Source organism: Nostocoides sp. (assembly GCF_037045025.1).
Taxonomy (GTDB): Bacteria; Actinomycetota; Actinomycetes; order Actinomycetales; family Dermatophilaceae; genus Nostocoides_A.
In genome coordinates this window covers 341,286-396,147 of record NZ_JBAOHM010000016.1, presented here as the reverse complement: position 1 = coordinate 396,147, position 54,862 = coordinate 341,286, and the positions used below count along the sequence as shown (strand labels likewise).

Here is a 54,862-nt window from a genome sequence, read left to right as displayed (position 1 = left end):
GGCACGGCCGGTGTCGTCGTCGGTGTCGCGGTCGCGCTCTACGGTGGGCTCGGGGTGGGGAACGCGCTGCAGTATGCGATGAACACCATCTGGGGCGTCGAGCGCAACAGCCGCCCCAACCCGATCAAGGTCCGGGTGCGCAGCCTCTTCCTCGTCTTCACCGCCGGCCTCGCGGTCTCGGCGACCACGGTGATCTCCGCCCTCGGGTCGGCATACTCCGGCTGGGGTGAGTTGACCAAGGTCGGGGTCCTGCTGGCGACCTTCGTGATGAACACCGGGATCTTCCTGCTGGCCTTCCGGATCGGCTCCGGGCGGGCCCGCAAGCGCCATCAGCTCCCGGGCGCGATCGTCGCCGCGGTCTTTTGGCACCTGCTGCAGACCTATGGGCTGGTCTATGTCGCCCGCGTGATCAGGCGGGCATCGGCATCCAACGGGGTCGTGGCCTTCGTGATCGGCTTGTTGGCTTTCCTCTACCTGGCCGCCGTGGTCGTCGTCGTGTGCGCCGAACTCAACGTCGTCAGCGCCCGCGGCCTTTACCCGCGGGCCCTGCTGACTCCCTTCACCGACAACGTCCACCTCACCGACGCCGATATCCGCTCCTACTCCATCCAGGCCCGCGCGATGCGCACCAAGATGTATGAGGTGATCGACGTCACCTTCCACGCCAGCGAGGAGGCGGCCCGGGAGGCTCAAGCGGGGGGCGCGACGGCGGTCGATGCCGACGATCCGCCCGCGCCGGTTCCGGAGCCCGGAACGGTGGGTTCGGGCTCGACCGGTCGGCGTGATTGAGTTCACCCGAGGTGACGCTGTGCCTTTCGTGCGACTTAGGTTAGCCTAACTCGCAAGGAGTATGCCCCGCCCGTGAGGAGGAACGATGTCGGCCGTCTCGTCCCGCCTCGGCCACCGCCACATCGTCTCCGGCGCCCACGCCGACGGCTCGCTCGCGGGCCTTCCCGTCGGAGCTGGCGGCGTGGTCACCGGGCTGCGCGGGTTGGCGCCCGAGGTGGCCCGCCGGCTGCACGACCTCGGGTTCACCGCCGGGTCCCGGGTCGATGTCCGTCGACGCGCGCCCTTCGGCGGGCCGGTCATCGTGCGGGTCGCCGACTATGACGTCGCCTTGCGTCGGCGGGAGGCCCTCGCGATTCGGATCTCGACGGCCTGATGGCCGGCCATTCCCACCATGACGGCAGCGGCACGGCAACGCTGGCGGGCACGCATATCGCGCTGGTGGGCAGCCCCAACTGCGGCAAGACGACGCTCTTCAATGCGCTGACCGGGCTACGCGCCAAGACGGGCAACTATCCCGGGGTCACGGTGGCCAAATACGAGGGTCGCGCCCGGATCGGGGATCAGGACGTCGTCATCGAGGATCTGCCCGGCACCTACAGCCTCGACCCGATCAGCCTCGATGAGCAGGTGGTCACCGATACGCTCGACCCGCAAGGCGAAGGCACCACCCCCGATGCCCTGCTCGTCCTGCTCGATGCGACGACGTTGCGGCGCTCGCTGACGCTGTTCTCCCAAGTCGTGCTCGCCGGCCTGCCGGTGTGCGTCGTCATCACCTTCGCTGATGAGCTGAGCGCACGCGGTGGCCGGCTGGACGTGGCGGCGCTCCACCGTGCGCTCGGCGTCCCGGTCGTCGTCGTGACCGCGGGCGATAAGGACGGAATCGCCGCCTTGAAGGAGCGCGCCCGCGACTGGCAGCACTGGGAGCGGCCGGCCCTGGCTCCGCCGGTCGACCCGGCCGAGCACGCCGCCTGGGTGGAGTCGGTGCTGACCGCAGCGGCATACGTGCCGGCGTTAGCCGACCCGCGGACCTCCCGGATCGACAATGTTCTGCTGCACCCGGTGACCGGGGGAGCGGTCTTCCTCGCGGTGATGTTCGCGTTCTTCCAGGTGATCTTCACCCTGGCGGCGCCGCTGCAAGGCTATGTCGAGCGGCTGTTCGCGTATCTCGGCGGGCAGGCGGCCGAGCACATCGCCAATCCGTGGCTTGCCGGTTTCGTCAGCGACGCGGTCTTTGGCGGGGTCGGCGGAGTCGTCGTGTTCTTGCCGCAGATCGCTCTGCTGTTCTTGATGATCTCGCTGCTCGAGGGCGTCGGCTATATGTCGCGGGCGGCGGTCATCATGGACAAGCTGATGTCCCGCTTCGGGCTGGAAGGCCGGGCGTTCGTCAGCCTGTTGTCGTCGGTCGCCTGCGCGATCCCGGGGATCATGGCCACCCGCACGCTGCCCTCGGCCCGAGACCGGCTGGCGACGATGATGGCCGCCCCGCTGATGACCTGCTCGGCGCGGCTGCCGGTGTTTGTCCTGCTCATCTCGATGCTCGTGCCGTCCTCGGCGCGGTTCGGGCCGTTTGGGGCGCAGGGGAGCATCCTCTTTGGGCTCTATCTGCTCGGGGCGCTCTCCTCGCTGCTCGCCGCGGCGGCGTTCAAGCGGTTCGGGCGCGGGCATGGCCGGGCGTTGCCGTTCTACATGGAGATGCCGCCCTACCGGCTGCCCAGCGTGCGCGGCGTCCTCTTGGCCGTATGGGATGCCTGCCGCAGCTTCCTGCGCAAGGTCACCCACATCATCCTCGCGACGACGATCCTGCTGTTCCTGTTGCTGAACCTGCCGGCCCGGGGCGCCGCCGAGATGCGCGCGGCGGGCGTGGACCCGGGCGATCATGGGGCGGCAGCGGCCTACGTCCTCGACAACAGTTTTGCCGCCGACATCGGCCGCGCGGTCGGGCCGGTCTTCGAGCCGCTCGGCTTCGACTGGCGGATCAACATCGGCGTGGTCTCCTCGCTCGCGGCGCGGGAGGTGTTCGTTGCGACGATGGGCCAAGTGGCCGCGGCCGCTGACCCGGAGAACCCGCGCGCGGCGCTGGAGGCGATGACGGTCACCGATGGTGGCCGGGCGGGCGAGCCGCTGTGGTCGGCCCCGACGATCGCGGCGCTGCTCGTCTTCTTTGTCTATGCGCTGCAGTGCATCTCGACGATCGGGGTGTTGCGCCGCGAGACCGGCGGGTGGAAGTGGCCGCTGATCGGCTTCGGCTATCTCTTTGCGCTGGCCTGGACGATGGCCTTCCTCGCGCGCACGATCGTCGCCGCGCTGACGGGATGATCCCGACCCATCCCGAGGCCGTGCCGGGCGAACCGCAGACGTTGAGCTGGGTGATCCCCGACGGGGCGCTGTCGCTGGACGGGCCGGTCCAGGGCGCTCCGGGGCGCTTCGGCGAGTTGCTCGCCGACGGTTCGGTGACGGCCATTGCCCGGCCGGGACGGCTGCTGCTGACCTTGGCCGCGGGACGGTCCTGGCGTGCGGACGGGGCGGCGATCCGCACCGCGCTGCACGCGGCCTTGGAGGATCCCGCGGGCTGGACGAGCGCGCCGGTCGACGATGCCGCGATTGAGCAGGCGGTTGCGGCCGTGATTGCCGGCCCGGCGGGGGAGATGATCGCGCGGCACGGCGGGCAGGTGCGCGTGGCTGGGGTGCAGGCCGGGCGGGTCGACCTGGAGGTCGGGGGAGCCTGCGCCGGCTGCCCCGCGGCCGGATTGTCCGTCGGCACGACACTCGCCGCCGCGCTGCGCGCGGCCGTGCCCGGAATCACCGAGGTGGTCGTCACCGAGGTCGCCCGGCCGCGGTTTGTCTCCCTCGGCCGGCTGCTGCCCGGCGGTGCCGGCGCGCCGAGCGCCGAGACGGATGGATCCCGTGCTCAGCCCGGTTCGTCCTCGCCACCCGGCCGCGGGCCGAGCCCGCGATAGGCCGCCAACGGGTCGATCGCCCCGGTGACCACGCCATAGATCGTCTCGTGGATCGGCATACCGATCCCAAAACGCTCGGCCAGCTCGTGCGCGGTGACGGCGGTCTTGATGCCCTCGGCGACCATCGTCATGCCGCCGGTGATCTCGTCAATCGACAGGCCCCGCCCAAGCTTCTCCCCGACCGAGCGGTTGCGGCTCATCGGGCTCAGGCAGGTCGCGATCAGGTCGCCCATCCCGGCGAGCCCGGCGAACGAACTGCCCTGCCCGCCCATCGCCTCGCCGAGCCGGATCAGCTCGGCGAGGCCGCGGGTCATGACCAGTGCACGGGTGTTGTCGCCGACCCCGAGCCCTTCGGCCATCCCGCAGGCGATCGCCACGACATTCTTCAGAGCGCCCCCGAGCTCGCACCCGATGACGTCGGGGTTGGTATAGACGCGGAACAGGCCCGTGCTGAGCACGCGCTGCAGCGCCTTGGCCACGGCCAGGTCCGGGGTGGCAATGACGCTGGCGGCGGCCTGCCCAGCCATGATCTCTCGGGCGATATTGGGCCCGGTCAACGCCGCCACCGGGTGGGAGGGCAGCTCGTGGTGGATGACCTCGGTCATCCGCAGCAGGCTGTCCTGCTCGAAGCCCTTGGCCAGGGAGACGATCGGGATCCACGGATGGAGGTGCTCGCGGGCGGCGGCAACGGTCGCGCGCACCGCCCCCGTCGGCACCCCGACGATGAGCAGCTCGGCGTGCTCGACCGCCTGCTGCAGGTCGGCGGTCGCCCTCAACTTCGGGTGGAGGGTGAATCCGTCCAAATACCGCGAGTTCGTATGCCGCTCGCCGACCTCCGCGACGACCTCCTCGCTGCGTGCCCAGAGCACGACGTCGTGTCGGCGTGCGGTGATCGAGGCGACGGTCGTGCCCCAGTTGCCGCCGCCGAGGACTGTGACCTTCACCCGTTGCCTTCCTCCCTCCGCGCCGCCACTACGGCGGTCACCGCCTTGAGAGTAGCGGCGTGGCGCCGTCGGACGTTGCCGATGGCGGCGCCGGCAACGGCGTCGGGGGAATCCGCGCTGGGTCGACGGCGACGAGTTCGACATCCCATTGGCCCGGGCAGCCGCCGGCGCGGAAGAGAACCTGCCCGGCGGCATACGCGCCGGAGGTGAAGCAGACCTCCGCCTCGTCTTCCTGGACAACATCCCGACGTTGCAGCACACGCCGGCGATGGGGTCGCGGAGGAGGCGCGATGAGGCGCTCACCGCTGGCCTGGCCGTTCCTTCTCGGCTCGCTCCTGCTCGTCGGGGCGCCCGTGGTCATCGGCGGCTGGCTCGCGCTGAGCGACTATTACAGCTTTGCCGGGCCCCGCTTCACCGGTTTGGACAATCTGCACCGGGCCGCCGGGGATCACCTCTTCTGGCGCTCGCTCGCGACGAGCGCGGTGATCGCCGTGATCGCGGTCCCGCTGCGCCTCGCGCTCGCCATGGGCGCCGCTCTCGTGCTTGCCCGCCGGCGCGGTCCGCTGGACAGCGTCGGGCGAGTGGCGGCATACCTGCCCTCCGTGATCCCGGACGCCGCCTGGGCGCTGCTGTGGCTGTGGCTGCTCAACCCGCTCTATGGCCCTGTGCCGCAACTGATCCGGGGTCTTGGGCTGCCCGCCCCGGGCTTCCTCACCGAGCCGTGGGGGGCCCGAACGGCGCTCGTCCTCGCGGTGTCCTTCCAGATAGGCGAGGCGTTCGTTGTCGGTCTGGCCGCGCGCCGGGCGGTGCCCGCCGGGTGGTATGCCGCGCTCGCGCTCGAAGGTGCCTCGTCGTGGTTCACCCTGACCAGGCTCACCCTGCCGGTCATGGCCCCGCTTATTCTCGTGCTCGCCGCCCGGGATGTGATTGTGTTGCTGCAAAACAGTTTTGTCCCGGCGATGTTGCTCACCGAGGGCGGGCCGACCAACGCCACCCTGACCGCCCCGCTGCTGATCTGGCGGCGCGCGTTCGAGTATGGCGAGCTTGGCTACGCGAGCACCCTTTCGCTCATCCTGTTGGTGCTGACCGGGGTCGCGGTCGCCATGCCGTTGTGGCTCGCTGCTCGGTTGGCTCGGCGGCAACGCGGCTGAGGAGCTGTTCTTCAGTCGCCGGCTCAGTCGGCTGCCCACTTGCCGGCCAGGGTGGTGAGCATCTCGATCGTCCGCGAGGTGCCCTCGCCCAGGGCGGCGAATTCCTTGCTGGACAACAACTTCGAGGTGTGGATGTTGCCCTCCAGCAGTGCGTATGCCGCGCGCCCCGACACGACGCACACGTCACCCGGGATCTCGAGTGAAGTCACGGCGGCAGCGGCGGCGGCGGGTGGGGGCGCGGCATACAGCGTCACGTAGTGCTTGCCCGCAGGTTGGTGCTTCTCGGCCAGCTCCTGGCCGGTGGCGACGACCTCGCGCAGCTCGGCGAGAGTGAGCACGACGGTCGGGACCGCGAAGCCGGCGGCAGCGGCATACGACTTCTCCAAGGCGGCGGCGACGCTCTTGGCCGACCGTTGGGGGCAGGTGAGCACGACGTTCCCGCTCGTGGCATGCGTCGCGACCTCGGTGGCGCCGGTAGCCTCCGTGGCGGCGATGATCGCGGCCTTGGGAAACGTGCGCGTGGCACCAAGGTTGATCGCGCGCAGGAAGGCGACATAGCGGGGCATTGGGCCACGCTACGCGGTCAGGTCAGGTCAGGTCAGGTCAGGTTAGGTCAGGTCAGGGCGCGGGCAGCTCGCAGGGCGGCGGGCCCGAATCCGTGCAGCGCCAGCAGCTCGGCGTCGGTGCGCGCGGCGAGGTCGTCCAGGGTGCGGATGCCGGCGCCGGCCAGCGCCCTGCGGGCGGGCGCTCCCAAGGCCTCGAAGGGGTCGACCGGCTCGCCGAAGTGTTCGGCAACCATCCGCTTGGGCGCCTTGGCCGCCCACGCCTCGGTGATCACCTCGGTGAGCTCGTCGCGGTCGAGTTCACCCAGGCGGGAGGTCTGGACGAGGACGGCGGCATATCCCCGGAAGTGGTCGATGTCGAAGAACGGCCCGCCGCTTTGCAGCAGCGCCTCCTTGGCCTCCAGGTCAGCGGTATGGATGACCAGCAGGTCGGTATAGGGTTCCCCGGTCGCGGGGTCGACCGCCGTCTTGTGCGGCGCCCGGCGCAACAGGAAGCCCTTGCCGCCCACCTTCCAGGTCGGCCGGTCGCCCCACGAGATCCCCGACTCGGCTCCCGGCAGCGAGCCGGCGATCGAGTCGACGTCCTGCTCGCGCGCCTTGGCCATCCCCCCAGCGTAAGGGGTGCCGCGGGCAGCGCACCGGTAACGTCGCTGGTTGAGGGGATGCGAGCGCGCCCGACGTTCGTTGCCGCGCTTGTAGTTTCCGGTGAGGCGGGGCTCCCGCTGGCCTGAGCCGCTGTCCTGCAGGAGGTGCCGTATACCTCACCTGTTGCAGGACACCTACAGGGCAGGTCGAGCGCGCAGCGCGAGAGCTGGCGGGGGGACTCGAACCCCCAACCACCTGTTTACAAGACAGGTGCGCTGCCAATTGCGCCACGCCAGCGTGCCCGTGGAGGTACCCGGCGGGCACGGGAAGGATATCCCGGCGCCAGACCAGCGCTGGCCTGCCGACCGCCTACCCGGTCCAATCACCAATCTGGCGAGGAATGAAGCACCAGTTCCCGACGGCACACGGCTTGCCCACGCCCGCTTCATGGGATAACTTGCCCCAAAGGGGGGTCTGACCATCGGGGGACCGTATGCTGCGCCAAATCACCGCTGCGGCAGTGACACTTCTCGTCTCTGCCGCCGGCATTTCTGCGATCGCCGCGCCGGCGGGCGCGGTCGCCGCGAGTTCGCCGAACGCCGTGCGGGCTGGCTCCGCGCAGGCTAGCGCCGCCGCCGACTGGGCGTTTGCCGGAAACAAGCGCGTCGGAGTGGTCCAGTGGCGCTATCCGGCGGCGGCCACGGGCCGGCCGGGCAATGCCCACAGCGGCGGCTTCTTCCTTGACAACAGCGACGGGCGGGTGTGGTCGATGTGGCTGGACTGGCGCTGTCCCAGCGGAGTCACTCCGCCCCAGGATTCCGCGGCGCAAACCTCGTGCACCCTGTTGCGTGAGGAGGTGGGCTCGGCGATCGTCTTCCCGCCCGAGGACTACCAAGGCGTCGGCGCGGTGGGCCTCGATATCCACACGACGCTGAGCACGACGATCCAAACGCCGACCACAACCACTCGCGGGAGCGCCGTGCTCAACCTCACCCTGCGCCCAACGGCCGCGCCCGAGCAGGAAACGGTCTATTGGCAGGACACCAAGCGCGAATACAAGCGGCTGATCGTGCGGGCGCCCGGCGTGATTGCCAACGGCTCGGTCGGGTGGCTGTCGCTGTCCGCGCCGAAGACGACGATCGTCAGTGCCCAGTTGACCGCCTACCGCACCTATGTGCGGCCGCTCGCGTGAGCGCGAAGGAGGAACCGATGAGACCACGTGGCCCCGGGGCCGTGCTCACGATGGCCGTCAGTGGCGGCTGCGCCGCCACCCTGCTGCTTCTCGGTGCGGCAGGAGCCCACGCCCAAGGCACGCCCCGGACGATCTCCGCCCGGACGATCCCCGCCCGGGCGAGCCTTGCCCCGATGGACACGACCGCGCCGGCGTCGCCCGCTCGAGAGGACTGGACGCTCGTGGCCGAGCGGCAGGTCGTGCGCTTCGGCTGGCGGGTGATGGGCTCGGTCTCCCGGCGCCCGGGCAATGCGCACAGCGGCACCTTTGCCCTCAAGGCCGATGGCTGGGGCGTGCAGGCCCGGTGGCTGGACTGGCAGTGCCCGACCGGGGTCAATCCGCCGATCCAGGCCGGAACGACCACACCGTGCGTGCTGCGCCGCGCGGACCAGGCCAATCCCTATGTCGAGCACCCCGACGACTACCACATCGTCGGCCGGGTAGGCTTCGAGATCGACAAGATCTTCGAGATCAACCCCCTGCGGGCCACGTCGATCGGGCGGGCGACGTTCAGCCTGCTGCCATCCGGAACCCTTAAGCGCGAGGTTTCCTATTGGACGGTCGGCTCGACCCGGCACAAGAAGATCACCTGGACCGCCCCCGCAGTCGTCGGCGACGGGCTCCTCGGCTGGGTTGGCCTGCAAAACTCCCGGACGGTGTTCGTCGCCCCGGTTCTCGCGGCCAGCGAGGAATACACCCGCCCGGTCAGCGCGGCGGCATCCGCAGCGCCCCGTCGAGCCGGATGACCTCCCCGTTGAGCATCGCATTGTCGACGATGTGGGCGACCAGCTTGGCGTAGTCGCGGGGGTCGCCGAGCCGCGGCGGGTGCGGCACCTGCTTTTCCAGGACCTCCTTGACCTCCTCGGGAAGGCTCGCCATCATCGGGGTCGCGAACGAACCGGGGGCGATCGTCACCACCCGGATGCCCTTGTCGGCCAGATCCCGCGCCGCGCTCAAGGTCAGCCCGACGATGCCGCCCTTGCTTGATGCGTATGCTGCCTGGCCCACCTGCCCGTCATAGGCGGCGATCGAGGAGGTCATCACCACGACCCCGCGGTCGCCGTCCAGCGGTTCGTTGGCGGCCATCGCCTCGGCGGCCAAGCGAAGGACGTTGAAGGTGCCGATGAGGTTGACCTCGATCACCGAGCGATAGGTGTCCAGCGCGAGTGGGCCGCGCCGGCCGAGGATGCGTCCCGGGGTCACCACGCCCGCGCACATGACCGCCACGCGCAGGTCACCGCGTTCACGGGCGATCGCGATCGCCGCGGCAACCTCGCCTTCGTCGCGGACATCCCCCGGCATCCAACAGGCCTGCTCGCCCAGCTCCCACGCCAGATCCGCCCCACGCGAGGTCGGCAGGTCGACGATCACCACGCAGGCGCCGCGTTCGTGCAACCGCCGAACGGTCGCCTCGCCCAACCCCGAGGCGCCGCCGGTGACGAGGGCAACGGTGTTCTCGGACAAGTGCATCGGTCTCTCCTGGTCGTATGCCGTCCCGTGTCGTCAGCGGCCGAGCACGTGCCGGCCGATGACGAGTCGCTGAATCTGGTTGGTTCCTTCGAAGATCTGGGTGACCTTGGCCTCGCGGAAGTAGCGTTCCGCGGGGAAATCCGCCGTGTAGCCCGCGCCGCCGAGCACCTGCACCGCCTCGGTCGTCACCCGCATCGCCGCGTCGGTGGCGATCAGCTTGGCGATCGCCGCTTCCTTGCTGAACGGGCGGCCGGCGTCGCGTAGCCGCGCGGCATACAGATAGGACGCGCGGGCGCTGCCGATCGCTGCGGCGAGATCGGCGATGAGGAAGGCCAGGCCCTGGTTGCTCGCCACCGGGCGGCCGAACTGGCGGCGATCGACGGCATACGACGCGGCGAGGTCGAGGGCGGCCTGGGCCAGGCCGGTGGCCGCGGCGGCGATCCCGAGCCGGCCCGAGTCGAGCGCGGCGAGCGCGATCGCCATCCCCTGCCCTTCCGCGCCCATCCGGCGCGAGGCAGGCACGCGCACGTCCTCGAAGAGCACCTCGCTCACCGGGTCGCAGTGCAGGCCCATCTTTTTTTCCGGCGTCCCGAACGACAGGCCGTCGGCGTCGGCCGGCACCACGAAGCAGGACAGCCCCTTGCCACCGTCGTCGGAGGTGCGGGCAAAGGTGGCATAGAAGTCGGCGTGCCCGGCATGCGAGATCCACGACTTGGTCCCATTGATCACATAGTCCTCGCCGTCACGCTCCGCCCGCGTGGTCATCGACGCGATGTCGGAGCCGGCGAGGGGCTCGGACAGGCAGTAGGCGCCAAGCGTCTCGCCGGAGAGCATGCCGGGCAGCAGCGCCTCCTGTTGTCCCCGGGTGCCGTATGCCGCGGTCGGGTAGCACGTCAGCGCATGCACCGACGTGCCTACGGCTACGCTCATCCACGCCGCGCCGATCTCCTCGATGACCTGCAGATACGTCTCGTAGGGCTGCGCGCCGCCGCCGAACTCCTCGGGATAGGGCAAGGAGAGCAGGCCCGCGCGGCCGAGCACGGCGAAGACGTCGCGGGGGCAGGCAGGCACGCTCACGGCGGCCACCTCGGCGGCGTCGGCACGCGGCCGCAATTCCTTGGCGGCGATGTCACGCACGAGGCCGATCAGGGCCCGGCCTTCCTCGGAGGGCAGCAGACGCTCCACGGGCATACGCCGACCCTATCGCCCGGGCGCGATCAGCTGCCGGGGGCATACGGCTGGGGGTATCATGCCTTAGGGCCGAGCACAGGAGCGCGCATGGAACTCGATCAGCAGGAGATGGTTGCGGTCGTCAAACGTCTCAAGCGCGCCCAGGGGCAGATCGGCGGGATCATCAAGATGATCGAGGACGGCCGCGAGTGCCAGGAGATCGTCACCCAGATGGCGGCCGTGTCCAAGGCCCTCGACCGGGCCGGCTTCGCCGTGATCGCGCTTGGGCTCAAGCAGTGCATCACCGACCCGGATGGGCACACGATGGATCTGGAGTCGATGGAGCGGCTGTTCCTGTCGCTCGCCTGACCGTCCCGTCGCTCGCCTGACCGTCCGTCGCTAGCCGGAGTGTCCGAAGCGCCCTGCGGCGCGTGCTAATCTCGATGGTCGTGTGTGGCGACGGCGCGCAGCTCGCCGCGCCCCCGCGGCGGCCGTGACGGGGCAGGCCGCAACGCGATCACCAGGGAAGGTTTATTTCATGGCGCAACCCGGACCCTCCGCGCTGACGCATTTGCAGCGGCTGGAGGCCGAGAGCATCCACATCATGCGGGAAGTCGCCGCCGAGGCGGAGAACCCGGTGATGCTCTACAGCATCGGCAAGGACTCGGCGACGATGCTCCACCTGGCCCGCAAGGCCTTCTATCCGGCGCCACCGCCGTTTCCCCTGATGCACGTCGATACGACGTGGAAGTTCAAGGCGATGTATGAGCTGCGCGACAAGGCCGCGCGCGAGGCGGGCATGGAGCTGCTCGTCTACCAGAACCCCGAGGCCAAGGAGAAGGGAATCAACCCCTTCGACCACGGGCCGCTGCATACGGACATGTGGAAGACCGAGGGCCTAAAGCAGGCGCTCGACAAGTATGGCTTCGACGCCGCGTTCGGCGGCGGCCGGCGCGATGAGGAGAAGTCGCGGGCCAAGGAGCGGGTCTTCTCCTTCCGCAACCGCAACCACCAGTGGGACCCCAAGAACCAGCGCCCGGAGCTGTGGAAGCTCTACAACGCCCGCAAGCAGCCGGGGGAGTCGATGCGGGTCTTCCCGCTCTCGAACTGGACCGAGCTGGACATCTGGCAGTACATCCACCTCGAGGGCATCGAGATCGTCCCGCTGTATTTCGCGGCCAAGCGCCCGGTCGTCGAGCACGACGGGCTGCTCATCATGGTCGATGACGACCGCTTCCCGCTCAACGGCCGTGAGCCCGAGCTGCGCAGCGTCCGCTTCCGCACGCTCGGCTGCTATCCGCTGACCGGAGCCGTCGAATCCACCGCCACCACCCTTCCCGAGGTCATCCAGGAGATCCTGCTGACGACGACGTCCGAGCGACAGGGCCGGGCGATCGATCACGACTCCGCCGGCTCGATGGAGAAGAAGAAGCAGGAGGGCTACTTCTGATGACGACCACCGACGACTCGATCTATCAGGTCGAATCGCTGATCGCCGAGGACATCGACGCCTATCTGGAGCGCCACCAGCACAAGACGATGCTGCGCTTCATCACCTGCGGCTCGGTCGACGACGGCAAGTCCACGCTCATCGGGCGGATGCTCTATGACAGCAAGATGATCTTCGAGGACCACCTGCAGGCCCTCGAAGCCGACTCCAAGCGGGTCGGCACCCAGGGCGACCAGATCGACTTCGCCCTGCTTGTCGACGGGCTGGCGGCCGAGCGGGAGCAGGGCATCACGATCGACGTTGCCTACCGCTTCTTCTCCACCGAGAAGCGCAAGTTCATCGTCGCCGACACCCCCGGCCACGAGCAGTACACCCGCAACATGGTCACCGGCGCCTCGACGGCCGAGCTCGCGGTCATCCTCATCGACGCTCGCAAGGGCGTGCTGACCCAAACCCGCCGGCACAGCTATCTGACCCACCTGATCGGCATCCGGCACATCGTCTTGGCGGTCAACAAGATGGATCTCGTCGGCTACAGCCAGCAGGTCTTCGACGACATCGTCGCCGACTATCGCGCGTTTGCCGACTCGATCGGCATCGGCGACTTCACCGCGATCCCGATCTCGGGCTTCCTCGGCGACAACATCACGACGAACTCGTCGAATGCGCCGTGGTATACCGACACAACGCTGATGAACCACCTGGAGACGGTCGAGCTCGATCAGACCCTTGACCAGCAGCGGCCCTTCCGGATGCCGGTCCAGCGGGTCACCCGGCCCGACCTCAACTTCCGCGGGTTCGCCGGGACGATCGCCAACGGCGTGCTGCGCCCCGGCGACCAGGTCCGGGTCCTGCCGAGCAACCGGTCCTCGACGGTGGCACGGATCGTCACCTTCGACGGCGACCTGCAGGAGGCGGTCGTCGGCCAGGCGGTCACAGTCACCCTGGCGGATGAGATCGACTGCTCCCGCGGTGACGTCCTCGTCCTCGACGGCGACGTGCCGGAGTCGGCCGACCACTTCGAGTGCCACCTGGTGTGGATGGACGACTCCGAGATGCTCCCCGGCCGGCCCTACTGGATCAAGATCGGCACGACGACCGTCACCGCGCAGTTCGAGCGGCCGAAATACCAGGTCAACGTCAACACGATGGAGCACGCCGCCGCAAAGACGTTGGACCTCAACGCGATCGGTGTCGTGACCTTCTCCACCGACCGGCCGATCGTCTTCGAGCCCTATGCCCAGTCACACGACCTCGGCGGGTTCATCGTCATCGACAAGATGACCAACGCGACGGTTGCCGCGGGCATGATCCACTTCGCGCTGCGCCGGGCCAAGAACGTCTCTGCCCAGCCCCTGGAGATCAGCCGGCAGCACCACGCCCGGATGAAGAACCAGGACCCCGCGGTGATCTGGCTGACCGGCGTCCCCGGGTCGGGCAAGACACAGATCGCCAACGAGCTGGAGGTTCAGCTCGCCCGGATGAACCGGCATACCTTCCTTATCCTCGGCGAGAACATGCGCCTCGGGCTGAGCAAGGACCTCGGCTTCGACGACGCCGACCGGGTCGAGAACGCCCGCCGCCTGGCCGAGGTCGCCAAGCTGATGGCCGACGCCGGCCTCGTTGTCATCGTCTCCTCGATCTCCCCGTTCACCGCCGAGCGGAGGATGGCACGTGACCTGATCGGCGAGAGCGAGTTCTACGAGGTCTTCGTCGACATGCCGCTCGCCGAGGCCGAAAAACGCGACACCAAGGGGCTGTATGCCGCCGCCCGCGCCGGAGAGTTGACGAACTACACCGGCGTGGATAGCCAGTATGAGGCGCCAACCGCCCCCGAAGTCCGGATCGACGCCCTGACGACATCGGCCAAGGCCGCCGCCGCCCAGATCGTCGCCCTGCTCATCCCGTAGCGGTGAGTGCGTCGCGGTGATCCGGTGCGGCGGTCAGCCGCCGAGGCCGGCGCCGCTGGGCGAGACGAGGATCTTGACGGCGGTCTCGTTGCGATGGATCAGGGTGTCGAAGCCCTCATCGATCAGGCCCTCCAGGCCGATCTTGCCGGTGATGAACGGCGCGAGGTTGACCTTGCCGTCCTCGACGAGCTTGATCGTCGCCGGGTGGGAGTTGACGTAGGCGATCGTGCCGCGGACGTCGAGCTCCTTGAGCACGACCTGCTGCATGTCGAACGAGCCGCGCTGTCCCCAGATCGACACGACGACCAGAACCCCGCGGGGGGCGAGGGCATCGACGAGGGTGTCCATCGCCGGCTGCACCGAGGTGCATTCGAAGGCGACATCGGCGCCCCGCCCGCCGGTCAGGTCGCGGACCGCCTGGGCCACATCGATTTCGCGCGGGTCGAAGGCGTGGTCGGCGCCTGCGCCGAGCGCCTTCTCGCGACGCAGCCCGCTCATGTCGCTGACGGCGACGGTCAGGCCCTCGGCCTTCAAGACCGCCGACAGGAGCAGCCCGATCGGTCCCACGCCGCCAACGAGGGCGAAGTCGCCCGCGGCGGCGCCGGAGCGCTGGAAGGCGTGATAGCCGACGGCTAGGGGCTCGATCAGCGCCGCCTGATCGAGTGGGATGGAGTCGGCGATCGGGTGCACCCAGCGGCGCTTGACGGCGAGCTTCTCGCCGAGGCCGCCACCGCGCCCGGCCAGCCCGATGAAGTTCATGTCCTTGGAGAGGTGATAGTCGTCGCTGCTCGTGTCGACGTCGTCGGCGATGATGTAGGGCTCGACGACCACGTGCTGCCCAACCGTGATGTCATCGACGCCGTCGCCGACGGCATACACCACCCCGGACATCTCGTGCCCCAGGGTGATCGGCGCGGCCTCACCCGAAATCGGGTGGGGGATGTCCGGCCGAGGGCAAAAGATCGGGCCGTCCTTGTATTCGTGCAGGTCGGTGCCGCAGATGCCGCACCAGGCGACCTCAACGCCGACCTCGCCGGCCCCGACTGTGGGTTCGGGGATCTCCTCGATCCGGATGTCGCTGTTGGCGTAGTAGCGGGCTGCCCGCATGGTGACTCCTTGCGCATTGACTGCAACGGCCAGGCACGACGTTACTCCAGCCGCGCGATGCCCGCTCACCGCGCAAGCTAGGCAGCTCTACTCAGACGGTATGTCGCCGGCGCGGGCTATTCTGCGAGCGTCCCGCCATCCGGAGCGGGGATGTGCCAGGGGTGAGTCATGTCGCGGGTTGCTGCCAGGGTGTTCGCCTGGCTGAGTGCGCTGATCGGGCTGACGATGCTGTTCGTCGGACCGGCATACGGCGAGGAGGGGGATGTCATCTCGGACTTCCGGATCGACTACCTGATCCAGGCCGACGGCACGGTTCGAGTCGTTGAGGACATCGACTACGAGTTCGGCGGCTCGCAGGAGCGGCACGGGATCTATCGCCAGCTGATCACCCGGCAGCCGTTTGCTCCCGGGTCGGATCAGGACGTCACATACGACATCAGCGACATCGAGGTCACTTCTGCGAACGCGCCGGACAACGTCGATCGAAGCACTCACTGGCGCGGCTTTCGCACCCAATACATCGAGCTGAAGATCGGTGACGAGGACCGGACGCTGACCAGCCGGCAGGCCACCTATCGGATCAGCTACACCGTCAAGGGCGCCCTGCGCACAATCGACGGCCAGCCCGAGTTCTATTGGAACGCGACCGGCACCGACTGGAAGGCCGAGATCGCGCACGTCCGCGTCCTGGTCCGGGCCCCCCAGGGGGCCGGCGAACTCAACTGCTATTGGGGTGCGGCTGGTGACACCGAGAAGACGTGCACGACCGGGACCGAGGATGGCGCGGCCGTCTTCGAGCACTCCGGTCTCGGCGTTGGCGAGGGCATGACGGTCTCGGCACTGCTGCCGGCCGGCTCAGTCAGCAATGCCACCCCGACCGTCGTGCCCAAGGGCTCGCTGATCGCCAGCGCCCACCTGAATCCGCTCACCATCGGAGGGTCGCTGCTGGCGTGCCTGGCCGCCCTCCTGCTCGCCGTCCGTTCGCACCGGGCCATGCGCGATGAGCGCTTCGCGGGAACGCCTCCCGGGGTCATCGCGCCGCAGGGGACGCCGGCCATCCAGGACACCATCGACGAGGACGCGATCCCTGTCCGGTTCAACGCGCCGGACATCCCGCCCGAGCTGGGCGGCCCGCTGGAGAGCAGTTCGGCAAGCTCGCGCCGCACCGCGGCGGTGCTCATCGAGCTGGCCACCCAGGGTGCGGTCGGCGTCGTCTCGACTCCCGACTCCGGGCGGAAATTCAAGGACTCCGGCGGGCTGCGGCGCGCGGTGCACCCGCGTGACCTCAGCCGCGCCCAACCCGGATATCAAACCGAGTTCGTCCAGAAGCTGTTCGGCCCCGCGGGAACGCCGGTCGTCATCGACCATCCCGACACAAACGACAAAAAGCGCTTCGCCGAGGCCGACAAGGCTTTGACCAAGGCGCTCGATGCCGAGGCGAAGAAGCGCGGCTGGACGACCGGATCGTCGGTCGGGCTCGGCTGTGGGCTGTTTATGCTCATCGTGTTCGGCATCATCGCGCTCGTCGCTCTGGCCTCCTCGCGCGGCGCGGGGATCTGGCTGTATGCCGCGCCGGGACTCGTCGTCGCCGGCGGGTTGGGCTATGCCGGGGTGCGGTGGATGAACGGCCACCGCACGCCCGTGGGCCGGGCACTCACCGACCAGGTCGTCGGCTTCAAGCGCTATCTCACGACGGCCGAGGCGGGCCAGCTGCGCTTCGAGGAGGGCGAGGACATCTTCAGCAAGTTCTTGCCGTGGGCGATCGTCTTCGATGTCGCCGAGCGGTGGCAAAAGATCTGCAGCGAGCTGGCCGCCGCCGGGCGCATTCCGGACACCCCGGGGTGGTATGCCGGTCCGTCGTTCTACAGCTCCTACTCCAGTACCGACTTCGGCACCTCGTTCGCCAGCGCCAGCGTGAGCAACTCCAGCTCGAGCGGCAGCGGCGGCGGCGGCTCCTCCGGTGGTGGCGGCGGCGGCGGTGGTGGCGGCTCCTGGTGACGTCGCGCCGAGGTCCCTGACCCAGTTCCCCCGCGCGTGCGGCGTCACTCGTCGTCGGTGCTGTCCTCGGTGCTGTCGTCGGCGCCGTCCTTGTCGTCCGCCGCGTCGGCCTCGTCCTCGGACCCGGCGGGCCGGACCTTGGCATAGATCGGGTGTTGGCCGAACCACCGCGGGAAGCGGCGGGTGAGGCGGCCAGGTCCGGTGAGGGTGATCAGCCCGTCGTCCATCGCCGAACGCATCGTCCGGTCGCCGAGCCAGACTTCGGTGAGCGCTCGCATGTCGGCATCCACGGCCAAATCGGTCCACGGCCCGGGGTCGGTGTGCCGCATCTCGATCTCCTCCCCGACCACCAGCCAAAAGGTGGCGTTAGCCGGGGTGCCGCCATGCAGGCGGAACTCGATGACCGTCCGGCCCTCGGCCAGACCGGCGGGCACGAGCATGCGATGGATATCCCACATGAGCAGGGCCGGGTCGAGGTCGGCCCGGTCGTAGGTGCACGGCGCCCACCGCTGCGCCCACGCGCCCATCGCGGTGATGATCGGTTCCAGGTCCCACCCGGCCTCGGTCAAGTGATAGCGGGCCGCCATCCGCTCCCCGCGCCGCTCGATGACTCCCGCGTCGAGGAGTTCCCGCAAGCGCTTGCTCAACAGCGGCTGGGAGAGCGTCGGTAGCGCCCGGATGAGTTCCCCATATCGCGTCGTGCCGAGCATCAGTTCGCGCAAGATCAGCGACATCCACTTCTCAGACAAGAGTTCGGACGCCCGAGCGACGGGGTCGAACTGGCCATTGGCGCGCACGGCGGTCAGCCTACGCGCCCGAGCCCTGGGGTGCCGTGGCTGGCGTGATCACCGCCACAGCGGTGACGGCGGGCCCCCAGGCTGTGCCAGCGAGGCGAGGACAGCTTCGCGGGGTGGCTAGGCTCGGGCTGTGGACACGCCTGGCCTGCTGCGGCAACTGACCGACGGCACCTCAGGCGAGCAGCTGGTCCGCGTCGCGGACGACGTCATGTCCTTCGGCGAGCTGCTCGGTGCCGCCACGGTCGCGGCGCAGCGCTTGGGCGGCAAGCGGCGCGTCTGTGTGCGCGCCGTGCCGCGATTGAGCACGGTGGTCGCCGTGGTCGGGGGGCTGCTGGCGGGAGTGAGCGTCATCCCGGTTCCGAGCGACGCCGGCCCGACCGAGGTCGCGCACATCGAGCGTGACTCCCAGGCGCAGGCGTGGGCGGGGGAGGTGCCGGCAGGAGGCGAGCTGCCCGGCATACCGATTGAGCTGCGGCCGAGATCCGAGGCAGGGATGACGCCCGAGCCCCCTGCCGAGGCCGAGGCGCTTGTCCTCTATACCTCGGGCACGACCGGGCTGCCCAAGGGTGTTCCACACACCCGCGCGGCTCTTGCTGCCGGTCTGGACGGGCTGGCGGCCGTGTGGGCTTGGACCAAGGATGACGTTCTCGTGCACGGGCTTCCGCTGTATCACGTGCACGGGCTGGTGCTCGGTGTGCTCGGCGCCCTGCGGGTGGGGTCCGCGCTCGTGCATACCGAACGTCCGACGCCGGCGGCATACGCTGCCGTGGAGGGGAGCCTCTTTTTTGGGGTCCCGACCGTGTGGCACCGGCTGGCGCGCGATCCCGACGCTGCTCGGCGGCTGGCGGGCGCGCGCCTGCTCGTGTCGGGGTCGGCGGCGCTTCCGGCTCCGGTTTTTGACCGCATCCGGGACCTGACCGGCCACGAGATCGTCGAACGCTATGGGATGACCGAAACGCTCATCACCGTCTCGGCCCGCTGGGACCGTCCGCGCCGCGCCGGCTGGGTGGGCTGGCCGATCGAGGGGATCTCGACTCGGCTGCGGGGCGACGATGGCGGCGCGGTCGCCCACGACGGCGAGAGCGTCGGCGAGCTGCTGGTGCGCGGGCCGGTGGTCTTCGACGGATATCTTGGCCAGCCCGAGGCCACCGCGGCCAGTTTCACCGAGGACGGCTGGTTCGTCACCGGGGATGTCGCGACGATCGCGCCGGATGGCTGTCACCGGATCGTCGGGCGGACCTCGGTCGACCTGATCAAAACCGGCGGCTTCCGCGTCGGTGCGGGTGAGATCGAGGCCGAGTTGCTCGCGCACCCGGGCGTCGTCGAGGCGGCGGTCGTCGGTGTACCGGATGATGACCTCGGGCAGCGCATTACCGCCTTCGTCGTGCCGGCGGAGGCTGTGACCCAGGACGAACTGATCTCCTGGGTCGCGCAGCGGCTCTCGGTGCACAAGCGTCCCCGCGAGGTCCACTTCGTCGATGCCTTCCCGCGCAATGCGATGGGGAAGGTCGTCAAGAGCAAGCTGGTCGCCGCCGGCTGAGCGTCACGCTCGGGGCTGGCGCTTGGCCTCTTGGTCGGCGAACTGCTCGTGGAACTCCATGAAGGCCTCCAGCGCGCGGGGCCCGTAGACCGTCGCGGGGCCACCGCCCATGAGGATAGTGACGCCAATGGCTTCGGCGGCCTCCTGCGGGCTCGCGCCGGCGCGGGCTGCGCCGCGGGCGTGGGAGGCGATGCAGCCGTCGCAGCGGTCGACAACACCGATGGCGAGCGCGATGAGTTCCTTGGTCTTGGTATCCAGCGCGCCGGGGGACAGCGCGGCTTTGTGGGTGTGCGTGAACCCTGCGTAGACCTCGGGGATCATCGAGCGCAGCTTGGCGGTCGGGTCGCGCAAGTCGGCCAGGGTCTGCTTGCCGTAGGACATTGTCACTCCTTGATGAGCGGTTGCGCCAGCCACTCTAGCCAATGGCTTCCTATACCCCGGAGGGTACCCAGTCGACGAGGACTGGGATCGGTCGAGTGGAACTGCGATGGGCGCGCTCAGCGTGGAGACGTGTGCTTGACCAGCCAGGGACGGGCGGGAGATCGATGCGCGCGACATCTTCCAGCCGGGCCATCGGGCGGCCCTGATGCGCCGTATTCGAACCGCCCTCGATCGCTGACCTCGCTGCCAACTGTCCCGACGTCGAGAGGAACCCCCTCGGCACGGCGAACCTCCCCCGTCCCTGCGTCGAGAGGACTCCTTCGGCACGAAAATCGCCCCACATGCGGGAGCCGACCCGCAGAAGGTGAGCTATACCGCACCCCCTGCAGGGCGGCTCCAACCAGGCGCGGGGTTCGCCCAGGTGCGGTAGGGCTGCGCGGCTAGGGCGGCGTTCGTGTAGCGCTCGTCCTGGGTGACCTCCTCGCCTACCCAATCCGGCAAGGCAACCGCAGCGACGCTTGCCTCGGGACCTTCCGCCTCGGCCAGGACGAGTCCCTCGTTGTCTCCCGCGAAGACGTCGACCGTCCACATCAGGTCATCGACGTGGCGGGTGAACCGGCGCTTGGCGATCCGGCCGGTCGTCAACTCCATCAACGAGGAGGCGTCCGGCTGTGGGATTTCCCACTCGGCCTCGGGCCGACCCAGCCCGCTGCGCGGGCCTTTCAACGTCATCGTGCAGGTGGTGTGGCCGTCGTGCCGCACCGCCGAACGCACCCGGAGGGCATACCCATAGGCGCCGAACAGGTAGCCCTGGGCGAGGTCCTCCCATTCCCAGTCGGCGCTGGGGGCGGTGTCGGAGACGATGAACTTGCGCTCGAACTCGGTCATGGGTCCCATCCCACCGCACTCGACGGCCGTTGCGCACGCCCGGGCTCGGCTTAGAACTCTCACTCGAAACCGACGACGGCATCCTGGACGACATCAAGGTGGCGCTGGACCGCGTGCTCGCTGTCCAAGGCCAACGGTTCGTGGACCAGCAGATTCTCATTCGGCGGGCGGGGATGGGTCTCCTTGCCGTCGGTCAGCGAGAGGATGACCTGCATCGTGCGATGGCGAGCCGGGCGACGATCGGCGCCCACGGAGTGGAACCCTTGCAGCTGGACGGTGCGGATATCACCTGCCGCGCGTGAGGCTCGCGGATTCGGAAGGCGGCGATGAACGCCTCGACGCCATCTCGGGCCAGTCCCCGCCCGGACAACGCCCGCGACACCGTGTCGTGGATCTGGTGGGGCCGTCACCGCCTCATCCCCGTCTCGCTGGGGATGGCGATTGAGTTGGGCAGCAAGGACGGTCGCGATCGCGAGGTGGTTGAGTGGGCGCTCGCCCGTGCGTCGCGCGTATGCCGTCCAGCCGGTTCGGTAGTTCTCGGCCAGGAGCGTCGCCAACAGAACACCCGCATCGGGAGGAACCGACCGGCGTGATGTGGCACTCGCCATGGCCGTGTCCTCCCCCGGAGCCGGTTATGCGGATGTGGTGCGGATTTTCCTCCCTACTGTGGCAATAGCTTCGGACATCGGCAACCGAGGGGTTGAGTGTCGTGGAATGGCTCGGGGCCTGACCGACAGCGAACCTCCCCGCAGGCCGTGGCCCGCGGGGAGGTCCGCACCTCTGCTGCAGTGATTACTCGGGGGCAGCGAGCAGAGGCAGCTCAGCGAGCAGATGTGTCCGAGAACCGGGTGAGCACCGGTTCAGAGCACCCGGTTGAGATAGTTCTGCAAGGCGGTAGTGGTCGCCGATCCCCACACGCCGTCGGCGCTGGCGCCGACGTGCCGCTGCAGGGCTGCGGTCGTCACCGGGCCGATGACCCCATCGGCCCCGACACCGAGCTTGCGCTGCAGGGCTTGCTTGTCCGATGTCGAGAGGCTGCCGTCCACGCTCTGACCGAGCCAGGTCTCCATCGCGCCATAGGTCTGCGGCCCGAGAACACCGTCGACGACGACATCCCCGCTCTGCGGCTCTCCACCCGTGTCACCGCCACCCGTGTCACCGCCACCGCTGTCCCCGCCGTCCTCGGCCCACGGATCGACGGCCAGACCGTTCTCGACGGTCAGCCCGGCGCGGACCGAGCACACCGGCCAGGCGCCGGGGCCTTGGACCTTGAGGACTTCCTGCGCGACCGCGATCTGCGCGCCCTTGCTGGCCAGGTGGGCGTAGGACGCATACTGCGCGCCGCCGAAGCCGAGCCAGGTGCTGTGGGCGAACTGGAGTCCGCCGTAGAAGCCGTTGCCGGTGTTGATCTGCCAGTTGCCGCTGCTCTCGCAGTCGGCGACCCGGTCCCAGACGGTCTCGGCATGCGCCGTCGCCGGGACAAGCAGGCTGGCCGCGGCCGCGACCGAGGCGCCGGCCAGGGTCAGCCGCGCCCGGCCGGCGCGACGGGGAGCGCGCGTGCCGAGGGCAGGGAAACGGACGGGGAGGGTGGCGCGAGCCATGGGGGAACCCTTTCCTGACGTGCGCCTCCGGGGTTAGCTGTCGGGTTAGGGAGGTCAGGTTCCCCGCCGGGCGAGCCGGCTACACCCCAAGGCCGCCAGCGGCGACCACGAACTGGGTCCCCCAGCCATCCGGGCGAGGGTCCTCGCGTCGGCTGCCGGTGGATGGTTAGGCGCATGGCAGCCCGGATGAATGGTTGGTGTGAAGTTGTGGCGGCGTGGCCGCCACAACGACGGTAGGCGACGACGGCGCACCTTGGCAATTCGTGGGCGGTTGCTGAGCGCTCAGGCAAGCACATCGGGGGGCGTGTCGTCGTGACGCCCGTCACATTCGCCGGGGGACTCCAGGCCGAGCAACGCCGGCCGCTTCGCCGCCAGGGCAGCGCCGGACGAGGTGCGGCGCACCCGGCGCTGCACCCACGGTCCGGCATAGGTGCGTGCCCACGCGAGGTGGCCGCGGAGCTGCGCGACCCGAGTCTGCGCAGGCGCGGCAGGGAGGGGGACATCCCACTCCGGGTCCGCGGGGGGAAGGCCAAGGGCAACGAGTGCGGCATTCGCCACCCTCCGGTGGCCTTCGCTGGTGAGGTGGATGCGATCCTCGCCCCACATCCGCCAGTCCTGCACCGAGCCGATGCCCCACAGGTTGAGGACGTGAGCGCCGTGCCGCTGCGCGATCGTGAACAGATTGGCCGTGTGGATCGCGTGCCGGGCGCGCAGTGCCTTGAACAGCCCGGAGTCACGCGGGTCGGTCGGCGTGGCGAGGAGCACGTCGATTCCGTTGCCGCGCAGCCGGATCACGGCCTCCTCGAGACGATCCGCGAGCGCGTCGATGTCGACGCTCGGCCGCAGGATATCGTTGCCGCCGCCCACCACCGAGACCAGGTCCGGCCCCAGCTCCACGGCGGCAGCCAGCTGCGGGCCAACTACGTCGTCGAGCTTGCGGCCCCGGACCGCGAGGTTGGCGTAGGCAAACGGTCGGCCGGCCGCAGCGGCATACGAGCTGAGGTGTGCTGCCAACCGGTCGGCCCAGCCGGCGAACTCGGTGGCGCCGGTGGGATCGGGATCGACCATCCCCTCGGTGAAGGAGTCGCCGATTGCGACATAGCGCTCCCAGACGCGCGGCTGCGAGACTCGAGGCGGACTCACGGCAGCGACCAGTCGATCGGGTCGGCACCCTGCCGTTGCAGCAAGGCGTTGGTCCGGCTGAACGGCCGGGAGCCGAAGAAGCCCGAGTGTGCCGACAACGGCGACGGATGGGCACTCTCAATGATCGGGGTCGCGCCGAGCCGGCCGGCGAGGTTGCGGGCGTCGCGTCCCCACAGGATCGCCACGAGCGGCCCGCCGCGGGCGACGAGCGCGTCGATCGCGCACTCGGTCACCTGCTCCCACCCCTTGCCGCGATGCGATGCGGACGTGCCCGGCCGGACGGTCAGGACCCGGTTGAGCAGCAGCACGCCGCGCTCGGCCCAGGGCGTCAGGTCGCCCGTCGACGGAGCCGGGAGCCCCAGATCGGTCTGCAGCTCGCGGTAGATGTTTTCCAGGCTGCGCGGGATGGGCGAGACGTCGGGGGCGACCGAGAAGGACAGCCCGACCGGGTGTCCGGGTGTGGGATAGGGGTCTTGTCCGACGATGAGCACCCGCACGTCGCCGAGGGGCTTCTCGAACGCGCGCAGAATGTGCCGTCCGGCGGGCAGATAGCCTCGGCCCGAGGCGATCTCCGCGCGCAGGAAGGCCCCGAGGGCGGCGATCGTCGGCTCGACGGGCGCGAGCGCCTGCGCCCACGACGGATCGACGAGGTCACCCAGCGGACGCGCGGCGGTGCTCCCGGTCACGAGGACCAACCGTATGCCAGCACCTCCCGTCGGCTGCAGCCGGCCGCCTCTGGCAGGCTGGGCCGGTGAGCACTGCGCGCTGGCCCACGGTCCTCTTCGACCTCGACGGCACCCTCGTCGACACGATTCCGCTCATCGTCGCGTCCTACGAGCACGCCATGCGGACCGTCCTGCCCGAAGTCAGCTTCACCCCCGAGCAAGCGCGCGCGTGGATCGGGCAGACTCTGCGCACGGCATTCGCCGAGTCTCATCCCGAGCATGCCGAAGCCCTGGAGGCGGCATACGTCCCCTACAACCTCGCCAACACCGCGCGGTTGATCGCTCGCTACGACGGCGTCGAGGCGCTCGTGCGCGCTCTTCTGGACGCCGAGGTCCGGATCGGGGTGGCGACGTCCAAGCGTGCGGAGACGGCCGCCACGGCCTTGCGGCACGCTGGCCTGGACACCCTGATCGACCTCGTTGCGACGATGGAGTCCACCGACCGGCACAAACCGGATCCCGCCCCGCTGCGCCACGGTGCGGCCCGGTTGTCGACACCGGTGGAGCGGTGCGTGTATGTCGGTGACGCCGTGGTCGATGTGCAAGCCGCCAAGGCTGCCGGTATGGCGAGTGTCGCGGTGACCTGGGGCGCCGGGGTTCGCGAGTCCCTCGCTGCCGCCGGCCCCGATCACCTTGTCGACACCCCGGCCGAGCTCACCGCGATCCTGCTGCCGCCGAACGGAACCGATCTTGGCCCCTAGACTCCCGACGTGCCCGCCTTCCGCGACTCCGACCATGACGTTCTCGGCCGAGCAATCCTCGCGTATGCCGAGCATCGGCTCGCGCTGCATCCGGTCCCGCTCGACGCCCCGCGGACCGAAGCGGAACTGGATGCCGATGTGGGAGAGACGATCACGGCCGATGGCATCGGCGGGCTGCCCGCACTGAACCTGTTCACCCGCAAGCTCGCCCCGGCGTGCCTGTCGACCGACCACCCGCGCTATCTCTCGTTCATCCCTTGCGCGCCATCGGATTCGGCGGCGATGTTCGACCTCGTCGTCGGGGCCTCGTCGATCTATGCCGGCTCGTGGCTCGAGGGCGCCGGCGCGGTGTATGCCGAGAACCAAGCACTGCGCTGGATCGCCGACCTCGCCGGCCTACCGGCGAGAGCAGGCGGCGTCTTCGTGTCCGGCGGGACGATCGGCAACCTCAGTGCGCTGGTGGCGGCGCGGCATACGGCCAGAGCGAAGCGACCCGAGTCGCGGCCGTTCCGCATTGCCGCGACCGAATTCGCGCACAGCTCAGTGGTTTCCGCGGCCGACGTGATGGACGCCGAGGTCGTCGGCGTGCCTGTCGATGCCGACTTCCGGATGGACGCGCAGGCGCTGCGGACGGCGATCATCGACACCGGACCGGAGAGCTTCTTCGCCGTCGTCGCGACCTGTGGGACGACGAATTTCGGCGTTGTCGACGACCTCGCCGCCGTCGCCGCGGTATGCCGTGAGTTCGGTCTGTGGTTCCACGTCGACGGCGCCTACGGCGGAGCCGGGCTTGCGGCGCCCTCTGTGCGCCACCTCTATGCGGGCATCGAGGCGGCCGACTCCTTCATCGTCGACCCGCACAAGTGGCTGTTCGCGCCCTTCGACTGTTGCGCGCTGATCTATCGCGAGCCGGAACTCGCCCGGGCCGCGCACACCCAGCGCGCCGGCTACCTCGATGTCCTCACCGAGGCTGCCGAGTGGAACCCGGCCGACTATTCGATCGGCCTGACCCGCCGGGCGCGCGGCCTGCCGTTCTGGTTCTCCTTGGCCACGCACGGGACCGCGGCCTATACGGAGGCGATCGAGCACACGCTGCAGATCACCCGGTTCGCGGCGCAAGCCATCAACGAGCGTGACCACCTCGAGCTCGTGCGTGAGCCCGACCTGTCGGTGGTCGTCTTCCGCCGGGTGGGGTGGGAGCCGGCCGACTACCACGCTTGGTCCGACCGGTTGCTTGCCGACCAGCTCGGGTTCGTCGTCCCGACCACGTATGCAGGGCAGACCCTCGCCCGGTTCGCGATCGTCAATCCGGACACGAGCGCCGCCGACATCGAGGCGATCCTCGACACGATGGCCTAGGTGAATGACACGGGTGTAACCCGCTCTTATGCTGTGGCGTGATGAACAGCGCCGCCCCCACCCCCGAGTCGGCTTCGACCCCCGGCGAGCTGACCGACCGCGATCGGGCGATCCTCGCCTTCGAGCGGCAGTGGTGGAAGTATGCCGGGTCCAAGGAACAGGCCGTGCGCGATCTGTTCGAGATGAGTTCGACCCGCTATTACCAGGTGCTCAACGGCCTGATCGACAACCCGGCCGCGCTCGCCCACGACCCGATGCTCGTCAAACGCCTGCGCCGCCTGCGCGCGAGCCGACAGCGCATCCGCTCCGCCCGCCGCCTCGGAATCGAGCAGCCCTAGCGAGCCCAGGACACAGGAACGCCCGTCCGTGAGGGAAGCCGGACGGGCGTTCTTGGCCTCGGCTGCTGCACTCGACGGGGTGATTCGCTCACAGTGGGTCGGGAAATTCGAGCGGCCAGCCTTTCTTGGCCAACCGGTCGTGAACGCGGCGGATGTCTTCTGCGGACGGCATCTCTCTGGTCACCCGCGCGATCTCGACACCGATCTCGACCGGGCCGACAGGAGCGATTTCGGCTTTACGTAGCGACTTGGCCACCTGTTTGACCTCCTGGTCACTGAGGCGGCGGCGGAGCAAGGCAACGAGCGGGATGAACTCCGTGGCGGGCACGCCGCTCGGATAGCCCTCGCGCAGCCAGTCGACGATGCGTTGGATGCGGCCGGTTTCCTCGAGCGGGGTGTCTTCGACCTGGGACGGGACGGCGAGCGGCCAACCACCCTGGGCCAGCCGGGAGGAGACCCGCGCGACGTCGGGTGCCTCGGCGTGTTCGTGGATGCGGGCCTGAATCAGCTGAGCGATCTCGGCGTCGGAGGTGGCGTGCCCGCTGGCTGCGAGTTCGGCGCTCAAGGCATCGACCTCGGCCTCGGTCAGGGTGCGGTGTAGCACGCCGGCGAGCGCGATGTAGTCCTCGCGCGGAACTCCGGCCGGATACCCCGCGCGGAGCCAATCCAGGACTCGCGCCGCTAACGACTGATCCTCGGTGGGCGGCATATCAAGGATCCTGCCATCAATGTTTGTCAACGAGCACCGGAACGATGTGCTCGTAACTCACCTTCTTGCCGACGCCGGCCGCGACGATCGTCGTTATGCCGAGGGCGACGCCCCCCAACACCAGAGCGAACACGATGACGGCTCCAAGCTTGCCGATCGGATGGCCGCGCTCGTGGCTGACCTCCGCGTCGCCGCCGGCTCCATAGGCGAGCCAACGGATGCCGACGGCGAACAGCGCGGGAAGGCCGGCGCCGAGGAGCAAACCGACGGTCAAGACCTTCCACGCGCCTTCGAGCGCGAGCGTCACATTGTTCATGGCGGCCTCCTTCAGCGGCGCGGCGAGACCGCCATGGGCGTTACTCGCGTCGAATCCAGGTTCGGCGCCTGTGCATCCCATTCGGCGTTGACGTTGGTGTGGTCGATCGGAGCGCGACGGGAGCGGGCATACATCCAGCCCGCCAGGATCACGAGGATCGTGAAGACGACGATCGCGCCGGCTGCGCCGCCGATGAGGTTGCCAATCACCCACATCGCGGCACCGACGAGTGCGGCGCTCGGCAACGTGATCAGCCAGGCGACCAGCATCCGGCCGGCGACGCTCCAGCGGACCTCGGCGCCCCTCTTGCCGATGCCACTGCCGAGAATCGAACCGGTGGCGACGTGGGTCGTCGAGAGCGCGAAGCCGAAGTGGCTCGAGGTGAGGATGACCGCCGCCGAGGCGGATTCGGCCGCCATACCTTGTGGGGAACTGATCTCGACCAGTCCCTTGCCGAGGGTGCGGATGATCCGCCACCCCCCGAGATAGGTGCCGAGGGCGATCGCGAGCGCGCACGACACCTTGACCCACAGCGGAATGCTGCCGGTATCGCTCCAATGGCCGCCGGCGATCAGGGCCAGCGTGATGACCCCCATCGTCTTTTGGGCATCGTTGGTGCCGTGCGCCAGCGAGACCAGCGAGGCCGAACCGATCTGACCCCAGCGGAAACCGGATTCCTTGAACCGGTCGGCCACGGTGGAGGTGATCCGGTAGATCAGCCAGGTGCCGCAGGCCGCCACGGTCGCGGCAATGACGGGAGACATGACCGCAGGAAGGACGACCTTGCCCAAGACGCCGTCGAGTTTGCTCCCGTCACCGGCCCAGTTGACCCCTTTCCAACCCAGCCCCGCGATGGCCGCGCCGATCAGGCCGCCGAAGAGCGCGTGTGAGGAACTGCTCGGCAGCCCGAGCAGCCAGGTCAGCAAATTCCAGACGATGCCGCCGCACAGGCCGGCGAGGACGATCAGGAGCAGCGCCTCACCGCCCCCGGTCAGGTACTCGGCTTTGGGAGCGCCCGACTTGTCCTGGATCTTGATCACCGCATTGGTCACGGTGAGGGCGACTTCGACGGAGAGAAAGGCGCCGACCAGGTTGAGCACGGCCGACAGGGCGACGGCGACCTTGGGCCGCAAAGCTCCGGTCGCGATCGACGTCGCCATCGCGTTGCCGGTGTCGTGGAAGCCGTTGGTGAAGTCGAACGCCAGCGCCGTGAAGATCACCAACGCCAAAATGATGGCTGCCCCTGTCACGGTGCCAGTGTGCGGTCGCCGGACACACGGACGGGGCCCAGCCCTGGAAGTTTGCCCACTGTTAGCTCACTGTTCACGCAACCCACCAGGGCGGCAGAGGGCGTCAGGTTCGTGCTTCGGCCGGGGAGCCTATGCAGGGCCGGCATTCGTCCAAGTAGCGAAGGACCCGCTCGACGTCCTCGGTCGTCGGCAGGTCGTCGGTCAGCCGGCTGATCTCAGCCCCGGTCTCGACTCGGCTTGGGGTCGTGTCGGTCGAGCCGCGGAAGGCGCCGGCGAGGGCCGGCGCCTCCTCGTCGGTCAATCGCCGCGGCAGGAGGGCGACGATCGGGAGGCAACTGACTGGGTCTTCGAGATGCCCCGGCCGCAGCCAGGCCAGGATCCGCAGCAGCGGCCCGGGCGGCGAGAGGGTCGGGGCCACGGCGGGGCGGCGGGACTGGGTGAGCGGCATACGGCGCTCCTTGTGCGGGGTCGGTCACGGGGACCCCCAGCATCGGGGTCCCCCACCAGTCTGTGCCGCCGGTGGCGGGAGATTGGGGCCAACCGCGGATGTTCTCCCTCGGTTGGCCGAATGGTCACTGGGAGGGATCCGGGGCGGGGGCGAACGGGTCCAGGCCCGGATCGGGGAACTCGACCGGCCAGCCCTTCTTGGCCAGTTGGTCACGCACTCGTCGCAGATCGGTTTCGGTCGGCTGGCCGTGGGTGTGGTCGGTGATCGCCGCCGCGATGTCCGCTGGCCCCGCCGGGGCGATATCCGCCCGGCGCAACGCGCGGGCGATCTTCTTGACCTCCGCCTTGGTCAGGCGGCGCTCCAGCAGCGCGAGGAGGGGGACATAGTCGTGATCGGGAACCCCGCCCGGATAGCCCTCGCGCATCCAGGCGACGATCCGGGCCAGCGGGCTGCCCTCGCGCGGTGGAGCGTTTTCGTCCTCCTCCTCTGGCGAGCCGGCCAGCGGCCAGCCGCCCAGGACGAGCTTGGCCGCAACCTGCCGTTGCTGAGCGACATCGGGCAGCAGCGAACCTGCCGCCGCCACCGAGAGCAACCCGTCCGCTTGCAGTCGGCGCAGGACGTCGTGCGTTGGGGAGAGGCCGAGGCGCTCATGGAGGACGGCGCGCAGCGCCGGAGCCTCCTCTTCCGAGACCCCGCCGGGAAAACCGTCGCGGATCCATTGCAGGATCGGGCCGTCCGGCGCTGTCATCAGCCAGATGACCTCTACTTCTTCTCGACGATGGTCGGGATGACGTGCTCGAAGCTTACCGCCTTGCCGAATCCCGAGGCGGCAATCAGCGTGATACCCAAGGCAACGGCACCAACAATGACCGCCAACAACAGCGCGGCCATGCCTTTGCCCAGCGTGCTGTAACGCACCGTCTCCGGTCCGTTCGCACTGGTGGTTTCGACGGCGCCCACGGTGAGCAGGCGCATTCCGAGCGCATAGATGATCGGTAGTCCGGCACCAAACACCAGGCCGGCGAGAAGGACCTTGCCGCCGCCTTCGAGGGCGAGTTCGATACTCCGCATGTCGCTGCCTCAGTTTCCGGTCGTGGTGGCTTCGGCGGGCGCGTGCTGATCCAGGATGTCCTGCGGCCGATCCCACTCGTCGTTGACATTGTGTGCGCCGACGTGCTGGGTCCTAGAGCGTGCATACATCCAGCCGGACAGCGCGCACAAGATGACGAAGATCGTCACCGAGCCGAGGCCATAACCGAGCGCGTCGCCGATCCACCACATCAGGGCGCCGATCAACGCCGCGAGCGGGAAGGTCGTCGCCCATGCGACCACCATGCGCCCGGCGGTGTTCCAGCGAACGTGCGTTCCACGCCCGAGCCCACCGCCGAGAACCGAACCGGTCGCAACGTGCGTGGTGGACAGCGCGAACCCGAGGTGGCTGGCCGCGAGGATCACGGCCGCCGAACTCCCATCGGAAGCCATGCCCTGGCGCGGGGTGATGTCGACGAGGCCCTTGCCGAGCGTGCGGATGATGCGCCATCCCCCGAGATAGGTGCCGGCGGCGATGGCCGACGCCGCGGACACCTTGACCCACAACGGCACTGCGTGCGTCTCGCTCCAATGCCCGCTCGCGATCAGGGCGAGCGTCATCACGCCCATCGTCTTTTGGGCGTCGTTGGTGCCATGGGCCAAGGAGACGAGCGAAGCGCTGCCGATCTGCCCCCACCGGAAGAAGCGTTCGTCGAGCTTGCGCATGATTCCGTTGGTCAACTTGTGGACCACCCAACACCCGGTGAACGCCACGGCCATCGCGATGATCGGCGAGATGAAGCTCGGGATGAGGACCTTGCCGAGGACGCCGTCCAGTTTGGATCCGTCCCCGGTCCACTTGACGCCGGACAAACCGAAGCCGGCCGCCGCGGCCCCGGTCAGGCCGCCGAGCAGTGCGTGTGAGGACGAACTGGGCAGTCCGAGCAACCAGGTGAACAGGTTCCAGACGATGCCGCCGATCAGACCGCACAAAACGACGAGCAACAGTTTGTTGCCATCATCGACCAGGGTCTCGGGGATGGGTGCACCCGACTTGTCCTGCAGCTTGACAACCGCATTGGACACGGTGAGAGCAACCTCGACCGACAGGAAAGCGCCGACGAGGTTGAGAACCGCGGCCAGGACGACTGCGGCCTTGGGTCGCAGCGCACCGGTCGAGATGGAGGCCGCCATGGCATTGGCGGTGTCGTGAAAGCCGTTGGTGAAATCGAAGGCGAGAGCCGTGACGATCACCAAGATGAGGATGACGGTTGCTGCGTCCACGAGGCACAGTGTGCTGATGTCACCTGATCTTCACCAGAGGGCTTTTTTTTGTTCATCTTCTGTTCACTCTTGAGGGCCGGCGTGTCCTGCCCGGAGCCGCGGGAAGGACAATGCCAAAATGGATGCCTTTGCGATCGCGCCCGGTCCCGGCAACGCGCTGACCGATGTGGCTGGAGTGCACGTCGGGCACCTGAGCCTGACCGGCGGAGGCTGGCTCACCGGCACCTCTGTCGTTTTGCTGCCCCCCACTGGATCCGTTGCGGGAGTGGATATTCGGGGAGCGGCCCCCGGGACTCGCGAGACCGACCTGCTCGATCCGACCTGCCTGGTCGATCGCGTTCACGCAATAGTGCTGAGCGGCGGGAGCGCTTTTGGGCTCGCCGCGACCGACGGCGTGATGGCCGGGCTGTATGCCGCCGGCCGGGGTTGGCCGATGGGTGCGCCGGCCGAGGTGGTCCCGATCGTGCCCGCGAGCGTGATCTACGACATGGGACGCGGCGGTCGGTTTTCTCATCATCCGGACGGGGCTGACGGTCGACGAGCGCTGGACCTCGCGCTGGCGGGGGAGGCGGGCACGGGCGGCGCGGCCGAGCGGGCTGGTCGGTGTGGTGCGGGAACGGGTGCCCGGGCCGGCTCGCTCGCCGGCGGCCTCGGGTCGGCCAGCGCCGTGCTCCCCGACGGGGCCACGGTTGCGGCGGTGGTTGTCGTTAACGCGATCGGCTCGCCGGTTCATCCCGTCACCGGCGAGTTGCTCGCGCTGAGCTGGGGGCTGCCCGGCGAGTTCCCCGCGTTGGCGCGACCCGCGCCCTCGGAGCTGGCAGCGTATGCCGCGCTGCGGCATACCGAAGCGGCGGCAGCCGGATTGCTGCCGGGTGGGGCGACGACGATCGGGGTGATCGCAACCGATGCGACGCTGACCAAGGCGCAGTGCCGCAAGCTCGCCGGTGCCGGGCATGACGGCCTGGCGCGAGCGATCAGCCCGGTGCACACGATGCTCGACGGTGACACCCTCTTCGCCGTCGCCACCGGCGTCCGCCCGGAGCCGGGTCTGGCGGACCTGCTGGCCCTGCACGACGCGGCGGCCGGCTGCGTGGCCCGGGCCGTCGGGCACGCATTGTTGGCCGCCACGTCGGTGACGATGTGGCCCGGCACCGACAAAGAACAGCGGGTCCGGTGCTACCTCGATGCCTTCCCGTCGGCCAGGATGGACCGATGAACACTCTCGACTGGTCGAGCGAGGAGGGGCTGGTGGCCATCAAGGACTTGCTCGCCGCCCGCATCGAGGGCTGGCGCCAGCCGGTCGCGTATGCCGTGGGCATGAGCCCCGCGAGCAGCTCGCCGGAGTGGGTCTTCCCGCACGTCAACGGGCCCGGTGGGCGGCACGGACTGCCCGCCGTCGTGCTCGCGACCATCCTGCGCCACGACGGATCGACCGCGACGCTGGAGGTCAGCAAGTCCGACCTGGCCGAGGCGATCACCTCCTTGGAACCGGCGCTGGCCTGCACGACCGTCGAGCATCCCAACCTCGCCGCCTGGCGCGGCACGTTCGCCGAGATCGAGTCCAACCCGATGCGGACGATGTGCGCCGTCTTCGTCGCCGACCTCGATGATCCGGTCAGCTCGGAGGCCGACGGCTGCTTGCGGCTGCTGCTCTAGCCGTCCCGATCGGGCGGTTGGCTGGCCGCTAGCGGCCCGAGGCCCGCCGCAGCGCCATACAGTCGATGGCATGACCGAGCAGCACGACACGTCCACCAACCCCGCTCCCGACCCCGAGCCGCTGCGTGCCGCCAACATCGTCTTGAGCGATCCCTTCCTCGCCGCGCTCGACGAGCGGCAAATCGCCGCTTATGTCGACGCCGTCGCCGTGGCCGCCGGCTCCGGCGAGGATGATCAGGAGCGCCTCGAGGCGGGCCTGCGCGAGCGCATCGGTGGCGCCGGTATCGACCTGCCGGACGAGTCCTATCGCAACCTCGCCCGGCAGATCCGCGACAGCGCCGGCCAGCTGATGATCAGCACCAACGACGGCCAGGTCCTGTATGCCGCGCCCGCCGTCCCGCCCGATCCCGAGGTTCCGGACGTGCATGGCACCGACGACCCGGAGGACCCGGACCGTCCGTTCTACTCCTGACGGTGCGCCCGACGCCTGCGACGCGCAGGCGGACGGGCGCACGCGTTTGCACTCTCGGGTCGAGAGTGCCAATAATGAGCATTAGCACTCTCCGTGTGAGAGTGATAACTCATGACCTCGTTGAGTGAGGTCCGGATGCCGCGGTGACGTGAGCCGCGGTGGCCGGGCCGTCCGTCGCGGGCACTCGCGTGGTCACCACCAAACGCAAGCGTGTGGAGGCACCACCGAATGGCCAAGATCATCGCTTTCGATGAAGAGGCTCGCCGCGGTCTCGAGCGGGGGATGAACACCCTCGCCGACGCGGTCAAGGTCACCTTGGGCCCCAAGGGACGCAACGTCGTGCTGGAAAAGAAGTGGGGCGCGCCCACGATCACCAACGACGGTGTGTCGATCGCCAAGGAGATCGAGCTGGAAGACCCCTACGAGAAGATCGGCGCCGAGCTGGTCAAGGAGGTCGCCAAGAAGACCGACGACGTCGCCGGTGACGGCACGACGACCGCAACCGTGCTGGCCCAGGCGATGGTCCGTGAGGGCCTGCGCAACGTGGCCGCCGGCGCCAACCCGATGGCCCTGAAGCGGGGCATCGAGAAGGCCTCCGAGGCCGTGGCCACCGAGCTGCTCGGCATGGCTCAGGAGATCGAGACCAAGGAGCAGATCGCCGCGACGGCATCCATCTCCGCGGCCGACCCGCAGATCGGCGAGATCATCGCCGAGGCCATGGACAAGGTCGGCAAGGAAGGCGTCATCACCGTCGAGGAGTCCAACACCTTCGGGCTCGAACTCGAGCTCACCGAGGGGATGCGCTTCGATAAGGGCTACATCTCCGGCTACTTCGTCACCGACACCGAGCGGATGGAGGCGGTCCTGGAAGACCCCTACATCCTGATCACCAACTCCAAGATCTCGGCGATCAAGGACCTGTTGCCGCTGCTGGAGAAGGTCATGCAGTCCGGCAAGCCGCTGCTCATCATCGCCGAGGACGTCGACGGGGAAGCCCTCTCGACGCTCGTCGTCAACAAGATCCGCGGCACCTTCCGCTCGGTCGCCGTCAAGGCCCCGGGCTTCGGTGACCGCCGCAAGGCCATGCTCGCCGATATCGCCATCCTCACCGGTGGCCAGGTCATCTCCGAGGAGGTCGGGCTCAAGCTCGACACCGCCGACCTCGACCTGATGGGCAAGGCCCGCAAGGTCGTCGTCACCAAGGACGAGACCACGATCGTCGAGGGCGCCGGCGACGCCGACCAGATCGCCGGCCGGGTCGGCCAGATCCGCGCCGAGATCGAGAAGTCCGACTCCGACTACGACCGCGAGAAGCTGCAGGAGCGCCTGGCCAAGCTCGCCGGCGGCGTGGCCGTCATCAAGGCCGGCGCCGCCACCGAGGTCGAGCTCAAGGAGCGCAAGCACCGCATTGAGGACGCCGTCCGCAACGCCAAGGCCGCCGTCGAAGAGGGCATCGTCGCCGGCGGTGGCGTGGCCCTGATCCAGGCGACCAAGGCTGCCTTCGGCAAGCTCAAGCTCGACGGGGACGAGGCCACCGGCGCCAACATCGTGCGCGTGGCCTCCGAGGCTCCGTTGAAGCAGATCGCGATCAACGCCGGCCTCGAAGGTGGCGTTGTCGCCGAGCGCGTCCGCGGTCTGGACGCCGGTGAGGGGCTGAACGCCGCCACCGGTGAGTACGAGAACCTGATCAAGGCTGGCATCATCGACCCGGCCAAGGTCACCCGCAGCGCCCTGCAGAACGCCGCCTCGATTGCGGCGCTCTTCCTGACGACCGAGGCCGTCATCGCCGACAAGCCCGAAAAGGCCGCGCCGGCCATGCCCGGCGGCGGCGACGACATGGGCGGCATGGGGTTCTGAGTCACCCCACGAAGTTCGACGCACCCACGCAGAGCGTGGGACCCGCGCCGCGCAGCATGACCGAACGGGCGGTCTCCCCACACGGGAGGCCGCCCGATCGCTTTGCTGGTGCGATGGGTCAGTCGGCGCCGATTCCGTGCGCGCCGACGACGGATTGCGCAGTTCCGTTGGCGGCGCCCCAGGGCTTGACGACGAGCGTCATCGTCGCGCCCTCGCAGGTGTAGCTCACGCTGGGACCGGCGGGCTCGAGCCCCGTCAAGGTGGTGGTGCGGACCCAGCAGGTGGCTCCTGGCCCTCCGGAGAACGTCTAGAGGGTGTTGACGACCTCACGGGTCCCGTAGCGCAGCATCGCGGCCTTGTCTTCGCGACCTCACGCGCGAATCAGCTTGTCGGCGTATGTCGTGACGCGCCCGGTCGCGGACCCGTTCATGCCTGCCGCGTAGATGGCCGGCTGCTTGCCGATGCTGGCCGGGTCGATGATCGACACAGGAAATCGGCGACATCGCCGGAGGCGTAGCAGCGGGCCAAGGGTGCATTACCGTCGGCCCACGCGGCCATCAGCGCCGTGGCGTGGGGCTGGATGCGGTCGGCCGTGGCACGGTCGTGCAGTTAACCGAGGCGGTCGTGGAAGCGATCGGCTCGCGCGGGGCGGTGTTGGCGTTCGCGGTGGCGGTGGTGACGGCCACGACGGCTGCACCAGCGGCGAGTAGGGCGGTCATCGAGGCAGTGGTCGAGAAACGTATGGCGAATCCTTTCGGTGAATTCGGTTTGGAGGGAGTCAACGTCTGGCCCTCGGCATCGGCCCAGCCATCACGCCACTCACCGAACGCTTCGAATCAGTCGGTTGATTCGATCCTCGCCGCGGTGACCGCTTGCGGACGGCCCGCGGCAGCGGCCGCCGGTTTGATGGTGAGGGTGACCAGCTGCGAGGCGCAGCGGTAGTGCACGGACCGGAAGGCGATCGCGCCGTAGACGGATTCGCGCCACCAGCAGGGCCCGCCGGCGCCGTCGCTGAACTCCCACAGTGCGTTGACGGCATCGCGCGTCGCGTATTTCAGGGCAGTGGCCTTGTCGCCGCGGCCCCACGCCTTGATCAGCCGGTCGCCATAGGTGCCGACCGGGCCGGTGGTGTCCACTGCCCACATGGCGAAGCCGCGGTGCCACTTGCCGTAGCTTGGCCGCCCCACGACGACGGAGATGCGGGCGCCGTCCGCGCGGGTATAGGTCAGCTGGTCCTCGAGCTGCTCTTCGTCCCCGTGAACGGCGATGAGCCGCCACGTGTTCGCAGTGCCGCCGAGTTCGGCGACCATCATGTCCACGACGTTGGCGTTGGCGTAGCACGTGGCGACCGCCTTGCGCTCCTGGTAGATGGCGCTCAAGAGCTTGGCGGCGTAGGCGCCCGGTGCCCGCGGCGGGGTGCCGAGGGTGGTGCAGTCCAGGGCCGCCTCGGTGGAGACCCGAGCGGGCAGGCCGACGGAGCCGCTCGGCGACGCGCCTGCCGGCCCGGCGGCGGTCCCAACAAACGCAAGGATGGTGGCGGCAATCGCTGCCGGTTTGGTCATCAACATCTCGGGTGTCCTCTCTCCCCGTGTGCAACCCCCATGGTCGCCATGCCTCACCAGACGCGCGGCCGGCCGGGAAAGTTGAATCCACGGTGGACGAGGCAGGATGGGCAGATGACGATCTGGATCGACCGGCCTCGCTGGCAAGCCCACGGGCGGCTGTGGTCACACCTGATCTCCGATTCGTCGTTGGCGGAACTGCACGATTTCGCTGCGCGACTGGGGATTCCGAGCCGCGGCTTCGAGGGGGATCACTACGACGTCCCCCAAGAGTGGTATGCCGCTGCCGTAGCAGCCGGCGCGCAGGTGGCGAGCAGCTCCGAGCTGATCGCCAAGCTGCTGGCCAGCGGGTTGCGGCTGCGCAAGCAGCGCGGCGAGAAGGGAGTCGCTCGAGCGCTCGGGGTGACCTTCCCCGACGGCAGCCGGGCGGATGTCGATTTGGTGCTGTCGCAGCGACATCCGCCCGACTCGGCGACCTTTGCGGCCGTCGTTTACGTCAGCGACGCCAACGGTCGGTGGGTGCTCGTCTACAGCCGCCGTCGCGACGAGTGGAGTGCACCGGGCGGGTGGCGGGAGGCGGGCGAGTCACCGGTCCATACCGCCATCCGGGAGACGTGGGAGGAGACGGGCGTGCGGCTCGATCCGGATGGGATCGAACCGGTCGGCTATGAGCGCTTCCACCCGCTGCCGGGCACCGCCTGGCCAGTCATGGGCAGCTTCTTGGCCGTCTTCCGGACTCGCCTCGACGAAGCGACGCCGCCCCTGAAAGCAGATGCGGGAGAACCCGCCAAATGGGTTGAAGTGCAGGAGCTTCGCAGCCTGGCCGAGGGCCGGTGGTGGTGGCCGCTGGCCGAGCGGATAGCCGAACGGGACGCCTAGGGAAGGACGCCCACGGGCTCCTGGAGCAGGTGCGGCACGAGCTCCAGGGCCCGCGCTCGCAGGGCATCGACGGCGTCATCCTGACCCGCCAGGTGGCGCAGCAGGGCCTGCTCGAACACGCCGTCGAGCATCGCGTATGCCGTAGGGGAGTCGACGAGCAGGGCTCGCCCGGACAGATCGGCATAGCGGCGCAGCACGCGCCAGATCATGTCCTCCAAGGTCGCGTCGATCATCAGCACGTCGGGCCGCAGGACATCCTCAAACATCGCCTGGGTGCGCAGGTCATACCACAGCCGGTGCATGGCGAAGTCCTCGGTGAGGGTCTCGCACAGCTTGTCGGCAAAGCGCGTCAGGACCTCCTCGGCGCTCGTGGCGGAGTGGATGATCTCGTCGTAGCGGGTAACGCATTGCGCCTTGTAGTAGCGCACGCAGTAGGTGATCAACTCGGTTTTGTCGGCGAAGTAGTAGTGCACCACGCCATGGCTGAACTCGGAGTTGGCGGCGATGTCGCGCAGGCTGGTCCGGGCATAACCCAACTCGCCCAGCGTGCGCAAGGCTGACTCGGCCAGCTGGTTTCGTCGCTCGGCGCTCTTGAGATCACGCGTTCGGCCGGCTCCGGTCTTGACCACCATGTGGAACAGGGTATGGCACCAGCCAAGCCATTCGGTCAAGACGGCCGACTCGGCTACCGTGCGTTTGATCACCCGGGCAGGGTGACGACGAAGGCACAGCCCGGGCCGGAGTTGGCGACGCGCACCCGGCCGTGATGAGCCTCGACGACACCCTTGACGATGGCGAGGCCGATCCCGGCGCCACGACCGGTGTGCGGCTGCGGCGTCCGTGCCGAATCGCCTTGCCAAGCAACGTCAAAGACCCGCTCAAGATCGCTGGGCGAGATGCCGCCGCAGGCGTCTCGCACCGCGAACTCGACCTCCGGCCCGATCGCCTGACCGCTCACCTCGACGACGCCGTCGGGAGGTGTATGCCGGATGGCATTGAGCAGGAGGTTGCTCACGACCCGGGATAACTCGGCCGGGTCGGCGTTGACGCGCAAACCCGGCGCCACCCGGCCGCCGAGAAGGACGCCTTCGGCACGCGCGAGCGGGTAAACCGCCGCCATCGCGTCGCTGACGACGTCGCCGAGTTCGACCGGTGCAGGGTCAGGCGCATCAGTCCGGCTTGGATGCGGGAGAACTCGAAGAGCTCGTCCACGAGGCGGACCATCCGGTCGACCTCGGCGCGGATCTGGCGGTGATACCGAGCCGGGTCGTCGGCGACTGCGCGCAGCTCGGTCGGCAGGGTCTGCGCGGCGACAAACTGACCGTTTTGACCGAAGCGGCGCGCTTCCTCACGCAGGCCCCGAGACCAGCGCCCAAGCGCGCCCGCCACGGCCAGCGCGGCCGCGAGCGCGACGACACCAGCAGTCGCGGCGACGAGAACCGCGACCGAAAAGCCATGCTGGGACAAGAACATCGCGCGCGCCGTGCCCACCATGCCCGCGACCACGGCGAGGACGGCGATGACCGCCACGAGAACCGTTAGCAGGCGCACCGAGCCGCGCGTCAGCAGCCAGGCAAGGCAAAGCCCCACGACGCCGACGGCGCCTGCCCATGCGGCGGCTGGAGTCGGGGCGGCGACGGGCAGGCGTCTCATGCGTCCGCCGTCAACACCGCGAACCACCGGCGTGCTTGCCCGGCGTCTTCGTGCGTGCCGGGCCGGGGGTGGCTGGTGATGGTGGCCGTGCGCATCCCGGCACCCCCGGCCAGCGCCGCGATGTCGTCAACCGACACGTGGGCCCACGGCAACGACGGGGAGCGGCGCCCCCGGGCGTCGTGCAGCCGGAGCAGCCGATACCCACTGCCCGTGCCCGGCGGGTCGAGATCGGCGACCACCCGCCCGGCCGGGCGAAGCACGCTGCGCAGCCGATCGAGAAGGACGATGGGGTCGCCCCCGGGCGGCTGGCGCCTAATCGCCGCGAGCGCTCGTCGACCGCCTGCTCGCTCTCGCCCAGGCAGCCCAGGGTGACGCTCTGAGCGAACGGACGCGACGGCATACGAGAATTGGAACAAGCTAGGCGCGCGGGCAGTTGATCCACACGAGATCGCCCGGCGTTCATCTGTCGTTCGACACAGGCAAACGCACAGGGGGCACAGCTACCATCGAGGGGACTCGATAGCGAGGAGAAGTCGATGTTCGAACGGTTCACGGACCGCGCGCGCCGTGTGGTCGTGCTCGCCCAGGAAGAGGCGCGCATGCTCAACCACAACTACATCGGGACCGAGCACATCCTGCTCGGCCTGATCCACGAGGGCGACGGAGTGGCCAGCAAGGCGCTGGAAAGCCTCGGCATCGAGCTGGAGAACGTCCGCGAACAGGTGCAGGAGATCATCGGGCAGGGCCAGCAGGCGCCGTCCGGGCACATCCCGTTCACCCCGCGCGCCAAGAAGGTACTCGAACTCAGCCTGCGCGAGGCGTTGCAACTCGGCCACAACTACATCGGGACCGAGCACATCCTGCTCGGCCTGATCCGCGAGGGCGAGGGCGTGGCCGCCCAGGTCCTCGTCAAGCTCGGCGCCGACCTCAACAAGGTGCGCCAGCAGGTCATCCAGCTGATCAGCGGCTACCAGGGCAAGGAGGCCCAGGCGGCCGGGGTCGGCCCGTCCAGCCAGCAGCAGGAGGGCCAGCCCGCCGGCTCGCTCGTGCTCGACCAGTTCGGCCGCAACCTGACCCAAGCCGCCCGCGAATCCAAGCTCGACCCGGTCATCGGGCGCGAGAAGGAGATCGAGCGGGTCATGCAGGTCCTTAGCCGGCGCACCAAGAACAACCCGGTGTTGATCGGCGAGCCCGGCGTCGGCAAGACCGCGGTCGTTGAGGGCCTGGCCCAGGACATCGTGCGCGGCGACGTGCCGGAGACGCTGAAGGACAAGCAGCTCTACACCCTCGACCTCGGCTCGCTGGTCGCGGGCAGCCGCTACCGCGGCGACTTCGAGGAGCGGCTGAAGAAGGTCCTGAAGGAGATCCGCACCCGCGGCGACATCATCTTGTTCATCGACGAGATCCACACCCTCGTCGGTGCCGGGGCCGCCGAGGGCGCCATCGACGCCGCCTCGATCCTCAAGCCGATGCTGGCCCGGGGCGAGCTGCAGACGATCGGCGCGACGACGCTCGACGAATACCGCAAGTACATCGAGAAGGACTCGGCGCTGGAGCGCCGCTTCCAACCGATCCAGGTCGCTGAGCCGACGCTCGCGCACACGATCGAGATCCTGAAGGGCTTGCGCGACCGCTACGAGGCCCACCACCGGGTGACGATCACCGACGCCGCCCTGGTCAGCGCCGCGAGCCTGGCCGACCGGTATGTCAACGATCGCTTCCTGCCCGACAAGGCCATCGACCTGATCGACGAGGCCGGCGCCCGGTTGCGGATCCGCCGGATGACCGCGCCGCCGGACCTGCGCGAATACGACGAGAAGATCGCCCAGGTTCGCCTGGAGAAGGAATCGGCAATCGACGGGCAGGACTTCGAAAAGGCCGCGCGGCTGCGCGACGACGAGAAGAAGCTGCTCGGCGAGAAGGCCCGCCGCGAGCAGGAGTGGAAGGCCGGCGACATGGACGTCGTCGCCGAGGTCGACGAGGAACTCGTCGCCGAGGTCCTGGCCGCGAGCACCGGCATCCCGGTGTTCAAGCTGTCCGAGGAGGAGTCCAGCCGGCTGCTCAACATGGAGGCCGAGCTGCACAAGCGCGTCGTCGGCATGAACGACGCGATCAAGGCGCTTTCCCAGGCGATCCGGCGCACCCGCGCCGGTCTGAAAGACCCGCGCCGCCCCGGCGGGTCGTTCATCTTCGCCGGGCCGACCGGTGTCGGCAAGACCGAGCTGGCCAAGACGCTGGCCGAGTTCCTCTTCGGCGACGAGGACGCGCTCATCCAGCTCGACATGTCCGAGTTCTCCGAGAAGCACACCGTCTCGCGGCTGTTCGGCTCCCCGCCCGGGTATGTCGGCTATGAAGAGGGCGGCCAGCTCACCGAGAAGGTGCGTCGCCGGCCGTTCTCCGTGGTCTTGTTCGACGAGGTCGAAAAGGCCCACCCGGAGATCTTCAACTCGCTGTTGCAGGTGTTGGAGGACGGCCGCCTGACCGACTCTCAGGGCCGGATGGTCGACTTCAAGAACACCGTCATCATCATGACGACCAACCTGGGCACCCGCGACATCGCCAAGGGCGTCTCGCTCGGCTTCTCCGCCGGGCCGGACTCGCGCAGCGACTACGAGCGGATGAAGAACAAGGTCCAGGACGAGCTGAAGAACCACTTCCGCCCGGAGTTCTTGAACCGCGTCGATGACGTCATCGTCTTCCCGCAGCTGACTCAGGACGAGATCGTTCAGATCGTCGACCTCGAGATCGCCAAGCTCGACAAGCGCCTGAAGGACAAGGACATGGGCATCGAGCTGACCCCCGCGTCCAAGCAGCTGCTGGCCAAGAAGGGCTACGACCCGGTCCTCGGTGCCCGGCCGCTGCGCCGCACGATCCAGCGCGAGATCGAGGACGCCCTGTCCGAGAAGATCCTCTACGGCGAGCTGAAGGCCGGCGAGATCGTCGTCGTTGACACCGAGGGCGAGGGCAAGGCCGAGACGTTCACGTTCACCGGCACCCCCCACCCCGGCGCCATCCAGGACCTCCCGCTGGTCGTCGCCGACGCCGAATAACCCCGATCGCCCGTACGCCGCGCCCGTCACCGACGGGCGCGGCATACGCGCGTTTGCGGGTGGGACCTTCGCTCGATTAGACGCAGAGGGCGGCCAGGCCGGCTTCCAGCCGGTCGAAAGCCTCCGTGACGATCCGCCGCCGGGTCTCCTGCTGCTCGGCAACCTCGGTGGGGGCGCCGAGCTGGAGTTGGAGCGGCAGCCGTTGGACGTGTTCCATGGTCGCGGCCACGAGGCTGGCCGCCAGGTCGGCCTGCGACAGGGAGAGGGATGCCCCGTAGGCCTGGCCGAGCAGGCCGGCAAGCTCGCGGAAGTGGGCGTGCCATCGGGTGGTGAGCACGGCGCTCTCGGCGACCACCTCCCAGAAGCGGCCCACCCTCGCCCCGATCCCGGCCAGCGGGCTGGCCGCCTCGATGAGTTCGAGTTCGTGGTCGCGGATGACGTCGGAGACTCGCCGTCCCTCTCGCCGGGCCAGGGCTTTGGTGACCAGGTCGATCTGTTCGGCGAATCTGTCGAAGAGCAGGTCCTCCTTGCGCGGGAAGTAGTTCCAGACCGTCATCTTGCCGACGTCGGCGCTCTCGGCGATGTCGGCGATCGTGACGGCGTCGAAGCCGCGCTCGAAGAACAGGTCGGTGGCGACGGCCGAGAGCAGTTCCCGTCGCTCTGCCTTCTTCCGCTCCCGGAGGGTCGTACGCGTCATGGTGGGATGGTATCCTGATTGTGATCGTCATAATATTAGGAGGGTCACAGTGCAAGCTCCTGCGGCGTCGTCATCCGGCATGTCCACCCCCCGCGAAGTCGTCCGGGCCGCCCCCACGGGCCGCTGGCGTCCCGTGGCGGCCCTCCTGCTGCTCGCGCCGTTCGTGGCGGAACTGCTGCTCGGCGATTTCGCCCTGCCGATGGCGGGGATGATCGTGGTGATGCTGCCGATGTATGGCGGCGGGTCGCTGCTGATCCGGGAGGTCGCCGTCCGGCGCGGGCTCGGCCTGATCGGCATCCTCCTGTTGGGGCTTGCCTACGGCCTCGTCGAGGAGGGATTGGTCACGCAATCGCTCTTCGACCCGTCGTATGCCGATGCCGACCTGCTGTCCCAGGCACCCCTTCACTTCCTCGGCATGGGGGCCGCGTGGACCGTGCTCGTGCTCTCGCTCCACGCGTTCTGGTCAATCGCAACGCCCATCGCCGTGGTTACCAGTGCCGCCCGGCCGCAGTTGCGCTCGCCCTGGCTGGGCAGAGTCGGGCTCGCGGTGACGGGCGTGGGGTTGGTTGGCGGCTGCGTGCTGATGGGAGCGTTCAGCCGGACGAGTTCCGCGTACCGGGACAGCGTCGCCCAGGTGGCGGTCACCGTCGTCGCCGCGGCGATCGTCACGGCCATTGCCCTCCTGCGACGTGCGCCGCTGCCTCGTGCGGGCTCGGTGCCTCCGCCCTGGGCGCTCGGGGTCGTGACCGCAGTCCTCGGATCTGCCGTCGTCCTGTGGGCGCCCCGGCTCGACGGCTGGTGGTCGGTGCTGGTCGTAGTCGCGGCGGTGGCCGCGTTCCTCCTCCCGGCAGCGACGTGCGAGCGCCGGCAAGGCCTCGGTCGTGCCCACGTCCTCGCCGCGGCAGCGGGAGCCATGGCTGCCTACGCGGCGCACGCCTTCGCCAATCCGGCCCTGGTCGGCGATGCCTCGCCGGGACTCGACCGGATCGGCGACATCGTGTACGCCCTCGTGGCTGGCGCGATCGTCGTCCTCGCCTGGGCTCTCGCACGGCGGTGGCCGGCCACGTCGTGGCGGCCGGAGCGCGGCCTGGTGTAGCGAGGTCGCCCGGGGCGGACATAAGCTGGCCTGCCGGTGATGCGCCTCCGATCGGATGCGTGGTTCGAGCCGTTCGTGCTCCAGCATTACCCCGCGGTGCTCGCCTGTTGCCGTGGCTCTACCCGGAGCCGTCCTCCGCGCTGAACTGCCAAACCGGGGAGAGCAGCGCTTCGTTAAGTTAAGCAGGCGTTAAGCGGGTGTGCCGATACTCGGCCACGCACGCCCGATTCGCGGTGTGCGTCCGAAAGGACCGCCAGCACAGGAGGAAGTCCATGTCCCGTCGACAGCTCGCCACCGTCATGGCCACGTCTGCGCTCACCCTCGGTGTGTGCGCACCCATCGCCCAAGCCGCAGCCCCCGACCCGGCCGCCACGGCCCGGCTCAGCGGCACCTTCTCGGTGAGCGGGACGGTCACCCAAAGCGTGAACGGGGATCCCGTGGGTATGCACTGGGTCCGTCCGTTCCGCTTCACTCCGACCTGCACCTCGGGCAGCTGCGCGACCCGGCTGACGCGAACGCGTGGCGACGGGGTGGTCGTCAAGTACCTGCTCAACCCGAACAGCACCGGGACCTACACGGGCACCCACAAGTATGTGGCCTCGTGCTTCCTCAGCGGCGGGGGCACGGTCCCGAAGGCCTACACCTACACCGAGACGACGACCATCACCCAAAAGCGCGTCGTGGCCGGGAGTATCGCGACCTTCACCGGGACGCTAAGGTTAAGCGCGAAGCCGACCGCAATCGGGCAGGCGCACAACTGCCGGCCGGGGAACGAAACCATCGCGCTGTCCGGCAAACGCTGACCTGACCACGATCCGGCGATCGAGCGCTGCTTAAGCGACCGGCGCCACTTTGCAGCCAGTCGGCTCCATGGTGGCGTCCTCGCGAGGCTCCTCGTCGCGGTCGCTCTGGGGTCGACGCGACGGTGTTAAGCCGCTCTTAAGCGCCGGCCGCAATGGTCGGGGTCAGCGGGCACCGCGACGGCGCCGCACCGCACGGAAGGCCCGGTATGTCCCACCCATTCCGCCCGCGCCGCGGGTCTGCTTATCTCGTCCTCACCGCTGCTGGAGCGGGCATTCTCGGGATCACCGGTTGCGGGGGAGGCGATTCGGGAACGCCCACCTCCGGCTCGCCGTTGGTCAGCACCGCGGCTGCTGGAGTCCTACACAGGCACCACGAAGTACCAGGGCGGCTGCAACTTCGAGACGGAACCGTCATCGCCAAGGGCTTCACCTACCCCGAGACTGCAAAGCTCACGCAGAAGAGGGTCGCTTCCGGCGCCGTCGCCACCTTCACCGGCACCATGCGGCTGACTTCCAGCCCACCGCGATCGGTCAGTCCCACGGCTGCCGGGCCGGCAGCATGACGATTTCCCTGTCCGGCCGGCGCTGATCAGGCACACCGTCGCATGGCGCTGGCAAGTCCCGCACTTATCGGGCATCGTGAGGCCTCCGGCCAGGTTGGGTTCGCGCCACCTCTCGCTCCCAGCCCCATCCGGCTAGGATCGCCCATGCACGTCGTCTTCCGCGCGCTCGGCCCGGTCGGGGTCGAGTGCGGGGGAACGGCGCTGGCGCTGCGGCCGATGGAGCAGAATCTGCTCGCCGTGCTGCTGGCTCGGTCCCGGCATTGGGCGTCCACCGACGATCTCCTCGACACGTTGTGGCCGGGCCAGCCTGCGCGCAATGCGACGAATTCGCTTCGGGTGCACGCGCATCGGCTTCGGGGTCAGTTCCGTGAGGTCGGCCGTCACCGGCTGGTCACCGAGGACGCCGGCTACCGCCTCGTCGTCGAGCAGGGCGAACTCGACCTGGCGACGTTTGAGTCCGCCGAGCGCCGGGCGAGGGCGGCGTGGCCCGGGGATGCGGCATACGCGGTGGGGGTGCTGCGGGAGGCGCTCGACTTGTGGCGGGGCGAGCCGTTCGCGGACATCGAGGCGACGTTTGCGCGCGACGCGGCGCGGCGCCTGACCGTGGTGCGCGAGGGAATTGTGACCACGCTCGCCGAGATCGAGCTGGCGCAGGGCAACCACCGGGCGATCCGGACCGAGACCGACGACTGGGCCCTTGAATTCCCCTGGTCGGAGCAGCTGGCCCGGGCACAGGTGCTCGCCCACTACCGCTGTGGCGGCGTGGAGGGAGCAACCCGTCGACACGGGGCGTTCACCCGGCGGTTGCGGACCGAGCTCGGCGTGGAGGCGAGCGCCGACTTCCGCCGCCTCCTCGTCGACATCCTCAACCAGGCACCCCACCTCGCCGCGCCCGACCCGGGCGTGGCGACGCCACGGGCCCCGCGGCGGGCACCCCCCGGGCGCGCGACCCAGGCTGGCGCGGTAGCAGCCGACGCCGGCGAGCGCCGAGGAATCGTCGCGGTCGTGGCGCCCGGAGGGTTTGGCAAGTCGACCCTGCTCGCTCACCTGGTCGAGACGCGGCCGGGCTGGCACGCCACCCGGCAGTTGCCCACGCTCGATTGGTATGAGCGACTCCTCGTTACCGCGACGGCAGTGTCGCCCAAACCAGTGATCGGGCAGAGCGTCCATTTACGCCTGGCCCACGCGGTGTTCGGTGCGTGCCAGGACCAGAACGTCGCGGTCCTGGCGGTCGACGACGCAGACGTGATGGGCCCCGACGCGATCAAGGTGCTAGCCGCCTTCGCCGGTATGCCGCAGCGGCCCGGCCTCGTGTTGACCTCCCGCTCCCGGGAGGACCTGGATGCGATCGTGCGTTGCGGTCTGGACATCGACGCCGTGGTCGGATTGCCGGCTTTGCCGGACGACGACGCACGGACCGCCGTCCGCGATCTCCTCCCCGAGGGCGTGGCCGACGACGTTATCGAAGCGATCGTCGCCCGATCGGAGGGCCACCCGCTGTTGCTGACCGCGCTGAGCCGGCATATCGCCGCGGGCGGAGCGCCGGAGGCGGTGCCCGAGAGCGTGACGACGTATGTGCGCTCCCTGCTGCAGTCGCTCAGCGCTGGCCAACGCCGGTTGGCGACCCTCGCCGCGCTCGACAATTCGCCGGTCGTGGACCCGGTCGCTCTGGTCGCGCTCGTCGAGCGGCCGAACGACGACGTGCTCAACGATCTCGAAGCGTTGGTTGCCGCCGGGCTGCTGTGCGACGCTGCGGGCGAAATAAGCTTCCGGCACAAAGTATTCCAGGACGCCACTCGGAAGGCGCTCTCCCCGGTGCGACGCCGTGCCGCGCATGCCGACTTCGCCCGCTGGTTGGAGCCGCAAACACTGCCGGGTGCCGATCTGGCGCAGCTGCGCCGGCTGATCCACCACCTCACTCTATCGGGGGACGAAGGCCTAGCGGCCACCAGTGCGCGCTGGCTGGCGACCGAGGCCGACGTCTTGCTCCGGTCGGGCCGGGTCATTGAGGCCGCGCAAGGCTACGAACTGGCCGCGACGCGTTCGGCGGAACATGGCGGAGACGAGCGAACGATCCTGGACTGGCGGCTGACGGCCAGCGCCGCCCGCTCCAGCGCCGGCCACATCGACGAGGCGGTGGAGACCGCGTGGCGCGCGGTGCCGCTCGCTCGTCGGCTCGGCGCAAGGGAGTTCGCGCGGACTGCGGTGCTGACAGCGGGCCCGTGGTTTCGCCACGGCGAGCAGCAAAGCCGCGCCGAACAGATGTTGCGGGACGCGCTCACCCAGCTACCGCCCGAGGACGCGCCTTCGCGGGTCGCGGTCTTGGAGGCACTGCTGCGGATGCTGCACCTCAGTCAGACCCCGCAGACCGAGACGTTCATCGAGGATGCCACCGACGAACTCGCAGCGGTGGCCGCCAGCGCCCACACGGCCGATGTGCGCGCGCTCGCGGTCACCGGGCTGACCCATGCCGCCTCCCGCAAGCCAGAGGGGCGGCAGTTCCGGTGGCAGTTGTCGGCGCAGCTGGTGCGGCTGACCGCCGGCCTGGGCGGGGAGCGGCACCTGGCTGCGCTGGACCTGCACCTGCGGTCTCTGTTGGACGGGGGCCCCGCCGAGGCGCTCCCCGCGACGTTGGCAACCTATCGACTGCTTGCCGAGCGGGAGGGTGCCACCCGCCACCAATGGTGGGCGGCAATGGCCGGGCGGGCGTTGGCCGCCGTCGTCGGTGACGAGGACGCCGTCGAGCGCCTCGGCGCCGAGGCGGAGTCGCTCAGCCTGGCGGTCGACGGTGATACCGTCGCCCAAGTCGACCTGGAATGGTCTCTCGCCCAGCTGATTCGGGGACGTCCAGCCCCCGCACTCGACCGGCTCGTGGTCGACGGGCACGAGGCAACCGGGGCGCCACTGATCACCCTCATTTCCTATGCCGCGGGCTCCCTCCGCGGGGAGTCTTGCCCCCAGGACATTGCCACCGGCTGGCGCGCCTCCTGCCTCGGCCACCGCTCGGTGTTCGCCACGTTGATGCTGACGATCGCCTTGCGCACCATGCGTGACGAGTTGCTGCGCGCCGATCTGGCCGGCGAGGGCCTGCCGTTCCTGTTGCCGACCACGGCGGGGCTGGCCACCGGGACCGGCTGCGGCATCTTCGGAGCCAATGCGCACTTCGCCGCCGACCTGCTCCGGATGGGCGGCCGCGACGCGGAAGCGGCCGCAGTCCAGTACGTCGGCGACGACGTCATCGACCGCTATACAACCGCTATTCGAAAGGAATCACGCTATGCCCTGCAGTGACACCGAACGGAACAAGTGCCTCTACATCACCCAGGCGTTGACGATTGCTGGTCACGACGCCACGCGTGCGGACAAATTCCGCGCCGCGCTGACGGCGGGCGGTGACGACTTGGCCGAGGTGATCGGACAGCTCGTCGGTCTCGATGACGAGGGCAAAGAGCTTGTGCGGCAGCGGATTCGTGACCTCCCAGACGACGAGGTGATGTTCTTCGACGCCTTCCGAGCCATCGCGAGCGACCCCGCGCACCCCGTTCTGGTCGTGACCTTGGGGCTAGCGGCCTCGTCCTCGTTGACGCCGCACCCGCTGGGCGAGCCCGGGGATGCCTACCTCTGGCTCTCCCTGAGGTGAACGAGTAGTTGCCCCAGGGGGCAACGGGATCACAAGGCTGCGCGCCAGTCGCGGGGGACGATGACGCGAGTGTCGGAGCCGGTCATGATCGTGCGGATCGGGTCGCCGGTGGCCGAGTCCAGGACGGCCACCTGGGGCGGGAGCCCGATGGGATCGACGCCATTGCGGGCGACGAATTTGGTGCCGTCCGGCGACCAGATGGGTGCGCGGTGACGTAGTCCCAGTCTTCGCCCTCCGAGAGGTGAGTAATTGCTCCCGTGCGGACGTCCATCCGGGCCAAGTCCCACCACTCGGAGCCAGAGATGTCCAGCTCGCTATAGGCAAGTAATTGCCCGTGGGGTCGAACTCGGGCATCTGACCGTGTTGCACGGTCAGGAGAACGGCGGCGTCGCTCACGCGCACGATGTCCGTGTCCGTGTTGGCGTGCCCGTTGTAGCAGTCGTAGGACGCGGCGATTCTGCCGCCCCTGGGCGCCCAGTCGACGTCGTTGTAGATGCGCTCCTCCGCGCACCTGGGATCGTCGTCTTCGGCCGTCTTGTTCGACAGCAAGACGCGGCCGGTCGCGCCGGCGCGGACTGGGGTGATGGCGATCCCGCCGCGACCGACGAAGGCGAGCCGGGTGGCGTCGGGTGACCAGCTCGGGTTGCGCCCGGGGCCGATCTTGACTTCGCCGCCGCCGGCGGTGTTGCGGACGAAGAGATATGCGTTGCCGTCGGTGAGCTTGCGGCTGTAGGCGATTCGCTTCCCGTCGGGGGAGAACACAGCGTCGATGATGTGGCCGGTGGTGGTCAGCCGGCGCAGGTTGGTGCCGTCGGGTTTGACGAGCGCCCCGGCATACGGAATGGGGCGATCACCCCATCGGCGGTGCTGGTGTGGCACCTGATCTCATTCGGGTTCTTCGGCCGCGGGGTTGACACGCCCGGGGTGGTTCAGCATACTTCCGCTCGCGAGACGGGTTCCGCCCGTGCGCAATCCAGGCTACTGGCGCCCCCGAGCCGTAGCCGTCACGCCGGAAGGTCCCCCGCTATGTCCGGTTCGCCGCTGCTTGGCGACGTCATTTCCCCACCGTCCGTGCTCGATCCTGCCCAAACCGGGCCGCAACTCCTATCGGGAGTCAGCAGAAGGACTTCCCTCGCCGCGGTTGCCGCCCTCGCGGCACCGGCGCTCACCGGTCGCCTCCGTCCCATCCAGCTGGGCCGGACTTACCGGTCCACCGGGCGCTCGCTCGGCGACCTGACCGGCATGCTCGGCGCCAACGTGATCACCTCGACCAAGTCCGGCCCGTATGGGCAGCAAGCCGCGGTGCTGCAGGCGCTGCGCGACATCGGTGCGACCTGGATCCGCACCCGGATTCACACCGGCAACCGGGGCCAAGTGGCGTGGATCAATCAGCTGGCCGCCAGCGGAATCCAGGTCAACGGCCTCGTTGACCTGCCGGGCGGAAAGGACAGCCCGGAGGCCCTGGTCAACATGGTGGCCACCTCCTTGCCCGGGGCGATTTGGAGCCTGGAGGGCCCGAATGAGTGGAACCTCAAGGGCGGCGCCGGGTGGGTCTCGGAACTCGTCGCGCACCAGACCCGCCTGTGGAACGCCGCCAAGGGCAACACCGTCACCCGGAACATTCCGATCGTCGGCCCCGCCCTGGGCATGCGCAAGGGCTACACCGAACTCGGCGACCGGACCTCGATCATGGATTGGGGCAATATCCACCTCTACACCGGCGGCTACGTCCCGGGCTACCGCACTGACGGTGTCCTCCAAGGCGAGCGGATCGTCTGCGGGTCAAAGCCGATCATCGTCACCGAGACCGGCTGGCACAACGCGGCCGGCTGGAGCGGCCCGCATTACTACACCCCCGAAGACGTGGCGGGTCTCTATGCCCCGCGGCTGCTGCTCGAGTACTTCATCCGGGATGTCCCGAAGCTGTCGATCTACCAACTCCTGGACAACCCCAGCGCCCCCAATGCCCGCGAGCAGAATTTCGGTCTGATGCACACCGACCTCTCCCGCAAGCCGGCCTTCCAGTCGCTCGCCAATCTGCACACGATCCTCACCCGGACCTATCGCACCACCGGGCGACCCGGGCAGGCCGCCGAGTTCAGCTTCCGCGGGGGCCCAGCGGACCTGCGGTCGGCGCTGGTCGATCGCGGGGATGGCCGGAGGCTGTTGTTCCTGTGGCGCAGCGAGGCTTCGGTTTATGAGCCGAAGACCCGGCAGCGGCTGACGCCCACGCCGGCGACGGCCACGATCGAGTGGGGTCAGTCCAGCAGCATCCAGTACTTCGCCCCAGCCACCTCAGCGAACGCCGTCCGCAGCGAGGTCACCTCGGTCTCCTCGGTTTCGCTCGGCGCCGAAATGCAGATCCTCGAAGTCTCACCCAGCTGACCCCGCGCGGCGCTCGCGACGGCGCACGGCCACAACGCCACCAAGGCCGGCCAGGACGACGGCGCCGGCGACGAGCGCGGCGCCGGCCACCAATTCACGCCGCGCGGCGTCGCGGGCAGCGTCGAGGTTGTCGATCGCGTCCAGTGGCCGAGCCTGGTCGATGGCGACGGCGACCGCCGTCGCCGAGGGCCCGTCCTGCGTGACCGGGGCGCCGACTCGGCGCAGCAGCGCAGCGAGCCGGCTGGGGGTGTTCCCGGTCTGCCGGTATGCCGCCACCGCCCGCCTGGTGTCCGCGAACGTCGTTGCCAACCGGGAGTATTCGCGTTCTGTCGTCGCCCGCTCGTAGGCCGCGCGGATCGCCGACACCGTCAACCCAGCCGCCGTCGCATCGCGTTGCACGGCGGCCGCCGTCGCGGCCAGGTCGCCAGTCGCCGTCATCGTTTGCTCCGCGGCCTCGAAGTCCCAGCGCGCCATCGGGATCCGGACCCGCAGCGGTGGCAGCCAGGCACCATCGGCCGCGTCGAGAGCGGCATACGACCGGCGGGCCGTCGCTGGCGTCTTCTGCGATCGTCGCCCGGTCGTGCGGCCATTGTTGGGCGGTCAGCTCCTGCAGGATGGCGATGGCCTTGGGCGCGGTGCCGGTCTGGAAGTTCAGCCACCGGGTGTCGCCGGGCCACGCCTCGATCGTGACCGTCTTGGCGTCGATGCTCACCTGCTCGGACAGGGTGTGGCTCGTATCCCGCAGTGACAACTGCGTCCACAGGCCTGTGGGTCCACCCCCGGTGACCGTGGCGATCCGGTTGGGGCCCGCTGCACGCTCGGTATGCGGCAGGCCGAGGTCGAGGTGCATCGTCGCCGGGGAGACGATCTCGATCCGGGCCTGGCCAGCGTCGCCCTCGCTGAAGATGTCAAAGGCGGCATACCCGAGGCCGACGCGGGCGCGATCGGCCGAGCGCGGTGAGGAACCGGGGATGAGGTAGGTCAGAATCACCGTCTGGGATTGCCCGTGCAGGAGCCGCTGTGGCAACCGCACCTGGGCGTAGCTTTGCCCGCCCTGAGTCACCCGGCGCACGCTCAGCAAGCGGTGCCCGGAGCGGGCCGACAGGTCGGTGACGGCCGCTGGCAACCAGCTGCTGAGCGTGTCCCAGTGATAGACCGTCGAGCCACTCGGCGCCAGCTGATTGGTGGCCGTGATCGTGGCGGTGACACGCACCGGTTGACCATCGGCGGGCACGACATAGCGTGCCGAGCCGCGCAACCCGAGGCCGTCGTCCGCGCCCGCGGGAGTAGCGGCGAGCACCGCCGGTGTCACGACGCTCGCGATGACTGATGTTCTGACCGCCCAACGGATCCAGCACGCGGCCATGCGCGCAGTATGACCCGCCTCGGACCCGGAACGGGCCGTAACGGGTCGCCGGATCAGGACGCAGCGCGCCAGTCTCGAGGGACGATTCGGCGGGTGTCGGAGCCGGTCAGGATCGTCCGCCGTGGCGTGCCGGTGGCTGCGTCGAGGATACTGACCTTGCGCGGGAGACCCTCCCACTCGACGGCGCCTTCTTGGGCGACGACCTTGGTGCCGTCGGACGACCACACCGGGTGCACCGTGGCGTGATCGGGGTCGGTGTTCAGGTCGGTCACCCGGCCGGTTCGGACATCGATGCGCCGCAGGTCCCAGTACGGGCCGTCATAGGGCCCGTAAACGCTGTAGACGAGATGGTTACCCGTGGGATCGAACTTCGGCATCAGCCCGACAGCGGTTCGCACCAGGGTCTTATCGCGCACCCGCACCACGTCGGTGCGGAAGGAGACCTGCCCGCCATAACAGTCGAATGCCGCGGCGATCCGCCCGGTTCCGGCTCACGAGGCTAGCCGCAGCCCCGGCGAACCCGCAGCACGTTCCAGGAGGGGTAGGGCTAGAGTCTGGGCGTGGAGCCCAATAGCGTGGTTGTCTTAAGAGGAGCCTTCGCATGCGTATGATGCTCGCGCACCTGGCCGTGCCCGCGGCGGATGCCCCCGAAAAGCTCACCAACGCCGGCCAGGGTCAACTGCTGATCGCTGCCGTGCTCGGCATCGCGGCGGTCGTGCTGCTGATCAGTTGGGCGAAATTCCATCCCTTCCTTGCGCTCATCCTCGGTGCCGCGGTGATGGGCTTCACGGCCGGGGTGAAACCCGCGGCCGTTGTCGACTCAGCTTCGTCTCCGGCTTCGGCAAGACCACCGGGTCGGTGGGCCTGCTGGTCGCCCTCGGGGCGATGATCGGGACGATGCTGATTGACTCGGGTGGGTCAGACACGATCGTTGATCGCATCATCGGTGGCGTCAGCGCTAGGACGTTGCCGTGGGCAATGGCCCTGATCGCGTGCGATTCTTGGCATCCCGCTGTTCTTCGAGGTCGGCGTGGTGTTGCTGGTTCCCGTCGTGATCATGGTGGCACGCAAGCTCGACATCTCGCTGATGAAGGTTGGCATTCCGGCCTTGGCCGGACTGTCGGTGCTGCACGGCTTCGTCCCGCCGCACCCAGGGCCGCTGCTCGCGATCAGCGCCGTGGGCGCCGATCTCGGCACGACCCTGCTCCTTGGGCTGGTCGTCGCCGTCCCCACCCTGATCGTCTCCGGGCCGCTGCTCGCGATCCTCATCGACAAGTGGGTCCCGATCCACGCGTCGGGCGCGCCCGGAGGCTCCGATGCCGGGCTCGTCGAGGCCCAGGGGATCGGCC

At 69.1% G+C, this 54,862-nt stretch carries 58 protein-coding genes, 1 tRNA gene, 2 pseudogenes and 1 riboswitch (1 of these 62 running past the window's edge); of the genes and pseudogenes, 30 read left to right on the top strand and 31 right to left on the bottom strand.

Annotated features, from left to right (window positions below; genetic code table 11):
* The 4 genes from V9G19_RS24480 to V9G19_RS24465 form a co-directional block, all read left to right on the top strand.
* Positions 1-789: the 3' portion of a YihY/virulence factor BrkB family protein gene (locus tag V9G19_RS24480; RefSeq protein ID WP_462287994.1), read on the top strand. The gene continues 285 nt to the left of window position 1, outside the view; the window shows 789 of its 1,074 coding nt (coding positions 286-1,074); the start codon falls outside the window, past its left edge; its stop codon occupies positions 787-789.
* 85 nt (positions 790-874) lie between these two features.
* Positions 875-1,162 (top strand): FeoA family protein, encoded by a 288-nt coding sequence (locus tag V9G19_RS24475; RefSeq protein ID WP_462287993.1) that lies wholly within the window; start codon positions 875-877, stop codon positions 1,160-1,162.
* On the top strand, positions 1,162-3,105 hold the full coding sequence (feoB, locus tag V9G19_RS24470) for a ferrous iron transporter B (RefSeq protein ID WP_462287992.1): 1,944 nt from the start codon (positions 1,162-1,164) through the stop codon (positions 3,103-3,105). The genes V9G19_RS24475 and feoB overlap by 1 nt, the downstream gene beginning before the upstream one ends.
* Positions 3,102-3,746 (top strand): NifU family protein, encoded by a 645-nt coding sequence (locus V9G19_RS24465; protein ID WP_462287991.1) that lies wholly within the window; start codon positions 3,102-3,104, stop codon positions 3,744-3,746. Before feoB ends, V9G19_RS24465 begins: the two co-directional genes overlap by 4 nt.
* Here the strand turns inward: V9G19_RS24465 and V9G19_RS24460 are convergent.
* Positions 3,698-4,690 (bottom strand): NAD(P)H-dependent glycerol-3-phosphate dehydrogenase, encoded by a 993-nt coding sequence (locus V9G19_RS24460; protein ID WP_462287990.1) that lies wholly within the window; start codon positions 4,688-4,690, stop codon positions 3,698-3,700. The two genes, V9G19_RS24465 and V9G19_RS24460, sit on opposite strands and share 49 nt — an antisense overlap.
* Before the next feature lie 37 nt (positions 4,691-4,727).
* A complete protein-coding gene (locus tag V9G19_RS24455) occupies positions 4,728-4,949 on the bottom strand; it encodes a hypothetical protein (protein ID WP_462287989.1) in 222 nt (73 codons plus the stop codon).
* A gap of 31 nt (positions 4,950-4,980) precedes the next feature.
* Between V9G19_RS24455 and V9G19_RS24450 the strand changes: the two genes are divergently transcribed.
* Positions 4,981-5,841: a carbohydrate ABC transporter permease gene (locus V9G19_RS24450; RefSeq protein ID WP_462287988.1), complete on the top strand. Its 861-nt coding sequence runs from the start codon at positions 4,981-4,983 to the stop codon at positions 5,839-5,841.
* A 23-nt stretch (positions 5,842-5,864) separates the two neighbouring features.
* On the opposite strand, the gene V9G19_RS24445 is transcribed toward V9G19_RS24450, so the two are convergent.
* From V9G19_RS24445 to V9G19_RS24435, 3 genes are all read right to left on the bottom strand, one after another.
* Positions 5,865-6,407 (bottom strand): DUF1697 domain-containing protein, encoded by a 543-nt coding sequence (locus tag V9G19_RS24445; protein ID WP_462287987.1) that lies wholly within the window; start codon positions 6,405-6,407, stop codon positions 5,865-5,867.
* 47 nt (positions 6,408-6,454) lie between these two features.
* Positions 6,455-7,009, bottom strand: coding sequence for an MmcQ/YjbR family DNA-binding protein (locus V9G19_RS24440; RefSeq protein WP_462287986.1), 555 nt, complete (start codon positions 7,007-7,009; stop codon positions 6,455-6,457).
* A 204-nt stretch (positions 7,010-7,213) separates the two neighbouring features.
* A tRNA-Thr gene (locus V9G19_RS24435) sits at positions 7,214-7,286 on the bottom strand.
* 196 nt (positions 7,287-7,482) lie between these two features.
* Between V9G19_RS24435 and V9G19_RS24430 the strand changes: the two genes are divergently transcribed.
* Positions 7,483-8,181, top strand: a complete 699-nt coding sequence (locus tag V9G19_RS24430; protein ID WP_462287985.1) for a hypothetical protein — start codon at positions 7,483-7,485, stop codon at positions 8,179-8,181.
* Positions 8,182-8,198: 17 nt separating this feature from the next.
* On the top strand, positions 8,199-8,966 hold the full coding sequence (locus V9G19_RS24425; protein WP_462287984.1) for a hypothetical protein: 768 nt from the start codon (positions 8,199-8,201) through the stop codon (positions 8,964-8,966).
* Here the strand turns inward: V9G19_RS24425 and V9G19_RS24420 are convergent.
* Together V9G19_RS24420 and V9G19_RS24415 are read right to left on the bottom strand one after the other, a co-directional pair.
* Positions 8,926-9,690 carry an SDR family NAD(P)-dependent oxidoreductase gene (locus V9G19_RS24420; protein ID WP_462287983.1) on the bottom strand — a complete coding sequence of 255 codons (765 nt, stop codon included), beginning with the start codon at positions 9,688-9,690 and terminating at the stop codon, positions 8,926-8,928. The two genes, V9G19_RS24425 and V9G19_RS24420, sit on opposite strands and share 41 nt — an antisense overlap.
* Before the next feature lie 33 nt (positions 9,691-9,723).
* Entirely contained in the window at positions 9,724-10,881 is a 1,158-nt protein-coding gene (locus tag V9G19_RS24415) for an acyl-CoA dehydrogenase family protein (protein WP_462287982.1), read from the bottom strand.
* 87 nt (positions 10,882-10,968) lie between these two features.
* On the opposite strand from V9G19_RS24415, the gene V9G19_RS24410 reads away from it, so the two are divergent.
* From V9G19_RS24410 to cysN, 3 genes are all read left to right on the top strand, one after another.
* A complete protein-coding gene (locus tag V9G19_RS24410) occupies positions 10,969-11,229 on the top strand; it encodes a metal-sensitive transcriptional regulator (RefSeq protein WP_462287981.1) in 261 nt (86 codons plus the stop codon).
* Positions 11,230-11,398: 169 nt separating this feature from the next.
* Positions 11,399-12,310 (top strand): sulfate adenylyltransferase subunit CysD, encoded by a 912-nt coding sequence (cysD, locus tag V9G19_RS24405; protein ID WP_462287980.1) that lies wholly within the window; start codon positions 11,399-11,401, stop codon positions 12,308-12,310.
* On the top strand, positions 12,310-14,220 hold the full coding sequence (cysN, locus tag V9G19_RS24400) for a sulfate adenylyltransferase subunit CysN (protein WP_462287979.1): 1,911 nt from the start codon (positions 12,310-12,312) through the stop codon (positions 14,218-14,220). Before cysD ends, cysN begins: the two co-directional genes overlap by 1 nt.
* 33 nt (positions 14,221-14,253) lie before the next feature.
* Here cysN and V9G19_RS24395 read toward each other — a convergent pair whose 3' ends face one another.
* On the bottom strand, positions 14,254-15,327 hold the full coding sequence (locus V9G19_RS24395) for a 2,3-butanediol dehydrogenase (RefSeq protein WP_462287978.1): 1,074 nt from the start codon (positions 15,325-15,327) through the stop codon (positions 14,254-14,256).
* A 168-nt stretch (positions 15,328-15,495) separates the two neighbouring features.
* Here V9G19_RS24395 and V9G19_RS24390 point away from each other — a divergent pair, with 168 nt between their 5' ends.
* Positions 15,496-17,325, top strand: a complete 1,830-nt coding sequence (locus tag V9G19_RS24390) for a DUF2207 domain-containing protein (RefSeq protein WP_462287977.1) — start codon at positions 15,496-15,498, stop codon at positions 17,323-17,325.
* Positions 17,326-17,369: 44 nt separating this feature from the next.
* On the opposite strand, the gene V9G19_RS24385 is transcribed toward V9G19_RS24390, so the two are convergent.
* Positions 17,370-18,122, bottom strand: coding sequence for a winged helix-turn-helix transcriptional regulator (locus V9G19_RS24385; RefSeq protein ID WP_462287976.1), 753 nt, complete (start codon positions 18,120-18,122; stop codon positions 17,370-17,372).
* Positions 18,123-18,252: 130 nt separating this feature from the next.
* Between V9G19_RS24385 and V9G19_RS24380 the strand changes: the two genes are divergently transcribed.
* Entirely contained in the window at positions 18,253-19,662 is a 1,410-nt protein-coding gene (locus tag V9G19_RS24380) for an acyl-CoA synthetase (RefSeq protein ID WP_462287975.1), read from the top strand.
* Between the two features lie 3 nt (positions 19,663-19,665).
* On the opposite strand, the gene V9G19_RS24375 is transcribed toward V9G19_RS24380, so the two are convergent.
* From V9G19_RS24375 to V9G19_RS24350, 6 genes are all read right to left on the bottom strand, one after another.
* The gene (locus V9G19_RS24375; RefSeq protein WP_462287974.1) at positions 19,666-20,043 is read right to left on the bottom strand and encodes a carboxymuconolactone decarboxylase family protein; all 378 of its coding nucleotides are present in this window, start codon (positions 20,041-20,043) and stop codon (positions 19,666-19,668) included.
* 369 nt (positions 20,044-20,412) lie between these two features.
* The gene (locus tag V9G19_RS24370; protein ID WP_462287973.1) at positions 20,413-20,931 is read right to left on the bottom strand and encodes a CYTH domain-containing protein; all 519 of its coding nucleotides are present in this window, start codon (positions 20,929-20,931) and stop codon (positions 20,413-20,415) included.
* A gap of 59 nt (positions 20,932-20,990) precedes the next feature.
* Positions 20,991-21,539, bottom strand: a complete 549-nt coding sequence (locus tag V9G19_RS24365; protein ID WP_462287972.1) for a hypothetical protein — start codon at positions 21,537-21,539, stop codon at positions 20,991-20,993.
* Between the two features lie 252 nt (positions 21,540-21,791).
* Complete coding sequence (locus tag V9G19_RS24360) at positions 21,792-22,532, bottom strand: transglycosylase family protein (protein WP_462287971.1); 741 nt, start codon at positions 22,530-22,532, stop codon at positions 21,792-21,794.
* 7 nt (positions 22,533-22,539) lie between these two features.
* Positions 22,540-22,715, bottom strand: a riboswitch (cyclic di-AMP (ydaO/yuaA leader).
* Positions 22,716-22,814: 99 nt separating this feature from the next.
* A complete protein-coding gene (locus V9G19_RS24355; protein ID WP_462287970.1) occupies positions 22,815-23,675 on the bottom strand; it encodes an SGNH/GDSL hydrolase family protein in 861 nt (286 codons plus the stop codon).
* Positions 23,672-24,361 (bottom strand): uracil-DNA glycosylase, encoded by a 690-nt coding sequence (locus V9G19_RS24350; protein ID WP_462287969.1) that lies wholly within the window; start codon positions 24,359-24,361, stop codon positions 23,672-23,674. Before V9G19_RS24350 ends, V9G19_RS24355 begins: the two co-directional genes overlap by 4 nt.
* 65 nt (positions 24,362-24,426) lie before the next feature.
* On the opposite strand from V9G19_RS24350, the gene V9G19_RS24345 reads away from it, so the two are divergent.
* The 3 genes from V9G19_RS24345 to V9G19_RS24335 are packed head-to-tail and all read left to right on the top strand — an operon-like array spanning position 24,427 to position 26,798.
* Positions 24,427-25,101 (top strand): HAD family hydrolase, encoded by a 675-nt coding sequence (locus tag V9G19_RS24345; RefSeq protein WP_462287968.1) that lies wholly within the window; start codon positions 24,427-24,429, stop codon positions 25,099-25,101.
* A 9-nt stretch (positions 25,102-25,110) separates the two neighbouring features.
* Positions 25,111-26,460, top strand: coding sequence for a pyridoxal phosphate-dependent decarboxylase family protein (locus V9G19_RS24340; RefSeq protein ID WP_462287967.1), 1,350 nt, complete (start codon positions 25,111-25,113; stop codon positions 26,458-26,460).
* A 41-nt stretch (positions 26,461-26,501) separates the two neighbouring features.
* Complete coding sequence (locus V9G19_RS24335; RefSeq protein ID WP_462287966.1) at positions 26,502-26,798, top strand: DUF3263 domain-containing protein; 297 nt, start codon at positions 26,502-26,504, stop codon at positions 26,796-26,798.
* Positions 26,799-26,886: 88 nt separating this feature from the next.
* Here the strand turns inward: V9G19_RS24335 and V9G19_RS24330 are convergent, their stop codons facing one another.
* The 7 genes from V9G19_RS24330 to V9G19_RS24300 form a co-directional block, all read right to left on the bottom strand.
* The gene (locus V9G19_RS24330; RefSeq protein WP_462287965.1) at positions 26,887-27,507 is read right to left on the bottom strand and encodes a DUF3349 domain-containing protein; all 621 of its coding nucleotides are present in this window, start codon (positions 27,505-27,507) and stop codon (positions 26,887-26,889) included.
* Positions 27,508-27,523: 16 nt separating this feature from the next.
* Positions 27,524-27,823 (bottom strand): hypothetical protein, encoded by a 300-nt coding sequence (locus V9G19_RS24325; RefSeq protein WP_462287964.1) that lies wholly within the window; start codon positions 27,821-27,823, stop codon positions 27,524-27,526.
* Between the two features lie 11 nt (positions 27,824-27,834).
* A complete protein-coding gene (locus tag V9G19_RS24320; RefSeq protein WP_462287963.1) occupies positions 27,835-29,073 on the bottom strand; it encodes an anion permease in 1,239 nt (412 codons plus the stop codon).
* A gap of 103 nt (positions 29,074-29,176) precedes the next feature.
* Positions 29,177-29,521, bottom strand: coding sequence for a DUF3349 domain-containing protein (locus V9G19_RS24315; protein WP_462287962.1), 345 nt, complete (start codon positions 29,519-29,521; stop codon positions 29,177-29,179).
* Between the two features lie 124 nt (positions 29,522-29,645).
* A complete protein-coding gene (locus V9G19_RS24310) occupies positions 29,646-30,269 on the bottom strand; it encodes a DUF3349 domain-containing protein (protein WP_462287961.1) in 624 nt (207 codons plus the stop codon).
* Between the two features lie 14 nt (positions 30,270-30,283).
* The gene (locus V9G19_RS24305; RefSeq protein ID WP_462287960.1) at positions 30,284-30,592 is read right to left on the bottom strand and encodes a hypothetical protein; all 309 of its coding nucleotides are present in this window, start codon (positions 30,590-30,592) and stop codon (positions 30,284-30,286) included.
* A gap of 9 nt (positions 30,593-30,601) precedes the next feature.
* On the bottom strand, positions 30,602-31,834 hold the full coding sequence (locus V9G19_RS24300; protein WP_462287959.1) for an anion permease: 1,233 nt from the start codon (positions 31,832-31,834) through the stop codon (positions 30,602-30,604).
* Between the two features lie 118 nt (positions 31,835-31,952).
* On the opposite strand from V9G19_RS24300, the gene V9G19_RS24295 reads away from it, so the two are divergent.
* From V9G19_RS24295 to groL, 4 genes are all read left to right on the top strand, one after another.
* Positions 31,953-33,050, top strand: coding sequence for a P1 family peptidase (locus V9G19_RS24295; RefSeq protein WP_462287958.1), 1,098 nt, complete (start codon positions 31,953-31,955; stop codon positions 33,048-33,050).
* Positions 33,047-33,490 (top strand): hypothetical protein, encoded by a 444-nt coding sequence (locus V9G19_RS24290; protein ID WP_462287957.1) that lies wholly within the window; start codon positions 33,047-33,049, stop codon positions 33,488-33,490. Before V9G19_RS24295 ends, V9G19_RS24290 begins: the two co-directional genes overlap by 4 nt.
* Positions 33,491-33,560: 70 nt before the next feature.
* Complete coding sequence (locus V9G19_RS24285) at positions 33,561-33,962, top strand: hypothetical protein (RefSeq protein WP_462287956.1); 402 nt, start codon at positions 33,561-33,563, stop codon at positions 33,960-33,962.
* A 228-nt stretch (positions 33,963-34,190) separates the two neighbouring features.
* Complete coding sequence (gene groL / locus V9G19_RS24280; protein WP_462287955.1) at positions 34,191-35,819, top strand: chaperonin GroEL; 1,629 nt, start codon at positions 34,191-34,193, stop codon at positions 35,817-35,819.
* Between the two features lie 557 nt (positions 35,820-36,376).
* Here groL and V9G19_RS24275 read toward each other — a convergent pair.
* On the bottom strand, positions 36,377-36,538 hold the full coding sequence (locus V9G19_RS24275; RefSeq protein WP_462287954.1) for a hypothetical protein: 162 nt from the start codon (positions 36,536-36,538) through the stop codon (positions 36,377-36,379).
* 117 nt (positions 36,539-36,655) lie between these two features.
* Positions 36,656-37,381, bottom strand: coding sequence for a hypothetical protein (locus V9G19_RS24270; protein WP_462287953.1), 726 nt, complete (start codon positions 37,379-37,381; stop codon positions 36,656-36,658).
* Positions 37,382-37,495: 114 nt separating this feature from the next.
* On the opposite strand from V9G19_RS24270, the gene V9G19_RS24265 reads away from it, so the two are divergent.
* Entirely contained in the window at positions 37,496-38,260 is a 765-nt protein-coding gene (locus V9G19_RS24265) for a DUF4031 domain-containing protein (protein WP_462287952.1), read from the top strand.
* Here the strand turns inward: V9G19_RS24265 and V9G19_RS24260 are convergent.
* Genes V9G19_RS24260 through V9G19_RS24245 form a run of 4 tightly spaced genes read right to left on the bottom strand, consistent with a single transcriptional unit; the run spans position 38,257 to position 40,173 of the window.
* Positions 38,257-38,964, bottom strand: a complete 708-nt coding sequence (locus V9G19_RS24260; RefSeq protein ID WP_462287951.1) for a TetR/AcrR family transcriptional regulator — start codon at positions 38,962-38,964, stop codon at positions 38,257-38,259. The two genes, V9G19_RS24265 and V9G19_RS24260, sit on opposite strands and share 4 nt — an antisense overlap.
* Entirely contained in the window at positions 38,961-39,275 is a 315-nt protein-coding gene (locus V9G19_RS24255) for a sensor histidine kinase (RefSeq protein ID WP_462287950.1), read from the bottom strand. Before V9G19_RS24255 ends, V9G19_RS24260 begins: the two co-directional genes overlap by 4 nt.
* The gene (locus tag V9G19_RS24250) at positions 39,272-39,913 is read right to left on the bottom strand and encodes a hypothetical protein (RefSeq protein WP_462287949.1); all 642 of its coding nucleotides are present in this window, start codon (positions 39,911-39,913) and stop codon (positions 39,272-39,274) included. The genes V9G19_RS24255 and V9G19_RS24250 overlap by 4 nt, the downstream gene beginning before the upstream one ends.
* Positions 39,910-40,173: a hypothetical protein gene (locus V9G19_RS24245; RefSeq protein ID WP_462287948.1), complete on the bottom strand. Its 264-nt coding sequence runs from the start codon at positions 40,171-40,173 to the stop codon at positions 39,910-39,912. Before V9G19_RS24245 ends, V9G19_RS24250 begins: the two co-directional genes overlap by 4 nt.
* A 276-nt stretch (positions 40,174-40,449) precedes the next feature.
* On the opposite strand from V9G19_RS24245, the gene V9G19_RS24240 reads away from it, so the two are divergent.
* Positions 40,450-42,963, top strand: a complete 2,514-nt coding sequence (locus tag V9G19_RS24240) for an ATP-dependent Clp protease ATP-binding subunit (protein ID WP_462287947.1) — start codon at positions 40,450-40,452, stop codon at positions 42,961-42,963.
* A gap of 76 nt (positions 42,964-43,039) precedes the next feature.
* Here V9G19_RS24240 and V9G19_RS24235 read toward each other — a convergent pair whose 3' ends face one another.
* Entirely contained in the window at positions 43,040-43,660 is a 621-nt protein-coding gene (locus V9G19_RS24235; protein ID WP_462287946.1) for a TetR/AcrR family transcriptional regulator, read from the bottom strand.
* A 49-nt stretch (positions 43,661-43,709) separates the two neighbouring features.
* Here V9G19_RS24235 and V9G19_RS24230 point away from each other — a divergent pair, with 49 nt between their 5' ends.
* The 5 genes from V9G19_RS24230 to V9G19_RS24210 all read left to right on the top strand — a co-directional run bounded on the left by V9G19_RS24230 (position 43,710) and on the right by V9G19_RS24210 (position 52,147).
* On the top strand, positions 43,710-44,756 hold the full coding sequence (locus V9G19_RS24230; protein WP_462287945.1) for a hypothetical protein: 1,047 nt from the start codon (positions 43,710-43,712) through the stop codon (positions 44,754-44,756).
* A gap of 272 nt (positions 44,757-45,028) precedes the next feature.
* Positions 45,029-45,559: a hypothetical protein gene (locus V9G19_RS24225; protein WP_462287944.1), complete on the top strand. Its 531-nt coding sequence runs from the start codon at positions 45,029-45,031 to the stop codon at positions 45,557-45,559.
* A gap of 707 nt (positions 45,560-46,266) precedes the next feature.
* A complete protein-coding gene (locus tag V9G19_RS24220) occupies positions 46,267-49,413 on the top strand; it encodes a BTAD domain-containing putative transcriptional regulator (RefSeq protein WP_462287943.1) in 3,147 nt (1,048 codons plus the stop codon).
* Entirely contained in the window at positions 49,400-49,762 is a 363-nt protein-coding gene (locus V9G19_RS24215; RefSeq protein ID WP_462287942.1) for a hypothetical protein, read from the top strand. Before V9G19_RS24220 ends, V9G19_RS24215 begins: the two co-directional genes overlap by 14 nt.
* 1,026 nt (positions 49,763-50,788) lie before the next feature.
* On the top strand, positions 50,789-52,147 hold the full coding sequence (locus tag V9G19_RS24210) for a hypothetical protein (RefSeq protein ID WP_462287941.1): 1,359 nt from the start codon (positions 50,789-50,791) through the stop codon (positions 52,145-52,147).
* Here the strand turns inward: V9G19_RS24210 and V9G19_RS24205 are convergent.
* Positions 52,136-52,585, bottom strand: a complete 450-nt coding sequence (locus V9G19_RS24205; RefSeq protein WP_462287940.1) for a hypothetical protein — start codon at positions 52,583-52,585, stop codon at positions 52,136-52,138. The genes V9G19_RS24210 and V9G19_RS24205 overlap by 12 nt on opposite strands.
* A 385-nt stretch (positions 52,586-52,970) precedes the next feature.
* On the opposite strand from V9G19_RS24205, the gene V9G19_RS24200 reads away from it, so the two are divergent.
* Positions 52,971-53,108, top strand: coding sequence for a hypothetical protein (locus V9G19_RS24200; protein WP_462287939.1), 138 nt, complete (start codon positions 52,971-52,973; stop codon positions 53,106-53,108).
* Positions 53,109-53,566: 458 nt separating this feature from the next.
* On the opposite strand, the gene V9G19_RS24195 is transcribed toward V9G19_RS24200, so the two are convergent.
* Positions 53,567-53,929: a TolB-like translocation protein gene (locus V9G19_RS24195; protein ID WP_462287938.1), complete on the bottom strand. Its 363-nt coding sequence runs from the start codon at positions 53,927-53,929 to the stop codon at positions 53,567-53,569.
* Between the two features lie 185 nt (positions 53,930-54,114).
* Between V9G19_RS24195 and V9G19_RS24190 the strand changes: the two genes are divergently transcribed.
* The 3 genes and pseudogenes from V9G19_RS24190 to V9G19_RS24180 all read left to right on the top strand — a co-directional run.
* Positions 54,115-54,402, top strand: a complete 288-nt coding sequence (locus V9G19_RS24190) for a GntT/GntP/DsdX family permease (protein ID WP_462287937.1) — start codon at positions 54,115-54,117, stop codon at positions 54,400-54,402.
* Positions 54,399-54,446: pseudogene (locus V9G19_RS24185) on the top strand (hypothetical protein); the annotation flags it as partial. The gene V9G19_RS24190 and the pseudogene V9G19_RS24185, both read left to right, overlap by 4 nt.
* Positions 54,447-54,570: 124 nt before the next feature.
* Positions 54,571-54,747: pseudogene (locus tag V9G19_RS24180) on the top strand (GntT/GntP/DsdX family permease); the annotation flags it as partial.
* Between the last annotated feature and the right edge of the window lie 115 nt (positions 54,748-54,862).

Coding starts and splice junctions, on each gene's coding strand:
- V9G19_RS24475 (WP_462287993.1), top strand. CDS start 875: ATGTCGGCCGTCTCGTCCCGCCTCGGCCACCGCCACATCGTCTCCGGC.
- feoB (WP_462287992.1), top strand. CDS start 1,162: ATGGCCGGCCATTCCCACCATGACGGCAGCGGCACGGCAACGCTGGCG.
- V9G19_RS24465 (WP_462287991.1), top strand. CDS start 3,102: ATGATCCCGACCCATCCCGAGGCCGTGCCGGGCGAACCGCAGACGTTG.
- V9G19_RS24450 (WP_462287988.1), top strand. CDS start 4,981: ATGAGGCGCTCACCGCTGGCCTGGCCGTTCCTTCTCGGCTCGCTCCTG.
- V9G19_RS24445 (WP_462287987.1), bottom strand. CDS start 6,407: ATGCCCCGCTATGTCGCCTTCCTGCGCGCGATCAACCTTGGTGCCACG.
- V9G19_RS24440 (WP_462287986.1), bottom strand. CDS start 7,009: ATGGCCAAGGCGCGCGAGCAGGACGTCGACTCGATCGCCGGCTCGCTG.
- V9G19_RS24430 (WP_462287985.1), top strand. CDS start 7,483: ATGCTGCGCCAAATCACCGCTGCGGCAGTGACACTTCTCGTCTCTGCC.
- V9G19_RS24425 (WP_462287984.1), top strand. CDS start 8,199: ATGAGACCACGTGGCCCCGGGGCCGTGCTCACGATGGCCGTCAGTGGC.
- V9G19_RS24420 (WP_462287983.1), bottom strand. CDS start 9,690: ATGCACTTGTCCGAGAACACCGTTGCCCTCGTCACCGGCGGCGCCTCG.
- V9G19_RS24415 (WP_462287982.1), bottom strand. CDS start 10,881: ATGCCCGTGGAGCGTCTGCTGCCCTCCGAGGAAGGCCGGGCCCTGATC.
- V9G19_RS24410 (WP_462287981.1), top strand. CDS start 10,969: ATGGAACTCGATCAGCAGGAGATGGTTGCGGTCGTCAAACGTCTCAAG.
- cysD (WP_462287980.1), top strand. CDS start 11,399: ATGGCGCAACCCGGACCCTCCGCGCTGACGCATTTGCAGCGGCTGGAG.
- cysN (WP_462287979.1), top strand. CDS start 12,310: ATGACGACCACCGACGACTCGATCTATCAGGTCGAATCGCTGATCGCC.
- V9G19_RS24395 (WP_462287978.1), bottom strand. CDS start 15,327: ATGCGGGCAGCCCGCTACTACGCCAACAGCGACATCCGGATCGAGGAG.
- V9G19_RS24390 (WP_462287977.1), top strand. CDS start 15,496: ATGTCGCGGGTTGCTGCCAGGGTGTTCGCCTGGCTGAGTGCGCTGATC.
- V9G19_RS24375 (WP_462287974.1), bottom strand. CDS start 20,043: ATGTCCTACGGCAAGCAGACCCTGGCCGACTTGCGCGACCCGACCGCC.
- V9G19_RS24370 (WP_462287973.1), bottom strand. CDS start 20,931: ATGACCGAGTTCGAGCGCAAGTTCATCGTCTCCGACACCGCCCCCAGC.
- V9G19_RS24365 (WP_462287972.1), bottom strand. CDS start 21,539: ATGGCGAGTGCCACATCACGCCGGTCGGTTCCTCCCGATGCGGGTGTT.
- V9G19_RS24360 (WP_462287971.1), bottom strand. CDS start 22,532: ATGGCTCGCGCCACCCTCCCCGTCCGTTTCCCTGCCCTCGGCACGCGC.
- V9G19_RS24335 (WP_462287966.1), top strand. CDS start 26,502: ATGAACAGCGCCGCCCCCACCCCCGAGTCGGCTTCGACCCCCGGCGAG.
- V9G19_RS24330 (WP_462287965.1), bottom strand. CDS start 27,507: ATGCCGCCCACCGAGGATCAGTCGTTAGCGGCGCGAGTCCTGGATTGG.
- V9G19_RS24325 (WP_462287964.1), bottom strand. CDS start 27,823: ATGAACAATGTGACGCTCGCGCTCGAAGGCGCGTGGAAGGTCTTGACC.
- V9G19_RS24315 (WP_462287962.1), bottom strand. CDS start 29,521: ATGCCGCTCACCCAGTCCCGCCGCCCCGCCGTGGCCCCGACCCTCTCG.
- V9G19_RS24310 (WP_462287961.1), bottom strand. CDS start 30,269: ATGACAGCGCCGGACGGCCCGATCCTGCAATGGATCCGCGACGGTTTT.
- V9G19_RS24305 (WP_462287960.1), bottom strand. CDS start 30,592: ATGCGGAGTATCGAACTCGCCCTCGAAGGCGGCGGCAAGGTCCTTCTC.
- V9G19_RS24295 (WP_462287958.1), top strand. CDS start 31,953: ATGGATGCCTTTGCGATCGCGCCCGGTCCCGGCAACGCGCTGACCGAT.
- V9G19_RS24290 (WP_462287957.1), top strand. CDS start 33,047: ATGAACACTCTCGACTGGTCGAGCGAGGAGGGGCTGGTGGCCATCAAG.
- V9G19_RS24285 (WP_462287956.1), top strand. CDS start 33,561: ATGACCGAGCAGCACGACACGTCCACCAACCCCGCTCCCGACCCCGAG.
- groL (WP_462287955.1), top strand. CDS start 34,191: ATGGCCAAGATCATCGCTTTCGATGAAGAGGCTCGCCGCGGTCTCGAG.
- V9G19_RS24275 (WP_462287954.1), bottom strand. CDS start 36,538: ATGACCGCCCTACTCGCCGCTGGTGCAGCCGTCGTGGCCGTCACCACC.
- V9G19_RS24270 (WP_462287953.1), bottom strand. CDS start 37,381: ATGACCAAACCGGCAGCGATTGCCGCCACCATCCTTGCGTTTGTTGGG.
- V9G19_RS24265 (WP_462287952.1), top strand. CDS start 37,496: ATGACGATCTGGATCGACCGGCCTCGCTGGCAAGCCCACGGGCGGCTG.
- V9G19_RS24250 (WP_462287949.1), bottom strand. CDS start 39,913: ATGAGACGCCTGCCCGTCGCCGCCCCGACTCCAGCCGCCGCATGGGCA.
- V9G19_RS24240 (WP_462287947.1), top strand. CDS start 40,450: ATGTTCGAACGGTTCACGGACCGCGCGCGCCGTGTGGTCGTGCTCGCC.
- V9G19_RS24235 (WP_462287946.1), bottom strand. CDS start 43,660: ATGACGCGTACGACCCTCCGGGAGCGGAAGAAGGCAGAGCGACGGGAA.
- V9G19_RS24225 (WP_462287944.1), top strand. CDS start 45,029: ATGTCCCGTCGACAGCTCGCCACCGTCATGGCCACGTCTGCGCTCACC.
- V9G19_RS24220 (WP_462287943.1), top strand. CDS start 46,267: ATGCACGTCGTCTTCCGCGCGCTCGGCCCGGTCGGGGTCGAGTGCGGG.
- V9G19_RS24215 (WP_462287942.1), top strand. CDS start 49,400: ATGCCCTGCAGTGACACCGAACGGAACAAGTGCCTCTACATCACCCAG.
- V9G19_RS24210 (WP_462287941.1), top strand. CDS start 50,789: ATGTCCGGTTCGCCGCTGCTTGGCGACGTCATTTCCCCACCGTCCGTG.
- V9G19_RS24205 (WP_462287940.1), bottom strand. CDS start 52,585: ATGACGGCGACTGGCGACCTGGCCGCGACGGCGGCCGCCGTGCAACGC.
- V9G19_RS24200 (WP_462287939.1), top strand. CDS start 52,971: ATGCGGCAGGCCGAGGTCGAGGTGCATCGTCGCCGGGGAGACGATCTC.
- V9G19_RS24190 (WP_462287937.1), top strand. CDS start 54,115: ATGCGTATGATGCTCGCGCACCTGGCCGTGCCCGCGGCGGATGCCCCC.